Origin of the sequence: Kribbella sp. NPDC050470, from assembly GCF_044458365.1 — a bacterium.
In the GTDB taxonomy this organism is placed as follows: domain Bacteria; phylum Actinomycetota; class Actinomycetes; order Propionibacteriales; family Kribbellaceae; genus Kribbella.
Genome location: NZ_JBITHV010000024.1, coordinates 1 through 55,970, shown reverse-complemented (window position 1 = coordinate 55,970; position 55,970 = coordinate 1). Strand labels below are relative to the sequence as shown.

At 68.9% G+C, this 55,970-nt stretch carries 54 protein-coding genes (1 of these 54 running past the window's edge); 35 read left to right on the top strand and 19 right to left on the bottom strand.

The genetic code is table 11. The features are described from left to right. The 4 genes from ACIBGM_RS44420 to ACIBGM_RS44405 all read left to right on the top strand — a co-directional run. Window positions 1-38, top strand: the 3' end of a protein-coding gene (locus ACIBGM_RS44420) for a hypothetical protein (RefSeq protein WP_396389000.1). Its footprint begins 307 nt before the window's first position; only the last 38 of its 345 coding nucleotides appear in the window; the start codon falls outside the window, past its left edge; the stop codon is at window positions 36-38. Beyond that, the gene (locus tag ACIBGM_RS44415) at window positions 35-715 is read left to right on the top strand and encodes a hypothetical protein (RefSeq protein ID WP_396388999.1); all 681 of its coding nucleotides are present in this window, start codon (window positions 35-37) and stop codon (window positions 713-715) included. The genes ACIBGM_RS44420 and ACIBGM_RS44415 overlap by 4 nt, the downstream gene beginning before the upstream one ends. Window positions 716-831: 116 nt before the next feature. Further along, a complete protein-coding gene (locus ACIBGM_RS44410) occupies window positions 832-1,917 on the top strand; it encodes a methyltransferase domain-containing protein (RefSeq protein WP_396388998.1) in 1,086 nt (361 codons plus the stop codon). Between the two features lie 171 nt (window positions 1,918-2,088). Continuing rightward, a complete protein-coding gene (locus ACIBGM_RS44405) occupies window positions 2,089-2,406 on the top strand; it encodes a hypothetical protein (RefSeq protein ID WP_360527500.1) in 318 nt (105 codons plus the stop codon). Window positions 2,407-2,410: 4 nt separating this feature from the next. Here ACIBGM_RS44405 and ACIBGM_RS44400 read toward each other — a convergent pair whose 3' ends face one another. The 3 genes from ACIBGM_RS44400 to ACIBGM_RS44390 are packed head-to-tail and all read right to left on the bottom strand — an operon-like array spanning window position 2,411 to window position 7,169. Continuing rightward, window positions 2,411-5,173, bottom strand: a complete 2,763-nt coding sequence (locus ACIBGM_RS44400; RefSeq protein WP_396388997.1) for an ATP-binding protein — start codon at window positions 5,171-5,173, stop codon at window positions 2,411-2,413. A 23-nt stretch (window positions 5,174-5,196) separates the two neighbouring features. After that, complete coding sequence (locus ACIBGM_RS44395) at window positions 5,197-6,261, bottom strand: alpha/beta hydrolase family protein (RefSeq protein WP_396388996.1); 1,065 nt, start codon at window positions 6,259-6,261, stop codon at window positions 5,197-5,199. After that, window positions 6,258-7,169: a DMT family transporter gene (locus ACIBGM_RS44390; protein ID WP_396388995.1), complete on the bottom strand. Its 912-nt coding sequence runs from the start codon at window positions 7,167-7,169 to the stop codon at window positions 6,258-6,260. Before ACIBGM_RS44390 ends, ACIBGM_RS44395 begins: the two co-directional genes overlap by 4 nt. A gap of 78 nt (window positions 7,170-7,247) precedes the next feature. Between ACIBGM_RS44390 and ACIBGM_RS44385 the strand changes: the two genes are divergently transcribed. After that, entirely contained in the window at window positions 7,248-8,150 is a 903-nt protein-coding gene (locus tag ACIBGM_RS44385) for a LysR family transcriptional regulator (protein ID WP_396388994.1), read from the top strand. A 69-nt stretch (window positions 8,151-8,219) separates the two neighbouring features. Further along, on the top strand, window positions 8,220-9,584 hold the full coding sequence (locus ACIBGM_RS44380) for an FAD-binding oxidoreductase (protein ID WP_396388993.1): 1,365 nt from the start codon (window positions 8,220-8,222) through the stop codon (window positions 9,582-9,584). 52 nt (window positions 9,585-9,636) lie between these two features. Here ACIBGM_RS44380 and ACIBGM_RS44375 read toward each other — a convergent pair whose 3' ends face one another. The 4 genes from ACIBGM_RS44375 to ACIBGM_RS44360 all read right to left on the bottom strand — a co-directional run bounded on the left by ACIBGM_RS44375 (window position 9,637) and on the right by ACIBGM_RS44360 (window position 11,992). Continuing rightward, a complete protein-coding gene (locus ACIBGM_RS44375; protein ID WP_396388992.1) occupies window positions 9,637-10,140 on the bottom strand; it encodes a hypothetical protein in 504 nt (167 codons plus the stop codon). Continuing rightward, a complete protein-coding gene (locus ACIBGM_RS44370; protein WP_396388991.1) occupies window positions 10,137-10,697 on the bottom strand; it encodes a hypothetical protein in 561 nt (186 codons plus the stop codon). The genes ACIBGM_RS44375 and ACIBGM_RS44370 overlap by 4 nt, the downstream gene beginning before the upstream one ends. Before the next feature lie 181 nt (window positions 10,698-10,878). Further along, entirely contained in the window at window positions 10,879-11,418 is a 540-nt protein-coding gene (locus ACIBGM_RS44365; RefSeq protein WP_360535163.1) for a dihydrofolate reductase family protein, read from the bottom strand. Window positions 11,419-11,428: 10 nt separating this feature from the next. Next, the gene (locus tag ACIBGM_RS44360; protein WP_360535161.1) at window positions 11,429-11,992 is read right to left on the bottom strand and encodes an NAD(P)H-dependent oxidoreductase; all 564 of its coding nucleotides are present in this window, start codon (window positions 11,990-11,992) and stop codon (window positions 11,429-11,431) included. A gap of 108 nt (window positions 11,993-12,100) precedes the next feature. On the opposite strand from ACIBGM_RS44360, the gene ACIBGM_RS44355 reads away from it, so the two are divergent. Together ACIBGM_RS44355 and ACIBGM_RS44350 are read left to right on the top strand one after the other, a co-directional pair. Then, window positions 12,101-15,133, top strand: coding sequence for a BTAD domain-containing putative transcriptional regulator (locus tag ACIBGM_RS44355; protein ID WP_396388990.1), 3,033 nt, complete (start codon window positions 12,101-12,103; stop codon window positions 15,131-15,133). A gap of 80 nt (window positions 15,134-15,213) precedes the next feature. After that, entirely contained in the window at window positions 15,214-16,725 is a 1,512-nt protein-coding gene (locus ACIBGM_RS44350; protein WP_396388989.1) for an LLM class flavin-dependent oxidoreductase, read from the top strand. 3 nt (window positions 16,726-16,728) lie between these two features. Here the strand turns inward: ACIBGM_RS44350 and ACIBGM_RS44345 are convergent, their stop codons facing one another. Then, window positions 16,729-17,355, bottom strand: coding sequence for a DUF6308 family protein (locus ACIBGM_RS44345; RefSeq protein WP_360535155.1), 627 nt, complete (start codon window positions 17,353-17,355; stop codon window positions 16,729-16,731). 216 nt (window positions 17,356-17,571) lie between these two features. On the opposite strand from ACIBGM_RS44345, the gene ACIBGM_RS44340 reads away from it, so the two are divergent. Beyond that, on the top strand, window positions 17,572-21,684 hold the full coding sequence (locus ACIBGM_RS44340; RefSeq protein WP_396388988.1) for a DUF6531 domain-containing protein: 4,113 nt from the start codon (window positions 17,572-17,574) through the stop codon (window positions 21,682-21,684). Between the two features lie 1,585 nt (window positions 21,685-23,269). On the opposite strand, the gene ACIBGM_RS44335 is transcribed toward ACIBGM_RS44340, so the two are convergent. After that, the gene (locus ACIBGM_RS44335) at window positions 23,270-23,881 is read right to left on the bottom strand and encodes a nitroreductase family deazaflavin-dependent oxidoreductase (RefSeq protein ID WP_396389006.1); all 612 of its coding nucleotides are present in this window, start codon (window positions 23,879-23,881) and stop codon (window positions 23,270-23,272) included. Here ACIBGM_RS44335 and ACIBGM_RS44330 point away from each other — a divergent pair. Then, window positions 23,880-24,059: a hypothetical protein gene (locus tag ACIBGM_RS44330; protein WP_396389007.1), complete on the top strand. Its 180-nt coding sequence runs from the start codon at window positions 23,880-23,882 to the stop codon at window positions 24,057-24,059. The two genes, ACIBGM_RS44335 and ACIBGM_RS44330, sit on opposite strands and share 2 nt — an antisense overlap. Before the next feature lie 450 nt (window positions 24,060-24,509). Beyond that, window positions 24,510-25,079, top strand: coding sequence for a LysE family transporter (locus ACIBGM_RS44325; protein WP_396388987.1), 570 nt, complete (start codon window positions 24,510-24,512; stop codon window positions 25,077-25,079). On the opposite strand, the gene ACIBGM_RS44320 is transcribed toward ACIBGM_RS44325, so the two are convergent. Further along, entirely contained in the window at window positions 25,076-28,465 is a 3,390-nt protein-coding gene (locus tag ACIBGM_RS44320; RefSeq protein ID WP_396388986.1) for a UvrD-helicase domain-containing protein, read from the bottom strand. The genes ACIBGM_RS44325 and ACIBGM_RS44320 overlap by 4 nt on opposite strands. Next, a complete protein-coding gene (locus ACIBGM_RS44315) occupies window positions 28,458-31,541 on the bottom strand; it encodes a PD-(D/E)XK nuclease family protein (protein WP_396388985.1) in 3,084 nt (1,027 codons plus the stop codon). The genes ACIBGM_RS44320 and ACIBGM_RS44315 overlap by 8 nt, the downstream gene beginning before the upstream one ends. A gap of 123 nt (window positions 31,542-31,664) precedes the next feature. Here ACIBGM_RS44315 and ACIBGM_RS44310 point away from each other — a divergent pair, with 123 nt between their 5' ends. The 11 genes from ACIBGM_RS44310 (at window position 31,665) to ACIBGM_RS44260 (ending at window position 39,424) form a co-directional block, all read left to right on the top strand. Continuing rightward, window positions 31,665-31,862, top strand: coding sequence for a hypothetical protein (locus tag ACIBGM_RS44310; protein WP_360535143.1), 198 nt, complete (start codon window positions 31,665-31,667; stop codon window positions 31,860-31,862). Between the two features lie 7 nt (window positions 31,863-31,869). Further along, on the top strand, window positions 31,870-32,265 hold the full coding sequence (locus tag ACIBGM_RS44305; protein WP_396388984.1) for a VOC family protein: 396 nt from the start codon (window positions 31,870-31,872) through the stop codon (window positions 32,263-32,265). 103 nt (window positions 32,266-32,368) lie between these two features. Continuing rightward, window positions 32,369-35,122, top strand: coding sequence for an FtsK/SpoIIIE domain-containing protein (locus ACIBGM_RS44300; RefSeq protein ID WP_396388983.1), 2,754 nt, complete (start codon window positions 32,369-32,371; stop codon window positions 35,120-35,122). Continuing rightward, window positions 35,119-35,796, top strand: a complete 678-nt coding sequence (locus ACIBGM_RS44295) for a hypothetical protein (RefSeq protein ID WP_360535137.1) — start codon at window positions 35,119-35,121, stop codon at window positions 35,794-35,796. Before ACIBGM_RS44300 ends, ACIBGM_RS44295 begins: the two co-directional genes overlap by 4 nt. Next, entirely contained in the window at window positions 35,793-36,071 is a 279-nt protein-coding gene (locus tag ACIBGM_RS44290) for a hypothetical protein (protein ID WP_360535135.1), read from the top strand. Before ACIBGM_RS44295 ends, ACIBGM_RS44290 begins: the two co-directional genes overlap by 4 nt. Further along, on the top strand, window positions 36,072-37,325 hold the full coding sequence (locus ACIBGM_RS44285) for a hypothetical protein (protein ID WP_360535133.1): 1,254 nt from the start codon (window positions 36,072-36,074) through the stop codon (window positions 37,323-37,325). Continuing rightward, entirely contained in the window at window positions 37,325-37,801 is a 477-nt protein-coding gene (locus ACIBGM_RS44280) for a hypothetical protein (protein ID WP_360535131.1), read from the top strand. The genes ACIBGM_RS44285 and ACIBGM_RS44280 overlap by 1 nt, the downstream gene beginning before the upstream one ends. Before the next feature lie 68 nt (window positions 37,802-37,869). Then, a complete protein-coding gene (locus ACIBGM_RS44275) occupies window positions 37,870-38,178 on the top strand; it encodes a hypothetical protein (protein ID WP_360535129.1) in 309 nt (102 codons plus the stop codon). Between the two features lie 25 nt (window positions 38,179-38,203). Beyond that, window positions 38,204-38,641: a hypothetical protein gene (locus ACIBGM_RS44270; protein WP_396388982.1), complete on the top strand. Its 438-nt coding sequence runs from the start codon at window positions 38,204-38,206 to the stop codon at window positions 38,639-38,641. Between the two features lie 169 nt (window positions 38,642-38,810). Further along, window positions 38,811-39,032 (top strand): hypothetical protein, encoded by a 222-nt coding sequence (locus ACIBGM_RS44265; RefSeq protein ID WP_360535125.1) that lies wholly within the window; start codon window positions 38,811-38,813, stop codon window positions 39,030-39,032. Then, window positions 39,029-39,424 carry a hypothetical protein gene (locus ACIBGM_RS44260; RefSeq protein ID WP_360535123.1) on the top strand — a complete coding sequence of 132 codons (396 nt, stop codon included), beginning with the start codon at window positions 39,029-39,031 and terminating at the stop codon, window positions 39,422-39,424. The genes ACIBGM_RS44265 and ACIBGM_RS44260 overlap by 4 nt, the downstream gene beginning before the upstream one ends. Window positions 39,425-39,604: 180 nt before the next feature. Here ACIBGM_RS44260 and ACIBGM_RS44255 read toward each other — a convergent pair whose 3' ends face one another. Then, window positions 39,605-39,910, bottom strand: coding sequence for a hypothetical protein (locus ACIBGM_RS44255; RefSeq protein WP_360535121.1), 306 nt, complete (start codon window positions 39,908-39,910; stop codon window positions 39,605-39,607). A 186-nt stretch (window positions 39,911-40,096) separates the two neighbouring features. On the opposite strand from ACIBGM_RS44255, the gene ACIBGM_RS44250 reads away from it, so the two are divergent. Beyond that, window positions 40,097-41,086 carry an oxidoreductase gene (locus tag ACIBGM_RS44250; RefSeq protein WP_360535119.1) on the top strand — a complete coding sequence of 330 codons (990 nt, stop codon included), beginning with the start codon at window positions 40,097-40,099 and terminating at the stop codon, window positions 41,084-41,086. 176 nt (window positions 41,087-41,262) lie between these two features. Further along, complete coding sequence (locus tag ACIBGM_RS44245; RefSeq protein WP_360535117.1) at window positions 41,263-41,754, top strand: metallophosphoesterase; 492 nt, start codon at window positions 41,263-41,265, stop codon at window positions 41,752-41,754. 134 nt (window positions 41,755-41,888) lie between these two features. On the opposite strand, the gene ACIBGM_RS44240 is transcribed toward ACIBGM_RS44245, so the two are convergent. Then, window positions 41,889-42,044: a hypothetical protein gene (locus ACIBGM_RS44240; protein ID WP_165546543.1), complete on the bottom strand. Its 156-nt coding sequence runs from the start codon at window positions 42,042-42,044 to the stop codon at window positions 41,889-41,891. 18 nt (window positions 42,045-42,062) lie between these two features. Between ACIBGM_RS44240 and ACIBGM_RS44235 the strand changes: the two genes are divergently transcribed. The 3 genes from ACIBGM_RS44235 to pyrE all read left to right on the top strand — a co-directional run bounded on the left by ACIBGM_RS44235 (window position 42,063) and on the right by pyrE (window position 44,565). Continuing rightward, window positions 42,063-42,695 (top strand): hypothetical protein, encoded by a 633-nt coding sequence (locus ACIBGM_RS44235; protein ID WP_360535115.1) that lies wholly within the window; start codon window positions 42,063-42,065, stop codon window positions 42,693-42,695. A gap of 65 nt (window positions 42,696-42,760) precedes the next feature. Beyond that, complete coding sequence (locus tag ACIBGM_RS44230; protein ID WP_396388981.1) at window positions 42,761-44,005, top strand: exonuclease domain-containing protein; 1,245 nt, start codon at window positions 42,761-42,763, stop codon at window positions 44,003-44,005. A gap of 32 nt (window positions 44,006-44,037) precedes the next feature. After that, entirely contained in the window at window positions 44,038-44,565 is a 528-nt protein-coding gene (gene pyrE, locus ACIBGM_RS44225) for an orotate phosphoribosyltransferase (RefSeq protein ID WP_396388980.1), read from the top strand. 121 nt (window positions 44,566-44,686) lie between these two features. Here pyrE and ACIBGM_RS44220 read toward each other — a convergent pair whose 3' ends face one another. Together ACIBGM_RS44220 and ACIBGM_RS44215 are read right to left on the bottom strand one after the other, a co-directional pair. Further along, window positions 44,687-44,947 (bottom strand): hypothetical protein, encoded by a 261-nt coding sequence (locus ACIBGM_RS44220; protein ID WP_360535109.1) that lies wholly within the window; start codon window positions 44,945-44,947, stop codon window positions 44,687-44,689. 77 nt (window positions 44,948-45,024) lie between these two features. Then, complete coding sequence (locus ACIBGM_RS44215) at window positions 45,025-45,513, bottom strand: FBP domain-containing protein (protein WP_396388979.1); 489 nt, start codon at window positions 45,511-45,513, stop codon at window positions 45,025-45,027. A gap of 177 nt (window positions 45,514-45,690) precedes the next feature. Between ACIBGM_RS44215 and ACIBGM_RS44210 the strand changes: the two genes are divergently transcribed. Both ACIBGM_RS44210 and ACIBGM_RS44205 read left to right on the top strand, forming a co-directional pair. Continuing rightward, the gene (locus ACIBGM_RS44210; RefSeq protein WP_360535105.1) at window positions 45,691-46,242 is read left to right on the top strand and encodes a YceI family protein; all 552 of its coding nucleotides are present in this window, start codon (window positions 45,691-45,693) and stop codon (window positions 46,240-46,242) included. A 224-nt stretch (window positions 46,243-46,466) separates the two neighbouring features. Then, window positions 46,467-46,970: a hypothetical protein gene (locus ACIBGM_RS44205; protein ID WP_396388978.1), complete on the top strand. Its 504-nt coding sequence runs from the start codon at window positions 46,467-46,469 to the stop codon at window positions 46,968-46,970. Between the two features lies 1 nt (window position 46,971). Here ACIBGM_RS44205 and ACIBGM_RS44200 read toward each other — a convergent pair whose 3' ends face one another. Beyond that, entirely contained in the window at window positions 46,972-47,517 is a 546-nt protein-coding gene (locus tag ACIBGM_RS44200; protein ID WP_360535101.1) for a hypothetical protein, read from the bottom strand. A gap of 260 nt (window positions 47,518-47,777) precedes the next feature. On the opposite strand from ACIBGM_RS44200, the gene ACIBGM_RS44195 reads away from it, so the two are divergent. The 4 genes from ACIBGM_RS44195 to ACIBGM_RS44180 are packed head-to-tail and all read left to right on the top strand — an operon-like array spanning window position 47,778 to window position 50,546. Beyond that, window positions 47,778-48,353, top strand: coding sequence for a hypothetical protein (locus ACIBGM_RS44195; RefSeq protein WP_396388977.1), 576 nt, complete (start codon window positions 47,778-47,780; stop codon window positions 48,351-48,353). A 25-nt stretch (window positions 48,354-48,378) separates the two neighbouring features. Next, window positions 48,379-49,548, top strand: a complete 1,170-nt coding sequence (locus tag ACIBGM_RS44190) for a sensor histidine kinase (protein ID WP_396388976.1) — start codon at window positions 48,379-48,381, stop codon at window positions 49,546-49,548. Further along, window positions 49,523-50,176: a response regulator gene (locus ACIBGM_RS44185; RefSeq protein ID WP_396388975.1), complete on the top strand. Its 654-nt coding sequence runs from the start codon at window positions 49,523-49,525 to the stop codon at window positions 50,174-50,176. Before ACIBGM_RS44190 ends, ACIBGM_RS44185 begins: the two co-directional genes overlap by 26 nt. A 10-nt stretch (window positions 50,177-50,186) precedes the next feature. After that, window positions 50,187-50,546 carry an MmcQ/YjbR family DNA-binding protein gene (locus ACIBGM_RS44180; RefSeq protein ID WP_360535093.1) on the top strand — a complete coding sequence of 120 codons (360 nt, stop codon included), beginning with the start codon at window positions 50,187-50,189 and terminating at the stop codon, window positions 50,544-50,546. A 76-nt stretch (window positions 50,547-50,622) separates the two neighbouring features. On the opposite strand, the gene ACIBGM_RS44175 is transcribed toward ACIBGM_RS44180, so the two are convergent. From ACIBGM_RS44175 to ACIBGM_RS44165, 3 genes are read right to left on the bottom strand one after another with little or no spacing between them, the layout of a single operon-like run. After that, window positions 50,623-51,414, bottom strand: a complete 792-nt coding sequence (locus tag ACIBGM_RS44175) for a MerR family transcriptional regulator (RefSeq protein WP_396388974.1) — start codon at window positions 51,412-51,414, stop codon at window positions 50,623-50,625. Then, window positions 51,411-51,917 carry a VOC family protein gene (locus ACIBGM_RS44170; protein ID WP_396388973.1) on the bottom strand — a complete coding sequence of 169 codons (507 nt, stop codon included), beginning with the start codon at window positions 51,915-51,917 and terminating at the stop codon, window positions 51,411-51,413. The genes ACIBGM_RS44175 and ACIBGM_RS44170 overlap by 4 nt, the downstream gene beginning before the upstream one ends. A gap of 34 nt (window positions 51,918-51,951) precedes the next feature. Further along, window positions 51,952-52,638, bottom strand: coding sequence for a maleylpyruvate isomerase family mycothiol-dependent enzyme (locus ACIBGM_RS44165; protein WP_360535087.1), 687 nt, complete (start codon window positions 52,636-52,638; stop codon window positions 51,952-51,954). A gap of 68 nt (window positions 52,639-52,706) precedes the next feature. On the opposite strand from ACIBGM_RS44165, the gene ACIBGM_RS44160 reads away from it, so the two are divergent. Together ACIBGM_RS44160 and pgm are read left to right on the top strand one after the other, a co-directional pair. Next, entirely contained in the window at window positions 52,707-54,152 is a 1,446-nt protein-coding gene (locus ACIBGM_RS44160) for a fused MFS/spermidine synthase (RefSeq protein ID WP_360535085.1), read from the top strand. 52 nt (window positions 54,153-54,204) lie between these two features. Next, window positions 54,205-55,827, top strand: coding sequence for a phosphoglucomutase (alpha-D-glucose-1,6-bisphosphate-dependent) (gene pgm, locus ACIBGM_RS44155; RefSeq protein WP_396388972.1), 1,623 nt, complete (start codon window positions 54,205-54,207; stop codon window positions 55,825-55,827). The last annotated feature ends 143 nt before the right edge of the window (window positions 55,828-55,970 follow it).

Sequence of the window (55,970 nt, the reverse complement as noted above, 5' to 3'; positions counted from 1 at the left end):
TACTGCTGCCGTCGCGTGAGTTGGCGGGTGTGCGATGAGCCAAACGATGACGAGTACGCCGCGAGTCGACGTACGGACGGTGTCGCGGTGGCTCGCGGCGATCCTGCTGCCGATCGGGCCGGCCGCGATCGCGTTGCTGCGGTACTTCCTGCCGTACGACACCGTCGACGACATGTCGACGATCACCAATAAGATTGTCGACAATCTCGACCGGGGTTCAGTGGTGTTGTGGCTCGGGTTCGTCGGGATCCTGACGCTGGTTCCGGGCGTGTACTTTGTCGGGCGGTTGACCCGGCGGCGTGCGCCCTGGCTGACCGCGATCGCGTTGCTGCTCGTCGTACCGGGGTATCTGGCGTTGCCGTGGACGGCGTCCGGCGACATCTTCATCTGGGCCGCGGGTACGGCGGGGCTCGACCCGGCCGCGATCACCCGGGCAGCCGAGGTCACGCACGGGTCGATGGACCTGGCCGGGTTCGTGTTCGTCGCGGGGCACGTGATCGGCACGATCCTGCTCGGTATCGCGATGTGGCGGTCGCGGCTGGTGCCTCGGTGGGCGGCGGTCGCGACGGCGATCTCGCAGCCGATCCACGCGATCGCGGCGATCGTGCTCGTGAGTCACACGCTCGACCTGTTCGGCTGGGGGCTGCAGGCGGCCGGGTTCGCCGCGGCGGGGTGGGCGATCCTGCGGCTGCGCGACGAGGAGTGGATGGCGTGACGTACGACGGCCGGCCGGCTGTGGTGCACGAGGCGTGGTGGTTGCCCTAACGGGCAAACGGAGTCGGTCCCGGACACCTACGGCGCTACGCTCGATCGCACTGAAGGGGGAGTGGGATGACGGAGACGGACGAGTCCGGGATCGACCTGTCGTCGCGGGGGAGCTTCAAGATCGCGGACGCGGAGACGCAGGACGCCGCGAAGCTGGCGATGGTGCTCGACCTGATGGCGCGGCGGCCCGCCGTACAGACGCTGAGGGCGTGGGCGCTCGAGCAGTTGGCGCCGGTCGCGGGGGAGACCGCCGTCGACGTCGGCTCGGGCACCGGTGAGGACGTCGTAGCCCTCGCCAAGCTGGTCGGCCCGCAAGGCCACGCGATCGGCATCGAGCCAAGCCCCGGCCTACGAGCCGAAGCCCACCACCGGGCAACAAAAGCCACCGCCAAGACGGCCGCCGCCAACGGGAAGGCCGATGGTGAGGCTGAGGCCGCTGCCGGGGCGAAGGTGGATGGTGAGGCTGAGGCGGCTGCTGGGGCGGAGGTGGATGGTGAGGCGGGTGCTGCTGCGAGGACGGGGGCTGCTGCCGGGGCGGGGGCCGAGGGTGAGGCGGGGGTCGCTGCCAGGGTGGAGGCTGTTGCCGAGCCGAGGGCGGATGGTGTTGCGGGGCGGGTTGGGGTGGGGGACGGCGGGGGTGTGGAGTTTGTTGATGGGGATGTTGGAGCGTTGCCGTTTGCGGGGGAGTCGGTTGATGTTGTGCGGTGTGAGCGGGTGCTGCAGCATGTGGCGGATGCGGGCGGGGCGGTGCGGGAGATGGCTCGGGTACTGCGGCCCGGTGGGCGGATCGTGTTGATCGACACGGACTGGGCGACCGCGATCGTGCATCCTGCGGATCCCGTCGTACTGCAGAAGATGGTTGATCACTTCCTCGCCGACTCGGCGAACCCGTACTCCGGCCGGCGGCTCCGCGGCCAGCTCGCCGCCGCCGGCCTGGAGATCACCGGCGAGACAGCCGCCACCTGGATCGAGGCGCAGGAAGGCGCCCGGCAGGGTTTCGCCTCGATGATGCACCTCACCGCCCTTCATGCCGGCGTCATCACCGAGGCCGAGGCCGAGGCCTTCGCCAAGGACCTGGCCGACGCCGCCGACCGCGGCGCGTTCCACCTGTCGCTGACGATGTACGCCGTCAGCGCACGCAAGCCCGCCTAGGCCCTGCCTGCTGATCCCTCGCCTACTGCGCGGGATCAGCAGACCGGATGTAAGGAACCTGAGGGCAGAACTAAGGTCCTGGCGCCCTGATGTATGGGCGCACGCCCGATGTGGTCGTCCGGCCTCGTGATCGACCGTGGAGACACGGAGAGATCATCACGAGGAGGAGCCATGATCCACCGGACGTCAGTCATCGCAGGCACCATGCTCGTCGTCTGCCTCAGCCCCCTGGCTGCGGCGACGGCATCGGCCCAGCCCCCGGAAGAGCGTCGAGCGCCCGAGGTCGTCGTACCCCGCGACCCACCGGCGGGACACCTGCACAACTACCCGAAGGAGCCGGACTTCGTCACCCCGCCAACGGCAAGCACCACCACCACCGACGACGACGGCGTCGCCGCGCTTCTGGCGAGCTGCACCGCAGTAGCCGGCGCAAGCCTGGCGCTGGGCGGCGTCCACCTGTACAAGCGTCGCCGGACCGAAACCACCTGATCCGTCAGGGCTTGTCCAGCCCCAGCCGCGCGGCCACTGCAGCAACCTGTACCCGGCTCTGCACGCCGAACTTCTCCATCAGATGCGTGACGTGCACACTCGCGGTCTTCGGGCTCATGAACAACGCCTCGCCGATCTCGCGATTGGTCAGCCCCTCGGTCAGCAACGCCAGCACCTGCTGCTCGCGTTCGGTCAGCACCGGAGGCCAGACCGCCCCGTCCAGCTCGGCTGTCTGCCGACCAGTGTCGACCCGGACGTCGACTCGAGCCAGCTGCCCGAGACGGTCGATGTCCGCGAGCAGAGGTACGGCGCCCAACTGCTCCGCGAACCGCTTAGCGGCCCGCAGTTGCTCGGCGGCCGTACGTCGTACCTCCGGCCCAGTTCGACGCTCCAGCAACGCCTCAGCAGCATGCACTCGCGCACGAGCCTCGTCATACGGCCGACCCAGCGCGGCCCACTCCTGAGCTGCAGTCAGCCATGACTCAGCACGTGGCTCACCGATTGCCCGCGAGCGTTCGGCCTCGACCATCGCAACCATCGCGCCCGCCGCCCGGCCAGTGATCGCAGCCTTGAGCAACGAGACGAGCCGCTCGAGAGCCTCCGGCGCAGCCACGGTCGCCGCCGCCTCGAGCCCGGCGGCCAAGAGGTCGATGTTCTCCAGTGGGTCGAGGGTCGTGGACACTCGCTCAGCGATCGACAACGCCAGTTGCAGTGCCTCCTCGGCGCGGCCGGTCTGCAGCAGCAGGCGCGTCTGCACCTCGCCGTACAACGCCACGAACTGTGGCTGATCACGCTCGACCAGCGATTCCGCCTGGTCCTGCAGCTCCGCAGCGGCAGTGACGTCACCGCGTGCCAGGCGCACCAGAGCGAGCACCCCTTGGAAGAAGCCCAGCTCGGACGGTCCCGACGGCTCGGACAGCCAGTCCAGTGCCTCGTCCCATCGCCCCGCCTCGTAAAGCGCCGCGACGACGTTCGAGTCCATCACGTCTTCCAGCCAGTGCCGCCCGAGCATCAGCGGGCGCACCGCGCGCCGGATCACCCGCGCGACGCGGGCGGCCTGTTCGGTGTCACCCTGCCGCCAGTGGAAGTCGGTCAGCATCACGCCGGCCATCGCCAGGTCCTCGGGTTCGGCGAGGCGGTGTGCGATCACCAGCGCGATCTCGTACCGCCCGAGTCCTTCGACGATGTCGCCGGCGAGCACCGCCGCGAGACCCAGCAGGATCTGGGCGGTGCCGATCGTTCGGGTGTCGTTGCAGCGCGTTCCGAGCTCGAGCGCAGCTCGTGCCGGACCAATCGCCTCGTCCCATCGCTGTGCCGTGGCGATCACCATGGCGCGCCGTGCGTAGATGCGCGCCCAGGTGAGCTCGTCGTCGGGCGAAGCGAGTGACTCGGCCAGCTCGACGTCTCGGACCGCATCGTCAGTGCCGCCGAGGACCATGGCCAGCCAGCTGCGCGTCAACGCTGCGCTCACCACAAGGTCAGCGGCAGCAGTGTCCGCCGACAGATCCGACAGCAGTGCCATGGCTCGATCAGGCTGCCCAACAGCGCCGAGGTGGCCGGCTGCGGCGTTCAGCAAGGCCAGCTTCGCCGGGACCCCTGCGCGGGTGTGTACGGCGTCATCCCACTGCGCGGCCGCGACGGCGTACCAATGGCCGGCCTCTGCGATCGCGAACCCCTGCTCAGCCAGCTGTGCAGCGCGCACTGCCCACAGCATGGCCTGGTCCGGGTCACCCGAGCGTTCGTACTGCTCCGCTACCTCGGCTACCGCACCAGCGCTGGGGTGCGCAGACAGCAAGCCTGCAAGGTGTTCAGCCATCCGCCTGTGCAGCGCCCGGCGGTCGCCCGCGAGCAGCTGCTCGTAGGCAACCTCGGCAAGCACGGGATGTCGTGCCATCCACCCCTGCGGTAGTTCGCGCACCATCAGACCGGACTCGTAAGCCTCATGAACTGCTGCTGCGTCACCGGATGCCGCCACGAGCAGCTCGTCATCGGTCAGCGCTCGGCCAAGCGTGGTCGCGATCCCGACCACCTGGCGAGTCGCCGGCGCTACAGCGTCCAGCCTGGAACCCAGTACCTGTCGCAACGACGCAGACGGCCGTGCCCCACCGCGAGCGAGCTCAGAGCTCAGGTACGGGTTGCCCGCACTCTGCCTGTACACGGTCTCGCCCAGCTCGGCTGGATAGTCGGCCAGCTGGCGGACCGTCTCCTCCAGTGTCAGTCGACGAAGGGACACATCGACGATGGCCGGGTTGCGCAGTTGCTCACCGAGCCAGCTTGCACGAGCAGGGTCTGTGTCCTCGTCGCGCCAGCTGCACACCACCAGCAGGCCTGACTCCGGCAGGTTGCGGCAGAGGTGCGCCAGGAAGTCCAGCGTCGACGTGTCAGCCCAGTGCAGATCCTCAACTGCCAGTACGGCGCCGTCGCGCGCCAGCTCACGCAGGTAGGCCAGCGTCGCACCCACAGCCCGCGCTCGACCCTCAGCAGACGACGCGGACGGCTCCACCAGCCCGTCCGCAACGCTGCGGGCGGCCATCAACGCAGGATCCAGCCCGCCGTACGCGACCGCCCCCGACATCGGCGCACACGCGCCCCGAAGCACCCGCAGCCCGGCAGAGCCCGCACCGTCCAGGACGACGCGGACCAACGCCGTTTTCCCGATACCCGCCTCGCCCCTGACGATCACCGCGGCCGACGATGCCGGCAGTGCGGTGACAAGTCCCCCAAGCGTCGCGAGCTCGTCGTCACGGCCGACCAGCTCCGTGCTCACTCCACCATCATGCACGCAAACCGCTAGACACCGTGCTGTTTGAGGAAGGTGACTGTCCGGGCCATGGAGGTCGGCCAGGCTGGTCCAAACGCATGTTCTTCACCCGGATAGCTGTACATCGTCGCCGTCTTGCCGGCCCCCTTGAGGGCAGCGAGCGCCTCACGGGACCACGCGATCGGACAGGTCGAGTCGGACTCGCCATGGTGGATCAGCACCGGCTCGGTGACCCGGTCGAAGAAGTTGATCGCCGACACGTTGCGCCAGAACGTGGGATTGCGGGCGGGTTCGCCGTACGCGCGCAGGATGGTGGAGGCGATCGGGCGGTCGTTGCGCTGCCAGCGGTTGAAGTTGTCGGCCGCGTCGGAGCTCACGGGGGCGAAGACCACAGCAGCCTTGATCAGCCCGGGCTGCGCGACCAGTGCGTTGTAGGTGACCCCGCCGCCCATCGACCGGCCGAGCATGCCGATCCGGTTCGGGTCGACCGACGGCGACGTGCGCAGTGCGAGTACGGCGTTGATCGCGTCCTCGGTGTAGCCGAGCCGCAGGTTCAGGTCGGAGCGCGGGTCGTCAGTGGACTGCGCATGTCCGCGATAGTCCGTGTGCAGTACGACGTACCCGCGCCGGGCGAGGTAGTCCTGCTCACGCATCAGGCCGCGGCCGTTGGTGTAGATCGCCGGGTCGATGTAGCCGTGGTTCAGGACCAGTGCTGGGTGCCGGCCAGGGGTGCGCGGGACGTTCATGATGCCGGAGATCGTCAGCGAGCCGCTGGCGTACGTCACGTGGTAGCGGGTGTAGGCGGCGTTGCGGGCCAGCACCCGGCCGAGGCGGAGGTTTCGGCCGTCGTACTTCTTCGTCATCATCGCCTGCAACGAGACGGGGTGCGGCGGCGCGGTGGTGGTCGGCTTGGCCGTCGGCGTGGCAGATGGTGGCGCCGACGGGGAAGGCGGAGGAGCGGACGACGTGGTGGGGGTCGAGGAGGTGGCGCTCGGAGTGGACGCAGGAGGTGCCGCGCCCTCCTCGGAGGTACAGGCGATCGCGGCCGTCATCACAAGCGCAGCGACTCCCGCCCACGTCATCCGCCGGTTCATACCCTCAAGTCTGCCGTTGGTTCTGCCGAACCCGCCGAAAGTCCAGACAACGATTGACGGCGCGGCCACTGCACCACCAGTACTGCGGCCAGCACCAGCGACCCGCCGAGCCACTGGGTCACCGTGAGCGTCTCCCCGAACACAGCTGCCGCGGCGAGTACCGTCACCACCGGCTCCAGGATGGACAGGATCGACGCCACGGACGGACCGACCCGCGCCATACCGGCGAAGAACAGCAGGATCGCGCCGACCGTGCTGACGACCGCCAGTGCGGCCAGCCAGAGCCAGCCCACCGGAGCGAACCCCAGGTCCGTCCCGCCACGCAGGAACCCGGCCACCAGGAACGTGCCGAACGCCCCCGTGCACACCAGTGCGCTCAGAGCGAGCGGAGGCACGTCCGCAGTCACGCGGTCGCCGACCAGGATGTAGCCGGTGTAGGTGAACGCAGCCCCCAGTGCCAGCAGGGCGCCCAGCCAGTCGAACCGCCCGGTCGACGCACCACTCAGCACCAGCACGATCCCAGTCAGCGCGATCCCCAGCGCCCATACCCGCCGCCGCGACGCCCGCTCCCGGCGGAGTGCGATGGCACCGGCCATGACCAGCACCGGGTACACGTACAGGATCAAAGCCACCAGTGAGGCGTCGATCCTCGCCAGTGCGGAGAAGTACAGCCCGGACTGCGCCGCATAGCCGAACACACCCATGCCAAGCCCGGCCAGCACGGCCCGGCGAGGCAGTCGGCGCAATGCGCCGCGTGCGAGCGCTATAGCCATCAGCAGCCCACCAGCCAGCCCGAAGCGGACCAGTAGCAGCGAATCCACCGACACACCCGCGTCGTAGGCGAGCTTGCCGAATACAGCCATCGCCCCGAAGCCGGCGGCGGAAAGTAAGCAGAAGAGGCGTCCCACGGCATCGATGGTCCCGGTTCAGGACTGTTCAGGTCTATCGCGGCTTCATGCACAGGATCGTGTAGCTATGCTGAACAAATGTTGGACCTGCACCGCCTACGACTGCTCCGCGAGGTACACGGGCGCGGCACCGTGCACGGCGCCGCCCGTGCGCTCGGCTACACGCCCAGTGCGATCTCCCAGCAGCTGTCGGTGCTGGAGAGAGAAGCCGGTACGCCGCTACTCGAGAGAATCGGCCGCAACGTCCGGCTGACTCCGGCGGGCCAGGTGCTGGTGCGGCATGCCGCCGTACTGCTCGAAGGGGTCGAGGCGGCGGAGGCGGAGCTGGCCTCGGTCGCGGCAGGACGCGCCGCTGGGGTGGTGCGGGTCGCGGCCTTCCAGTCGGCGTTCCTGCGCATCGTGGCTCCAGCTGTACGGGCGTTGGCCGCGAGCCATGCCGACATCCGCATCGAGGCCGCAGAGATCGAGGTGGAGCAGGCCGCACCGGCGCTGCGGCTGCAGCAACTGGACGTGGTCGTCGGTGACGAGTACGACGGACAGCCGCGGGCGGTGCACGCCGACCTGCATCGCGAGCGGCTGCTGCGCGAACGCATCCAGGTCGCGCTGCCCGCCGACCACCCCGCGGCCGGGGCAGATCGCGTGCAGCTCGGGCGACTGGCCGACGTACCGTGGGCTGCCTGCCACCCAGGCACCGGTCAGCACGAGATGCAGGTGCGCGTGTGCCGGGAGCTCGGCGGGTTCGAGCCCGACGTGCGCTATCACTCCGACGACTTCCTGATCCTGCTCGAGCTCGTCCGCACCACCGGAGCAGCTGCGCTGTTGCCCGACTTGGTGCTGGGGTACGGCGCTCCCGGAGTCGCGCTCTGCCTGCCTGCAGAAGGCGTGGTCGGACGCGAGGTCTTCCTACTCACCCGCCGAAGCCGCACACCGGTCGTCGACGCAGTCGCAGCCGCCCTCCAGGAGGCCGCAGCAGGCCATTGACGCATCCAGGGGCGCGGAGGAGGGTCGGGGAGATACGGGCCTGGGGGAGGTTCGGCTCTGGAGGGGGCAATGGGCACCATCGAGGACTTGAGGGAACGCACGAGGGGGCCGGTGTTCACCGGCGGCGACGAGGGGTACGACGAGGCACGCCGGGTCAACAACGCCATGCACGACCGGCGTCCGCGGGTCGTGGTGCGGTGTGAGAACGCGGGCGACGTGATGGCCGCGGTCGACTTCGCGCGGACGAACGAGCTCGACTTGGCGGTGCGTGGCGGCGGGCACAGCGTGCCCGGGTTCGGCACGGTCGACGACGGTGTGGTGATCGATCTCAGTGGGATGCGCAACGTCCGGGTGAACCCGGTCAGCCGGACCGCGCGGGCCGGTGGTGGCGCGACCTGGGGCGACTTCAACGCGGCCACGCACGCCTTCGGGCTGGCCTCGACCGGCGGCATCATCTCGACCACCGGCGTCGGCGGTCTCACCCTGGGCGGCGGGATCGGGTACCTGGACCGCGGCCTCGGGCTGGCCTGCGACAACCTGATCTCGGCGGACGTGGTGACCGCGGACGGACAGTTCCTGATCGCCAGCGAGAAGGAGAACGACGACCTGTTCTGGGCGCTGCGCGGTGGTGGCGGCAACTTCGGCGTGGTGACCGCGCTGGAGTTCCGGCTGGCGCCGGTGTCGACGGTCTGGGGTGGCCCGATGCTGTTCGAGATGTCCGACGGGGCCGCCGTACTGAGTGGTTTCCAGGACCTGATCGGTGCCGCGCCCGAGCAGCTCGGCGGGTTCCCGGCGTTCCAGATCGCGCCGCCGCTGCCGTTCATCCCCGAGGACCGGCACGGCGACCTGTTCACGTTGATCGTCGGGTGCTGGGCCGGTGACCCGGACCAGGGGCAGGCGGAGATCTCGAAGTTCCGCGAGCTCGCGCCGGTGGTCGCCGAGTTCGTCGGCCCGATGCCGTACCCGGTGCTGAACAGCATGTTCGACGCCCTGGTCCCACCCGGGCTGCAGCACTACTGGAAGGCGAACTTCGTCACCGAGCTCACCGACGAGGCGATCCAGGCCCACCTGCGGCACGCGCGAGGGATGCCCTCGGTGAACGCGACCGTGCACATCTACCCGATCAACGGCGCCTGCCACCGGGTGACTCCGGATGCGACCGCTTTCGCCTACCGGGACGCGAACTTCGCGACCGTGATCGCCGGCATGTGGCCGGACCCGGCCGACAACGAGGCGAACATCCAGTGGGTGCAGTCGTACTACGACGACGTCTCACAGCACTCGGAGCCCGGCGGCTACATCAACTTCATGGCCGGCGACGATCAGGGCCGGATCCGGGACAACTACAAGCAGAACTACGACCGGCTGGTCGAGATCAAGCGCAAGTACGACCCGGGCAACCTGTTCCACCTCAACCAGAACATCGCGCCCTAGACAACGAACAGCGCGCCGGTACGGCGGTTCGCCGTACCGGCGCGCGTCCGTCCTACATGGCCAGCAGGCGCTGGAAGAAGGCGCGGTACTTCTGCAGCGCGGAGCGCAGATCCTCGGTCGAGGGCTCACCGTCGGACCACTGCTTCTCCAGGCCCTGGTGCTGTTCCTCGAAGCTCATCGACAGGCGCTTGAGCACGTCGTCGACGAGTTGGTCGGCTTCACTCACCGACTGCCGTGGGTCGTCGACGAAGCCCTGCTGGATGACCTCCCAGCGCGTCCTGAAGTCGACCACCCGGTCCTCGGCCAGCAACGGCTGAGTGCCGTCGACCGCCGTCCACTCCGTGCCGCGCCCGCTCGTCATGCTCGCGTCTCGCTCGCTTGTCATGCTCGCGTCGCCTTCGCGGGTGTCCGTCGGATCCATGTCGTCGTGACGCGCGTCCGGCGTAAGCATGTCGTCCATGCGTGTGCTCGTCGTACCGATGTCGTCGTCACGCGTGTTCTGCGTCATGACGTCGTCGTCGCGGAGATCCGGCGTGCGGTTGTCCTGTGCACTCATGCTTGCTCCTTCACGTCTGTTGAGGGCGTGCTGTCGGCCAGCAGTGCCTCGACCAGATGGCGGTAGGCGGTGACGGCCTGGCGTAGTTCCTCGGTGTCGGTCTCGCCCTTGGCCTGGGCCACCGCGACCCGGTGTGCGTCGCGGTAGTGCGCAGCGACCTCCGGGTGCTCCACCGAGATGTCGCTGACCCGCTGGTCGAACTCGTCGACCGGGTAGCCGGCCTCGCGCATCATCCGCACGACCAGTTGGTCGGCGTCGGCGACCGCGGCTGCGGGCTGGTCGACGAAGCTCTGCTGCACGTGCGCCCACTCGGCGCGGTAGTGCTCGGCCGACTCATGGCTCAACGGAGTGATGTCCAGCTTCGACACCCGGCGCTCGCGCTCGCGCAGCTCGCGTTCGGTGCTCCGCCGGTCACCCGACTCCTCGAGCGTGTGCTCGTACTCCGGGCCGAACCGCTGCCGCAGCTCACCCGAGCGCCTGCGCTGGTACATGAACAGCAGCGCGGCCGCCGCGAGCACCACCACGGCGACGATGACGACTGTCAGGGCGGTATCCATCAGACCTCCAGTCACTTGAGCAGTCCGAGCGATCCGGAGAACCCGATCGCGAGGACCTTCGGCAGGCGGTCTCCAGCGCCGCCTCACATCCCCGAGGCACAGCCGGTACCCACACCAAACGCAGACAAGCGTCCAGCCGGCGCACCCGGGACTGCGGGTGGCCGGCTGGACGCGGAGGGTCTCAGGCCTTCGGGGCCAGCTTGTGGACGACGATGCCGGACTTGAAGGTGGTGGTGCCGAGCAGTTCCAGGTGGGTGATGGCGACGTCGACGCCGTCGAACAGCTTCGCCCCACTGGCCAGGACCGGAAAGATCCAGAAGTGGTACTCGTCGACGAGCTTGTGCTCCAGCAGCGTCTTCGAGAACTCACCCGTGCCGTACTTGATCAGGTCGCCGCCGTCCTCCGCCTTGAGTCGCTTGACCGCCTCGGCCGCGTCACCCTCGAGCGGGCGGGCGTTCCAGGTGAACTCGGTCAGGGTGCGCGTGGCGACGTACTTCGGCATCGCGTTGAAGTTGTCCGTGAACGGGTCGCCGCTGCGCTGCGACCAGGCCTCGGCGAAGCCTTCGTAGGTGACCCGGCCGAGCACTTGGGCCTCGACGCCTTCCATCAGGCCCTGGGAGTAGGCGGCGTGCTCGTCGTCCCAGTACGGCGGGGAGAAGTCCTGCGGGTTGTCGATGACGCCGTTGGTGGTCATGAAGGTGGTCTCGATCAGCTTCCTCATTGTTCTTTCCTTACTGTTGGTAGGGACGTGCGGTGCGTGCATCCAGGAGTGCTCGGGCCCACCAGACGAGCTGGTCGAGCATGAGCTTGGCCTGGGCCTCGTAGCCGGCCGACGCTCGCGGCCAGTCGCCGTCGGCGGTGAACTGCTCCCAGTAGCAGGGCAGTGCGACCGTGTGACGGATGGTGACGGCCTGGAGCTCGGAGAAGACCTGTCGCAACTGCGCTGTCGCGTTCAGTCCGCCGGTCTCCCGGCCGTAGCTGACGATCGCGACCGGCTTGGCGTGCCACTCCTCGTAGTACCAGTCCAGTGCGGTCTTCAGCGGTGCCGGGAAGCTGCAGTTGTACTCCGGGGTCACCACGGCGAACGCGTCTGCTGTGGCGAGCCGCGGAGCCAGTACGGCGACCTCGGCGGGGGTCTCGTCGTCGGTGTCGGGCAGTGTGGTCGGCAGGTTCGCGGTGGCCAGGTCGATCAGGTCCACCTCGAACTGCTTGCCGGCCTGCTGGGCGAGCCAGTGGGCCACGGTCGGTCCGAAGCGTCCGTTGCGGGTGCTGCCGATGATCACTGCCAGTCGCATCTGCTGCCTCCTTTCTGATGACCCAGACTCTGCCGGAACCCGTTTACGGTTTCTTTCCGGTCGACCGGGGTGGCGCCGTAAGACCGGTCCGGCGGTTAGGGTGCGGCCATGCGTTTCGGGGTGCTCGGGCCGGTCACTGCCTGGACGGACGCGGGTGAGCCCGTCACGATCCAGGGCCTGAAGGTCCGTGCCCTGCTGGCCGACCTCCTCGTCCACGAGGGCCGCCCGGTCCCCGCCGACCGCCTCATCGACGACCTCTGGGGCTCACAGCTCCCCGGCAATCCGGCCGGCACGCTCTCCGCCAAGGTGTCGCAGCTCCGCCGCGCCTTCGAGGACGCCGAGCCCGGCAGTCGCGCATTGGTGAAGTCCGGCCCGGCCGGCTACTCACTGACCGTCGACAGCTCGTCGTACGACGCTCTGACCTTCGCGGACCGAGTTGGCGCGGGACGGCTGGGCGAGGCGCTCGCGTTGTGGCGTGGTCCGGCGTACGCCGACTTCGCGGACGAGGCGTTTGTGGAGACGGCTGTGGCCCGGCTGGACGAGCAGCGGCTCAATGCGGTCGAGACCTGGGCCGATGCGCCGGTGGATGAGCTGGCTGCGCTGGTTGCTGAGCACCCGCTGCGTGAGCGGCTGCGTGCGAGTCACATGCGTGCTCTCTACCGGAGCGGTCGACAGACTGAGGCGCTGGACAGCTACGAGGAGCTGCGACGCTTGCTGGCCGACGAGCTGGGGCTGGATCCCAGTCCGGAGCTGGTCGCGCTCCACCAGTCGATCCTCACGCAGGAGCTTCCCAGCCGGCGCTCCAACCTGCCTGCGCAGTTGACCGAGCTGATCGGCCGGTCCGAGGCGTTGGCCGACGTCAGCGCGTGCCTGGCCGCATCGCGGCTGGTCACGCTGACCGGCCCAGGGGGAGTGGGTAAGACCCGGCTCTCTCTGGGCGCGGCCGCTGAAGTGGCTGACCGGTTCTCTGACGGTGTTGTCTTCGTCGAGCTGGCGGCGGTGACTCCTGCTGCGCTGTCGGTGAGCAACTCGCTGACGGACGCTGTGCAGGCTGCGCTGGACGTGCGGGACATTGCCGGACCGTTTGAGACCGTGGTGGAGCGGCTGGCGGCCGTGATGGGCTCTCGCTTGCTGGTGCTCGACAACTGCGAGCAGGTGGTGTCCGAGGTCGCTGACCTGACGGATCGCTTGCTGGCAGCTGCTCCGGGCTTGCGAGTGTTGGCGACGAGTCGCGAGCCGCTGGGTCTGGCCGGCGAGGTCGTGTGGAGTGTGCCGACGCTTGACGTGCCGTCGCGAGATGACGGGATCGAGGTGCTGAGCGAGCGAAGCGCGGTGCAGTTGTTCGTTGCCCGGGCTTCGGCAGCATCGCGTGATTTCACTCTGACCGATGAGAACGCTGCTGACGTGTCCGTGCTCTGCAGACGGCTGGACGGCATTCCGCTTGCGCTGGAGCTTGCGGCGACGCGCGTACGCGCTCTTGGTGTCCGTGGACTGGTTGCGCGGCTGGACGATCGCTTCCGATTGCTGGCGACCGGGCACCGTGGGGCTGCGCCGCGGCAGCAGACGCTGCTCGCGATGATCGACTGGAGCTGGGAGCTGCTCAGCCCGGACGAGCAGGCTGTGTTGCGGCGGCTCGCCGTACATGCGGATGGGTGCACGGCAGAGGCTGCGTCGGTGGTGTGCGGCTTCGACGTACTCGATGTGCTGATCCGGTTGGTGGACCGGTCGCTCGTCGTACCGGTGCAGGGCGTGGAAGGGCCGCGGTACCGGCTGTTGGAGTCTGTGGCGGCGTACTGCGTGGAGAAGCTGCGTGCCGCGGACGAGCTGGAGTCCGTGCAGCAACGGCATCTGGAGTACTACACGTCCTTCGCCGAGGAGGCTCGGCCGCAGCTGTACGGCGGTGCGCAGGGTAGGTGGTTGCAGCTGCTGGACGAGGACGCGGCCAACCTGCGGTCTGCGTTGGACCGTGCTGTCGCCACCGACCAGGTTGAGTTGGCTGAGCGGTTGGTGGACGCACTGGCCTGGTACTGGTACCTGCGTGGGCGGATCGCTGAGGCGCTGCGGTCGCTGGCGGCAGTGCCGGGCTCAAAGCGGGCTGGTGCTTGGCGAGTCGGGTTCATGTACGTGCAGGGCGACAGTGCTGCTGCCGCGGAGCGGGATCGGTGGCTTGAGGCGGCAGATGCTCGTGCGCAGTGGTGGATCGCCTTTGCTGGCAGCGATGTCGGCGACCTGGTGACCTGCCAGGCGCTGCTGGAGGTCGCGTTGAAGACCTTCGAGGCGGACGGCGACCAGTGGGGTGTCGCAGCCGTGCTGGCGGCGCGCGCCAAGCATGCACATGTGCGGTCTGACGCCGCCGCGCTGCATGCGGATGCATCCGAGAGTGCACGCATCTTCCGGACGCTGGGGGACCGGTGGGGTGTTCTGCAGGCGACCAGTTGGCTCAGTGCGCATGCAGAGTTCGTCGGCGACTTCGACAAGGCAGCGCAGTTGCAGCGCGAAGGTGCGCAGCTGGCTGACGAGCTTGGGCTCTGGCCGGAGCTCGCTGGCTCATTGGGGATGCTGGGCTGGACTGAGATCAGGCAGGGCGACTACGACGCTGCTAGAGCGCATGGCGAGCGTGCGCTGCGCCTGGCGACCGAGCAGGACCAGCGGTCGACGCAGGCCCTTGCGGAGATCGTGTTGGCTTACGCGGCCCGCCGTACCGGTGCACTGGACGAGGCAGAGACGCGCCTGCGCGCGCTGGTGGATGCAGCACGCCAGCAGAAGGACCCGGTCCTCTACTTGTCGATGGTGTTGACGGAGCTCGCGTACGTCGTGGAGCTGCGTGGCGAGCCGTCGACGGCGCTCGAGCTGCACCTCGAGGCCTTCCGCATCTCTGAGGAGTACGAGTCGGTGCGCGGCATGTGCTGGTCGCTGGAGGGCATCGCCGCCTGCCTGCCGGACAAACGTGTTGCTGCACAGCTGCTGGGCTCGGTGGACGCGACCCGCGCTGCCGAGGGCTTCCTGGTCGCCCCTGCCGAGTCCGGCGACTACGACCGTTCTGCGTCGGCAGCCCGCGCGGTGCTGGGGGACGAGGAGTACGAGCTCGCCCACGCCGCCGGGACCACCCTGTCCCCGGAGCAAGCCTTTCGTCTGCTCTGATCTCTTGTAGATATTCTGCGCTTGAGATTATTTGTGCGCCGAAGTAGTTTGGTGGTCACTCAGACGCTGAAAGGTGAACCATGGACTACGGCCACGAGCTGGTCTTCGGCACGTTCCTGACCCCGGCGGTCGACAGCCCGGCCCGGGTGATCGCGCTGGCGCAACTGACCGAGCAGGTCGGCCTCGACCTGGTCACCTTCCAGGACCACCCGTACCAGCCGCGCCTGATGGACGCCTGGACCCTGCTGTCCGTCGTCGCCGCCCAGACCCAGCGCATCAAGGTCGCGACGAACGTCGCCAACCTCCCGCTGCGGCACCCGGTCGTCCTCGCCCGCAGCGTCGCCACCTTGGACCTGATCAGCGGTGGCCGGGTCGAGCTGGGGCTCGGAGCCGGCGGCTTCCTGGAGGCGGTCGCTGCGAACGCGGGTCCTCAACTGACCGCCGGGCAGAGCATCGGCGCGCTGGAAGAAGCCATCGCGATCATGCGTGAGGTGTGGACGCCGGAGGGCGGCGGCATCCGGCTGCCGGGCAAGCACTACACCCTCGCCGGCGCCAAGCGTGGTCCGCAGCCTGCGCACGACGTCGAGATCTGGCTCGGCGCCTACAAGCCGCGCATGCTCGCGGTCACAGGGCGCCTTGCCGACGGCTGGCTGCCAAGCAGTGCGTACGCCGGGCCGGACCAGCTCGCCGCGATGAACAAGATCATCGACGAGGGCGCCGTGGAGGCAGGGCGCGACCCTGCGTCGGTGCGGCGGCTCTACAACCTGTCTGGGCGGTTCGACGGTCGTGGTGGCGGGTTCCTGCAAGGTCCGGAGGAGCTGTGGATCGACCAGCTCGCCGAACTGACGCTGGGCGAGGGCATGAGCACCTACGTCCTGGGCTCCGACAACCCTGACGACATCCGCCGGTTCGCTGAGGTTGCCAGTGGTGTCCGCGAGGCCGTGTCCGCTGCTCGCTCCGGTGCGGTCGTTGAGCGTGCTGCTCCCGATTCCGGTGCGTTTGCCGTGCTGCCGACTCCAGCTCCTGCCGTACGACGAAGCGCCGTACAGGTGCTGGATGAGTCGGAGCGGCCGACCGGGCCGGCATTGGACCCGGAGCGGACGTATACGCCGTACCAGCTGCAGTCTGGTCAGCACCTGATCGACGTACACGACCATCTGCGTGCTGAGCTCGAGCAGATCAGGGACTTGGTCGAGCAGGTGGCCGCCGGCTCGATCGGTGTCGGGCAGGCGCGGTCGCACATCAACACGATGACCATGCGGCAGAACAACTGGACGCTGGGGACGTACTGCGAGTCGTACTGCCGGCTGGTGACCACTCACCACACGCTGGAGGACACGTCGCTGTTCCCGCACTTGCGGCGGGCCGATCCGGCGCTGGCGCCCGTCGTGGACCGGCTGGAGGAGGAGCACCGGATCATCCACGACGTACTGGAAGGCGTGGACAAGGCTCTGGTCGCGCTGGTTGACGGGTCAGGCAGCATCGACGGCCTGCGGTCGGCCGTGGACCTGCTGGACGACACGCTGCTCTCGCACCTGTCCTACGAGGAGCGGGAGCTGGTGGAGCCGCTGGCGCGGCTCGGGGTCATTTAGCCCCTATTTGGCCTCGCCGAGGAGGGAGGCGAGGATGTCGAGGAGGCGGAGGGTCGGCACCTCACCGAGCAGCCGCGCGGCCGACGTCGCCGGCTCGGCGATCAGCCGGACCTGCAGCAGCTTGAAGTCGCGGACGTTGGCCGGGTTGACCAGGTCGTTGTGCACCGCGGTCAGGAACTCGGCGCCGGCCGACGCCGAGCCGTAGGTCATCCGGATGAAGCTGTCGGTCACCGGGTAGAGGAACGGCCGCTTCAGGTGCAGCAGCTTCGACTTCTTCGCGTGCCCGAACCCGCGGTGGCCGGTGAACTTCTCGTCCAGCGCCATCGCCGCCTCGAACAGCTCGCTGCCCGGCGCCGCGTCCTCCAGCCGCGCGTCCACCGGGATCGCGGCGAGCTCCTTCTCCGCCTCCACCTCGAGCAGCCACGGGATGTCCATCGCGCGCAGGTCGGCGCCGATCACCATCGTCCGGGCCAGGTCCTCGAGCGTGATCCGGTTCGGGTCGGACCCTCCGACGCACGTCATCCCCGGCAGACCGTCGTAGTACTGCAGCACGGCGCCGTTCGTCTCGGCGTACAGCCGTAACTGCGCAATCGCCTCGTCGACGACGATCTTCCGAGTACCGATGTTCATGAGCCACACCCTCACACTCTTGGTGGCAGACCCGCCAGCAGACAGACCGTCATCCGAACGTTTCCCTGACACGCTTTCGCAGATCGTAGGCGACACCCCGCTCACCCACACGCCAGGGTCACTTCCCGTTATCCACAGCCGGTAATCATCCGCTCCGGAGAGCCTCCGATCTCCGTAAACTCTCAGTGACAGGAGATCAACCGAGCGGAGGCGACCATGAACCCTGTCCGGCGATTGCTCGCCTTGCTGGTCGGTGTGCTCCTGGCGGTTCAGCCTGCCCCAGTCGCGCACGCCGCACCACCGGGCACGTGTGTCCACGTCGACGTCGCGGTGACCGCGAGCGGCGAGCTCCTGACCAAGGGCCCGCAGATCGCGCACGACGGCGGCTTCGCCCACGCCGGCACCGGGCAGAAGTTCACCTTCACGGCGCGAACCTTCGCGCCGTCAGGCAACATCTGCACCATCCAGCTCGCGGACCTGCGCACCTGGAAGGCGACCGCCTGGCCGTGCGAGAACCGTCCGGCGCCCAAGCCCGCGCGGACCCAGTCACTGACCTGGTCGATCACGGTGCCGGTCGACTGTGCGCTGACGAGCTCGCCGGGGTTGCTGAGTGCATCGCTGACCAACGGCAAGGGCTCGGCGAGCGGCAACGTGATGATCTACGCAGGTGCTCCCGGGTTCGTCCTGCCGGACCTGCAGGCGCGGGGTCTCTTCGGTCCGTTCGCGCTGCAGTCCGACCCGGTCAACTCGCTGACCGGCGCCCTGGTCGCTTCCGAATCAGATGCCTCCGTGAACGGGCTTGGCGTCCCGCTGACGGTGACGCGGACTTACAACTCCAACGACTCGACTGCCGGTCCACTCGGTCGTGGCTGGCGTCCGTCGTACTCGGATCGGCTGACGCTCGACGCGCGTGGCGCGCGGTACGTGGCGTCGGACGGACGGGAGATCGGCTTCGAGCGGCAGGGGACCGGCTTCGTCGTCGAGCGCGGGGTTGCCCGGTTCCGCCTGGCGCGAGTCGGCAACGAGTATTTGCTGACGAGTTTCGACCAGTTGCGGATGCGGTTCTCGCCGGCTGGCGAGCTGGTGTCGATCCTCGACCGGAACGGTCAGGGTGTCGCGATCGAGCGCGTCTCCGGCCGCGTGGCAACGGTGACGAACGGCCGGCGCTCGTTGTCGTACGACTACAACGAAGTCGGCCTGATCACGTCGGTCCGGCTGTCGGGGCCGGGCGTCGAGCCGCGGACCGTGCGCTATGAGTACGACGATGGGCGGCTGACCGGCGTGACGTCGCCTGGTGGCGTGCGGACGCGGTACGCGTACGTCGACGGTCGCCTGCAGTCGGAGACGGTCGGAGACTCGGCAAAGCCGTCCTTCGTGACCGAGTACGACGGTGACGGGCGGGTCGTCGCCCAGACGGACGCGAAGGGTGGCAAGTCGACCTGGTCCTGGGACCCTGCCGGCATCCGCGGTACGTCGACGATGACCGACCCGACCGGCGGGAAGTGGATCAATGAGTACGAGCGCAACTGGCTCGTCCGCCAGGTCGACCCGACCGGCGCCACGGTCACCTTCCACTACGACTCGGCCGGCAACCTCATCCGCGTCTTCGACAGCCTCGGTCACGGCGCACGCCACACCTACGAAGCCCTCGGCCGGGTCGTCTCGTCGGCGGATGCCGGCGGCAACGTCACCCGCCGGTCCTACAACGGCTTCAACGACGTGGTCGCGACGATCGATCCGCTCGGCCGCAGTACGACGTACTCCTACGACGCGCGTGGCAACTCGGTCGGGGCGACGTACGCCGGCCGGACGTCGACGGTCGCGTACGACGGCCGAGGTCTGGTGACGCAATCACGGGATCCGCTCGGGCGGGTCACGCGGTTCGCGTACTCCGAGGATGGCGACCTCGTCAGCGTGACCGATCCGGCCGGGCGAGTCGCTCGCTATGAGGTGGACGGCTGGGGTCGACTGACGAAGGCGACCTCACCGCGGGGCGGCGTCAGCACCTACACCTACACGCCGGATGACCAGCCGCTCGAGCAACGTGGACCGCTGGACGTCACGACGCGGCAGACGTACGACGGCCAAGGCCGGTTGGCGACCATGGTCGACGGCCGCGGCAACACCACCCGGTTTCGGTACGACGACACCGGCACCCTGGTCGGCGTCACCCGACCATCGTTGCCGGAGGCCACCGCCACCTTCGACGCGTCCGGGCGCCTGACCAAACGTGTGGACGCGAGCGGCCGGGAGCAGACCTTCTCGTACGACGCCGCCGGGCGGACGGTCGACACGACGTTCGGTGGTCGCACGTGGCGCTTCAGCTATGACAAGGCCGGTCGGCTGATCCGCACGACCTTGCCGTCGGGGAAGTCCGCGTCGTTCACCTTGGATCCGCGTGGCGCGGTGACCAAGATCGCGTATTCCGACAAGACCCCGACCGTCAGCTTCGCGTGGGATGCAGTCGGCCGCCGTACCTCGATGACCGACGCACTCGGCACGACCCGCTTCGGGTACGACGCCTTCGACCAACTGACGTCAGCCGGTTCGGTTGCCTATCGGTGGGATGCGGTTGGCAACCTCATCGGGCGTACCGCAGCCGGGCGTACCGAGAGCTACACGTGGGATGTAGTCGACCGTCTCTCGTCGGCCTCGGTCGACGGGAAGCCGCTGGCGTCGTACCGCTACGACCCGCGCGGCACGATCACGACTACGCTCCCGGGCGGACTCGTCGAGACCCGCGCACTCGACCTGCGAGACCGAACAACCTCGCTGACGGTGGTTCGTGGTGGCGGCCCGGTCCGGTCGATCACCTCGTCGTACGACGCCGCCGACAACGTGATCCGCTCCGACGATTCGGTTGCGGGCAAGTCGTCGTACACCTATGACGTCCTGAACCGCCTGACCGGCGTCTGCTACGGCGTCGACGAGTGCACCGACGACGCCCAGGACTTCATCCGCTACGACTACGACCCCATCGGCAACCGCACCTGGGAGCAACGCCCCACCGGGAGCACCTGGTCGTTGTACGGCCCCGGCAGCGAACTCCTCGCATCCATCACCGCGCCCGCGACGTACCCGCTCGACCCGCCGAGGTCCCAGGTCTACACCTATGACCCCGACGGCAACCTGACCTCCGACGGAACCACGACTTACACCTGGTCCGCTGCAGGCAAACCCATCACCTCAACCACTGCCACGGGAAAGACCACCTACACCCACACCGGCGACGGCCGCCGGGCCACCTCCACCACCGGCTCCCAAACCACCAGCTACCTCTGGGACCCGCTCTCACCCCAGATCCTCGCCACCAACACCGCCCGCTACCTCTACGGCAAAGGCCTGCTGGCGACAGCGGCAGGCCCATCCCTCACCCCACTGACCACGACCCCCACCGGCACCGTCCTCACGACCGCCACCCCAACCCCCACCCACCACACCTACGACCCGTACGGCCTCCCGCGCACCCCCACCAACGGCTCCACGTCAGCCGGCCCGGGCTATATCGGCGGCCTCAAACTCCCCAACGGCAACTACCTACTCGGCCAACGCGAGTACAACCCTTCCACCGGAACCTTCCTCACCCCCGACCAAGGCGGATCCCCCAATCCCTACGCCTACACCTCCGGCAACCCCCTCAAATCCACCGACCTCCAAGGCCTCTCCGACATAGAAGGCACCCTCACCGACGTCTCCCACCTCACCGGCTGGGCCTCCACCGCCGCCCTCACCGGCGCCGTCATCTGCACCCTCGCCCGCCCCTGCGCCCCCGCCGTCCCCATCCTCATGCAAGTCTCCGCCGCCACCGGCCTAACCTCCGCCGCCACCGCCGGAGTCCTGGACGCCCAGGCGTGTGTTGTGAAGGGCAACTGCGCCGCGCTGACGGCTCAGCTTGCCGTTGGCGTCGTCGCGAGCCGGCTCCCTGCCGCAGGACTGGCCGAACGTGCCGGTCCGGGGATGGTGACGGTCTATCGTGTCGAAGGATCTGGCAATCAGCGGCTGAGGATCGGGCAGTCCGGGGATGTCAGCGTCAGAGGTAACGGGATGCTGTTCCTCAACTTCGGCGACAAAGATCGTGCGCTCAGCTACTACCAAAGACGACACGCACAGGGATACGGCGACACTCAGATGAAGGCATTCGAGGTCCCGCAGTCATACGTTGACTCTCTGCGTCGATCGGCTGTCCCCGAGAGCGAAGCACGGCTTGCTCCGGATGCGCCGCTGCTTGTCGACGCGACCAAAGCCAGGGATCAATTCGGACTCAGACAGTGTCACGTCCCGGAGTTGATCCAACAGATACAACCTGGGAGCGGAAGGATCATCTGTTGAATCGCGATGTAGAACGCCGTTATCTGGAGGGCGTAGGCCATTCCCCGGCGTCGTTGGGGGTCGGGCTTGAGCTCTCGGTCAGATCCTCGGACAGCGAGTCGGTCCTCGCGCGCTGCCGGTCGGTTCTGCTGAGGGTCCTCGAGCTCGGAGGGGAAGACTGGCCGACTCTGGACGTGTGGCGGAGCCAACTACCTGGCTGGTTCGTGGATGCCTGTGGACCGGAGCGGACGGTGGAGGAAGCTCGGGAGTGGTTGAGTTGGTGGAGAGCATTACCGCCGGATGAGCAAGCGGCTGCTACGGAGGCAAAGCGCTGGGCGCTCTCGGACTGGTTATGGTGGCTGGAGCCTGCTCAACGCACCTGGTACTGGCTTGGCGCCGAAGTGATTGACTCTCGTGATCTCCGGATCTTTCTGGAGACAGACGGGTCGCCCGCGCCGTACGGCGCGCTGCGTTGGCTACTGAAGGCCGCCGGAGCCACCGCAGTCGAAGAGCTCTGAGTCGGTGAGCAGGAATCGAGGACGGTTGAGCGAGGCCTGCTGAGCATCAGACACTCGGCGGCCTCGCGCAGACATTCCGGGCCACCGTGCGTTCGCTGGCGTCTTGATGTCCTGGCAGATTCCGGCGCGTCGCCGACTTGGGGCCGACGTCTGTGTGGCTTGACTGCTGAATGACCAACCATTCCAGGGCTGGGAGGCGCTGTCGTTCGACGAGCATCGCGGGGAGTGCGGAGGCTGATGGGCGCTGTGGTTGAGCTGGTGATCGGGGTGAATGAGACGAAGATGATCGCGGGTATGGGAGTGCGCCTGCGTCTTCGTTCGTGCCATCGCCGAATCAGCTCGAGATGTTGGGGGATTCGCTGAGTGCGTCTCGTGCTCGGGACGTGTTGAGAATCGTGGCCGATGGTGAGGAAGTCCCGGGCCTGACGACGTACGGGCTGACCACGCGTTGTGGCTGGCACTCGAGCATGTTTCCTTCTGACGCGTGGGTGGGGGCGCCCGAGGTCAGCGAGTTCATGCTGTACGGCGTGACGTGGGAGGTCATGAGGTGGGACGTGCCTGTCAGTATCTGGCCCACCGGTCATGAGTTCGTGTCCGCAGTGCGTCGGACGTTGCGTGCGATGATCGACTGGGTTGCTGTGTGGCTTGGGTCGGAGCGGAGGGAATTCCGTTCTGTGATCCGCCCGGTCTGTTCGATCCTGTCTGTATGGCTGGGGGAGTCCTCGCGTGGATGACCGATGCCGGCGACTTCGACTGCCGTTGGATCCGGACCGTCCTGTTGCTCGAGCCATCGACGAGATCCTCGTAGCGCTCAGAAACCACGCGAGCGGCCTCGCGGACGCCACCGACATGTGGCCGGACTGACCGGGCCGCCCTCTCGGTCCGTGGCGGAGCGCCCGACGGCGGGTGGGCGGCGGTCGTTGCCTGGGTGTCTGACTGGCGTCGAGTGTGACGCCGTACGGCGTTTGCGTCGCGTCGCGTCGCACGAGATGACGACGCCGACCGGGGATTGGTCGAGGGAGACTGCTGTGGTGTCGGCGTACGGCTGGGTGGGAGTGCGTTGTAGGCCCAGGGGACCAGGCCGACGCTCAGGCTCGCGATCGCGGAGAACGCGTGCTGAGCGGGGGCGGGAGTTGGCTGTCACGTGGCGTGGCTTGGTTGGTGCTGGGTGGGGGCGGTGGGCGGGGATAGTGGGTTGGCTGCGGCGGGGTTCTCTGCGGCGATGGCGGTGCTGGGCTGGGGGTGCGGGAGATCGTCGGCAGGAGCTGCCGGGGCAGTTTGGTCGGTGGCGCGGTGGGGTGGGCCGGCGTGGCCTGGGGTGCACATGGGGGTTCTTTCTGGTGGTGGTGGTCGGTGGGTGAGGTCAGCGGGGGGCTAGGCGGATGATGGGGTATTGGCGGGGGGTCTTGGCTTGGTACTTGGCCCAGCGGGGCTGGGCTGTGGTGATGCGGTGCCAGGCTTCGGTGCGGGTGGGGCCTTCGAGGGGGGGTGGGGGTGACGGGGAGGGGGGTGCCGCCGGCGAAGGTGATGGTGGCTTGGGTGGGGTGGGCCATCAGGTTGGCGTGCCAGTCGGGGTGCTGACTGCCGCCGCCGGAGGCGACTACCAGCCAGGCGTTGTCGCCGTCGGGGAACCAGGCCAGCGGGACTTCGCGGGGTTCGCCGCTGCGGCGGCCGATGGTCTGGAGGACGAGTACGTCCATGCCCATCATCTTGTCGCGGCCGGCGTGGATCTTGCGGGAGGTACGGGCGTTCATCGTCCGCTGGATCCAGCGGGAGAACGGGCCGGGGGTGCCGGGCTTGCGCTTCGCGGTCTGCTGGTTGGTCGTCATTGGTGCCTCTCCAGAGTTCGTGGTGGTGTCTCTGGTGGCAACGCTATGAGCGGGCCCGCCGCGGGGGCTTCTCGATTCCTGACCGATCGCCACCGGAGCCTTCTCCGGTGTACGCGGGGGCTAGGTGGTGGCGGCTATTTGGGAGGGGAGGGGGTAGGGACGTGCGGCGGGGGCCCACTGGATGCGGACGGGAGACGTGGCGAGGGAGGCACGCCAGGAGGCTTCGGATCCGTGGTGGGTCGGGTCGTTGTCGAACAGGGCGCGGATCTGGTGGTACGTCGTCAGGCCAAATGCGGTATGCAGGAGCTAATTGGGTTGCTGGGTTCGGGACCGGCGCTGATGATGCGGGTATGGAGACGACCCGTGAAGTGTTGCTGATGAACCGTGCTGCCGGAGGGGCGGCTCGGGGTCAGCAGGCCGGTCGTGGTTGGAGGGCGAACCCGGTCGTGTTGTGATCGGGGTGCTGGTCGCCGGGTTGCTGGCGGGGTATGGGATTGCCATGCCGGTCGGGCCCGTGGGGACCTATCTGGTGGCGTTGACGGCGCGGAGTTCGTGGCGGGTCGGCGCTTGTGCGGCGTTGGGGATCGCGTCGGCGGACGGGATCTATGCGTTGGTGGCTGCGGTCGCGGGCACGGCGTTGGCGCCCGTGATCGAGTCCGTCGTCGTGCCGTTGCGATGGGCGTCGGTCGCGGTGCTTCTCGCGCTCGCGGTGAGCGGCGCAACGAGAGCGGTACGGCGATATCGCGCGCACCGGCTGACCGGGATCGAGCAGGACATGCCGGTCAGTGTGTTGAAGGCGTACGTCGGCCTGCTCGGCATGACCCTGTTGAGTCCGATGACGGTGATCTACTTCGCCGCCCTCGTACTGGGCGGGTCCAACGCGATGACCGCGGTCGAGCGGGCCGTGTTCGTCGCAGCGGCGTTCGCGGCGTCGGCTAGCTGGCAACTGTTGCTCGCGGGCGGTGGCGCGTTGCTCGGACGCGTGCTGACCGGACACCGAGGCAGGCTGCTGAGCGCGCTCGGTTCGAGCCTGGTGATTGCCGCGTTGGCCGTCAATCTCGTTGCCTAGAGCAAACGCTCCACCGCGCCGGCTGGGTTCAGGAACAGCAGCACCGGCGTCCCGGAGTTCGGGATCGTGGCTGCGTAGGCCTGGAGCTGAGGCGCGTAGTACGCGACCCGGCTGTCCAGCGCGGCCGCGGGTACGGCGTCCGTCTTGTAGTCGACGATGACGAGACGGCCGTCGTCCTCGCGGTAGATGAGGTCGACGAAGCCCTCGAGGATCGTCCCGTCCGGTTGCAGACTGCCGACGTACGACTCACGCCAGTGCTCGCGTACGGCGGCCCGCTTCACCACGTCGGCCGCCAATGCGGATCGCGCCAGCGCGGCCACGACGTCGGCGTACTCGAGGACGCCCTCGGCGAGGCACTGCGCAGCGACGGCGGCGTCGAGGCCGGCGCCGGTGCTCAGATCGACGACCTGCATGACGCCGTGCACGGCACGACCGATCGCCGTACCGTAGCGGCCCTTCGACCACGGTGGGAGCTCGAGGTCGCGGGCTGCCTTGGCCGTGCCGGGGTCGACGTCAGCTAACGCGACGTCCGGCCCCGTCCCTTCCAGACCGGACGCACTCTGGGCCGAGCGCTGGCGGCTGGCGGATCGGGCGGCGGCGACGCGGTTCTCCCAATCGGTACGGGCGATTGGCGGGGTGACGTCGGCCGACGACCGGGGCTCGCGCTCGACCGGAGCTGGGCTGTCGAAGAGCGTGACGTGCGGTGCCTCGACGCCGCCGGCCGACGCGAGGAGCTCGGCATTGCTGGAGTGGCGTCGGTTGCCGGACCGGTGCAGCGACACGACCAGGTGGTCGCGCGCCCGGGTGGCGGCGACGTACAGCAGGCGGCGGCGTTCGAAGTCGTCCATCTGCTCGTCGACCGGCTGGACGAGGTCGAAGTCCTCGGTCTGCACGGACGACTTCAGCTTGACCGCGTACCCGCCGTCCGGCGGCCACAGCACCTGGACACCGCGCTGCCGGTTCGGCGCGGCCGTCATACCGGACAGGATGACGATCGGGAACTCCAGGCCCTTCGCGGCATGGATCGTCATCACGCGTACGGCGTCCGCGTCGGTCTCGGGGAGGACGGCCTCCGCGACTCGCGACGCCTCCTCGCCTTGGTGCGCGGCCCACGCGAGGTACGAACGCAGGCCGCCGTGTTCCACCTCGGACCACGCCCGCGCCTGATCGACCACGAACCGGACCCGGCGCCACGCGTCCCGCGCCCGCGGCCCGATCGCGGCGACCTCGAGCATCCGGCGATCGGCGACGATCTTCGCCAGCACCTCACTCGGGGTCATCCAGCGGGCGGCGTAGTACGTCCGGCGCAGCCACTCCATCGCCTCGCCGACCGGATGAGTGAGCAGCGAGTCAGGCACCGGCGCGGTCAGGGTGAACGAGCCGCCCGATCGCTTCCAGACGTAGAGGTCGTCGTCGCCACATCCGAAGAGCGGCGAGCGCAGGGTGGTGACGAGCGCGAGTTGGTCGCTCGGGTCGCCGAGGGCGCGGGCGCATGCGAGGAGGTCGCGGACCTCTGCGGTCTGGTAGACGAGGGAGCTGGCCTCGGCGCGGTAAGGGATGTCAGCGCGGTCGAGGGCGTCTTCCAGGAAGGGGAGTGAGGTGCGGGCAGGGACGAGTACGGCGATGTCGCCGGCTTCCGCTGGACGCCAGCCGCGGGTGCGCTCGTCGTACACCAGCCAGCCGTTGCTCAACGCCTGTTCGATGGTCGCCGCAACGTCGACCGCCTCGCGCTCGCGGAGGACGGACGCCTGCGCGCGGGGGAGGTCGGCGTGCGGCTCGGCACCGAGGATGGTGACGGCGGGGCCGGACAGTTGCTCGTCGTAGGAGTCAGAGCTGGCGACAGGGGTGTCGTCGTCGGAGGTAACGCGCCGGAAGGGAAGCACCGTCGCGAGATCGGCAGAGTCGAACAGGTCGCCGAGCAGCGAGAGCTGGTCCCCGCTGACGTCAGTTGGTTGCGGAGGAGGGACCCGGGGAGAGTCCGCGGACGGGCCGGCGCGATGAGGAGCGAGCGCCTGGTACGACGGCTGGGCCGCCTCCTGGGGTTGGATCAACGACCCGAACACCGCGTTGATCCAGTCGAGGACCGGCGACACCGTGCGGAAGTTGGTGGTCAACGCGACCGTCTCGCCGAGCAGGTCCTGGGCCGTCAGGTACGTCGCGATGTTCGCCCGCCGGAACCGGTAGATGGACTGCTTCGGGTCCCCGACCACGAACAGCCGTCCTTCCGGCACCTCCACGTCACGCCAGTCCTCAGCCGACGCCTCGGCACCACCGGCGATCCGCACCGCCAGCTCGATCTGGATCGGATCCGTGTCCTGGAACTCGTCCAGCAATAGCCGCTCGAACCGCTCCTGCAACGCCGACCGCACCGACGCGTCCCGCCGAAGCAGGTCACGCGCCAGCACCAGCAAGTCGTGGAACTCCAGCCGCCCCTCCGCCCGCCGCAGCTCCGCCGACTCCAGCACCCGCTCCGCAATCCAGTGCGAAAGATGCCGGAGGCAAGCGTCCAGCAGCAGCTCGACGAGCGATCCGGCGACCTCGACCACCTCGGTGCAGTCGCCGCGCACCCGGTTGATGTCCGGCCAGTTCTCCTTGCGCCCGATCCGGCCGACCTTCAGCCCGCGCAGCGTCTGCAGGATCGCCAGCTGCGTCTCCTGGTCGGTCGCGGCGTCCAGCATCACCCCGAGCTCACGGATCTGCTGCACCCTCGGCAGCAGGCGATCCTCGGCATCGAGGCACGACTCCGCAACGGCACCGATCTGCGCGGCCGCCGCGACCAGCCCGGTGAGATCCGGCATCGCGACCAGCTCGGGCGGATCGACCAGCACCCGCTCGGCGATCAGGTCCCAGTCGTTCCCGAACAGCCGCGCCAGCGACCGCAGGTGCTTCAGCTCGACCCCGACCGCCATCGCCAGCAGCAGCGGTTCCGCGATCGAGTCGTCGTCGAGCAACAGCTGCTGCAACTCCGCCCAGCGCTCCTCGAACGCGACGGACGAACCCACCTCGTCCAGTACGTCGATGAGCGGCGGCAGCCCGGCCTCGATCGGATGCGCGAGCAGGAGCTGCTGCGCGAACGCGTGCAACGTCCCGATCGACGCCGAGTCCAGGTCGTCCAGCGCCGCATCCGCCAGCTTCCCGGCCGGCCCCTTCCGCGCCTTCTCGAACTCGACCCGCAATCGGTCGCGGAGCTCCGCCCCGGCCTTCTCGGTGAACGTCACGGCCGCGATCGTCCGCAGGGGTACGCCGTCGCGCAGCACCAACGTCGTCACCCGGTCGACCAGCGCGTGCGTCTTCCCCGACCCGGCGCCCGCCTCGACGAACAACGTCGCCGACGTGTCGGACTGGATCCGCTCCCGCGCCGCGCTGTCCAGCAAGAACTCACTCATTGCCGGCCTCCGCGAGCGCAGTCGGGTCGATCAACCGGACCAGGCGGGACAGTGTCGGATCAAGCCGTTTCCGGTCCCATCGCGCTCGCACCTCGCTGTGCCCGATCCCGTCCGGGTTGCAGTAAGGGCACTGCACCCAGAGGAAGTCCGGCACCTCGGGCGCCTTCGGTGGGAAGTACCCGGCCGCGATCGACGACACGATCACGTCGAGCGTCTCGACGTACCGGGCCTCGACGTCGGGAGTCAGCGGCACCGGGATCCGCTTGCCGCCGCGCCGGACGAACCAGTACGACGCCTCGACCGGTGTCGACGGTTCACCGAGCCGGGCGCGCGCGGCGTACGCGTAGACAGGCAGTTGGAGCTTCGTCCCACCCGCCACCGGGTCGGACTCGATCGCCTCATACCGCGAGAAGCCGCCGGTCTTCACGTCGGTCACGTAGATCGTCCCGTCCCGCCCGAGGTCGACCTTGTCCGCGCTGCCGCGCAGCAGCACCCGCCCCGACGGCACCGGGATCTCCACCGGCGGCTCGCCGTCGAACCCGAACCGCAGCTCCGAAGCGACCACCGACGCATCCCGGTCGGCCCGCCAGTGGTCATCGTCGTTCAGCAGCACCATCAGGTCGCCGAGGATCCGCAGCCGCTCCCGCTGCCACAATCGCGGATGCCCGGTCAGCCCTTCCGCCTCGAACTGATCGGCCAGGTCCGCACCGATTGCCAGCAGCAACGACCGCTGCTCGGCCGACCAAGATTCGCCGTACGACGGCAGCGAGCCCGCCAGTCGTGACACGAAAGCGTCCAGGCTGTTGTGGATCAGGTTCCCCACCTGAATCGGCGAGATCACGAGCAGATCCTCCGGCGCCTCCAGCGGCTCCACCTGAAGCAACCGCTCGACGAAGTACGCATGCGGGCAGGTCGCATACGCCTCCAGCAACGTCGGCGACGCGACCCGGTCCTCCACTGCGTACTCCGGCAGCCCCGACACCCCGGACAGATCTCCATCGAAGCGCGTGAACGCGTTGCTCGCCCGCCCACGCAACAGCTCCCGCGCCCGAACGACGACCTCGTCGTCGAGCCACAACCGGGCCGACACCGCCCGGACCTGCCACTCCTGCTCGGTCGCCGGCATGGTTGCCGTCGTCAATGATCCCGCGTGCGACGCCGACGTCTGCAGCCGATCGCCGTACGAAGCCTGGTCCCACTCGGTCGCGGCGAGCGCGTGATCCCCGGTCAACGACCGCATCGTGCCCAGCAACCACCGAGTCGGAAGTCGCCGCGACGAACGCCGCAGATCGCCGCGCGGGAACGACGCCACCACCTTCCGCGAACCCGCTGAGAACGCCACCAGCAAATGCCGTTGCTTCTCGTCCAACCGGTCCCGGAACGACGCCAACTCGGGCGCCGCCGCCTCGCGGACCCGATGGGGGAGCAGCGCGTCTTCGTGTACCCGCCCCGGATAAAGATCCTCCGACAGCCCGACGACGTACACGATGTCGGCCGACAACCCGACGCTCGCCGACAACGGCGCCACCAGAACACCGGTCCCGAACGTCCCGACCCGAGGAAGCGACTGCTGCAGCTCGAGATCCAGCACATCGCGCAGCACCGTCAGGCTCGCCGGCGTGCCCAGCGCGTCCAGCGTCGACAGCCCCTTCAACGACCCCTCGACCGCGACCGCGGCGTACTGCTCCTCGACCGGCAGGGACGAGTAGTCACCAAGCAGGTCGTTGAAGAGCTGCAGCACACCACCGGCAAGCTCCGACCACGTCTCCAGCGCGGCGATACCACCAAGCCGGCGGCGGAGCTCGGAAGCAAACGCATGCAAGCGTTCTGCGTTGGCTGCGTTGTACTGCGCACGCCGCACAGCTGCCGGTCGTGGGTCCTCGGCTGCCTCCTCCTGGTTCGCCGTACGGCGCTCGGACTCGGCGTACCGCGCGAGCCGGGCGTCCCAGTCGTCGCCACGGACCACTCCGGCGACTCGGGACATCCGCTCCCACTGCGGCACCGGGATGCGCTCGCCGGTGAAGTCACGCGTCGGCGCGTTCGCGAGCGCACGGAAGACGTCGGCGCGGGGCAGGTCCTGGTCGACGAGGGCGAGCACCTCGAGCAGCGTCCGGGCGATCGCGCGCTCGTGCACCGGCCGGGTGCCGGGTCCGTTGACCTCGATCCGGGCAGCGGCCAGGTGCTCGTGCAGAAGCCGTGCGTACGGCGTTGCGGCCGTGTAGAGGACTGCGATCCGATGGGCCGGGGTCTTCTGCAGCGAGGCGACCACGTCCCGGACGACGCAGCGCACCTCGTCGTCGGCGTCGGACGCGTTGAGCACCTCGGTCGCGACCGGGTAGTTCTTCGAGATCGACGACGGCAGATCGATCCCGATCCGTTCCAGCGAACGGCGGACCGCTCGGTCGGCCCGCCGTACGTCGGTGAGCCCGACGATGACCGTGAGATCGGCCGCCGCGGACCCCAACGCCTCGACGAACGCTGCCTGGGTCTGGGTGAGCTCCTGCGGAAGGTAGAGGACGAGAGCGCCTAGCTCAGCGACCAGTCCAGGGTCGGTGGTGATCCGGGCCGCGGCTGCGCGGAGCAGGTCGGTCTCGTCGTACCACTCTGGGGCGAGCTCCGTCGTCACGTGGCGGTGCAGGCGGACCAGGTCGGGGCCGAGCACCGATGCGCCGGCGACGCTCTCGAGGGCTGGATCGGTGAGGTCGCGGAGCTCCTTGTGGGCTGAGGCAAGCGCTTGGATGGTTGACGGGTGCTCGGCGACTTCCTGGAAGATGCCGGGCGCCTTGGACAGCGCCGTCCGCCAGGTCGCCGCGACGATCGGCCGGGTCGCGGGGCGGCGCGGTGACAGCACACCCGCGGCCAGCTGCTCGGCCAGGCGCTCCAGCGTTGCCAGGTAGAGCCCTGCGATCCCTGACAGGGCGAGGTGGCGGCGGGCGACGACTCCGGCGAGGTTGTTGGGCAGGAGCAAGGTGACAGGCTTCATCGGATCGTCGGCCTTCAGCCGCGCGACGACGGCCTGCAGACGTTCCAGAGCGGCCGCTCCGTAGGCGGTCGTCTCGATCCGGGTCCCGCTCACCTCAAACCCCCGATCTGTCCAAGTTCCACCGCAGACGCTAAACCCTGCCACGGACAGAAAGATGACGGGGCGCGAAACGCCAAGGTTTCTGCAGGCTGGACGATCCGCTCCCACAATGAAGAAATGACCAGGGAGACGTCGATCGCGCGGGTGCTGCTCGTGCTCGTCTTCGCGCCCGCCGGCGGTCTGTTCGGCAAGGCGGTGGCTGAGGCCGCGCAGGGCCGGCAGTGGTGGCCGTGGCTGGTCGCGGCGCTGGTCTGGCTGGTGCTGACCGGGCTGGTCTCGGTGGTGGTGACGAGCCATTTCGACGAGCACCGATAATGCTCCGATGGTCGCCGCGGTGCATCACATCGAGCTCTGGGTCCCAGACCTGTCCAAGGCGCTGAACAGCTGGGGCTGGGTCCTCAACCGGTTGGGCTGGAAGGACGGTGACGGCTGGCCCGGCGGGATGACCTGGATCGCCCCGGACAGCTGCTACCTGGTCGTCGAGCAGAGCCCGGCGATGTCGGCGGCGGAGCACGACCGGCTCCGCCCTGGGATGAACCACCTCGCCCTGACCGCGGCCGGCCGGGCGGAGGTCGACGCGATCGTGGCGGAGGCGGCCGGGCACGGCTGGACACTGATGTTCGCCGACCGGCACCCGTACGCCGGCGGCCCGCAGCATTACGCCGCCTTCCTGCACAACGAGGACGGCTACGAGCTCGAGATAGTCGCACCGGACTAGTTGGTGAGACTAGGTATGCCTGGAGTGACCACTGGGTCTGGTGGTGTGACATGGTTACTCCAGGCAAGTGGTGTCGCGGGGCAGAAGTGGAAGGACGGTGCTCGTGACGGAGAAGCCTGACGGGGGAAGTACGCCCGGACCGGTTTCACCGGAGCTCCTGGAGGCCCGGATCCGCGGTCTCCAACACGCGCTGGGGCAGCTGCTGGAGGACGCCCGACAACTGACGTACGGCGAGCACCAGCGAGCCGTGCAGCTGCATCGTCAGCTACAGGAACAGACTGCGGTCGCCCGACGCGAGTCACGGGCCCTGGTGGACGCCAAGACCGCCGAGGCACTGGCCAGTGCCGAGCCGACCGCGCGTCTGCTGGCGGACAAGCTGGCGCCCGGGCTGGCGTCCATACCGCCCAACGACGCACGCTGGCGCTCGCGGCAACTCGTCGGCGCGGGCATCCCGTCGTACGTGCGAGTGGGCGAGCTAGACCCTGGTACGCCGGTCGCTGCGCCACTGCTGCGGACGAACGGGTGGCGTGTGACCGCCGACCGCCACGAGTCCGCCCGCAGGCTGCTGCAGAGCGTCGCACTGCGCCTGGTAGCGGCCGCCGAACCCTTCCGGCTCCGGATAGACGCGTTCGACCCGCGGCTGACCGGGACGATGGGCCTGCTCGGTCACCTGACCACGAAGTACCCGCAATTGGTGCCCAGGGCAACGCACACCGCCGAGCAGCTGCACACAGTGCTGTCCGGACTGGTCGATGTCTCGTCGCTGCGCGCCAGCAGGCAGGCACAACTGGGGCACGAGCGGTTCGAGGACCTCATCCGGGAGACGGGCCGAGTCACTGACCCCTATCGGCTGGTCATCTTGTTCGACTACCCGGCAGGCATCGACACGCTCGCCCAGCGCGACCTGCTCCGGCTGGCCGCGACCGGTGGCGAGCGGGGCATCTGCTTCCTGGTCCACCACGACCCGTCGATGACACCAGAGAACGACGTCGACACCAAGCAGCTGCTCGACATGCTGACCCCGGTCGCCATCGCCGGCGAGAAGGTGGAGGTCGCTCAGCTTCCCGGCGTACCGGCGAAACTCGACCCGCAGTTCGACGCGAACGTTGCCGCGGGCATCTGTGACGTGGTGGCCGAGCTGGCCGACATCGCCGTACTGCCGACGATCGACTTCGACCGGACGCTGCCGGACCGCTCGACCTGGTGGCAACCGGTCAAGGACGAGCTGAGCACAGTGATCGGGTACGACGACCGGACGCCGGCGCTGGTGCGGTTGCGCAGCGGCAACCCCGCGCTGCCGCATGTGCTCGTCGGTGGCGCCGTCGGCCAGGGCAAGTCGAACCTGCTGCTGGTGATGATCCACGGTCTGGCCGCCCGGTATGCCCCGGCCGACCTGGAGATGTACCTGCTCGACTTCAAGCACGGGGTCGAGTTCTCCGCACTGGGTCCGGCGGCGGAGCGGGAGCACTGGCTGCCGCAAGTGCGCGTGCTCGGGATCCACAGCGACCGCGCGTTCGGTCTCGCCGTACTGCGGCACCTGTCGGACGAGCTGGCGCGGCGCAGCGAGATCTTCAAGGCGCATGGCAACGTTGCCGACATCGCGGAGCTTGCAGCCGGCCCTGATCGGCCGCCGCGCCTGCTCGTCGTACTCGACGAGTTCCAGGTGCTGCTGGAGGACGACGACGAGCTTGCTGACGAGGCGGCCAAGTTGCTGGAGCGGCTCGTCCGGCTGGGACGCGCGTACGGCGTTCACGTCGTACTGGCGACGCAGACGATCGAGGGCGTCAAGCGGCTGTCGACCAAGCGGGACTCGATCTTCGGACAGGTGCCGTACCGGATCGCGCTGAAGACGACGCCGGCCGACGCGCAGGCGATCCTGCGGAGCGGGAACACGGCGGCGGCGGAGCTGCAGTTCCGCGGTGAGGCGGTGCTGAACGCGAACTTCGGCTCGCCGGACGACAACCAGCACGTACTGGTGAGCTTCGCCGACAAGCCGGTGCTGGACGAGCTGCGGCGCGAGCTGTGGACGCGGGCGGGGGAGGCGGCGCATCCGCCGCGCATCTTCCACCTGGCCGAGCCGGCGCGGCTGGCGGACACTGCTGCTGCGGTCAAGCCTGAGCTGGGGCGGCCATGGACGGGGCTGCCGATCGCAGTGACTGAGGCGCCGGTGCAGGTGGAGGTGCGTCCCGAGCCAGGGGCCGGCGTACTGGTGCTGGGTGACGGTCCGGCTGACGCCATCGGCGTACTGAGTGGGCTTGCGTTGTCTGCGGCTGCCGCTGCGGTGGACCCGCCGCGGTTCGTGTTCGTCGACGGCACCAACTCGTCGCCTGCTGTTGCTGATGGCAAGGGGGCGTTGATCCAGGCGCTGCGGCAGCTGGGGTGCGAGGTCGAGACAGTCGACAAGCATGACGACATCGCGCCACGGTTGTTCGCGCTGCGGGACCAGGTGCGGAACGGGCAGATCGGTGGGGAGACCTATCTACTCGGGTTTGGGTTCCACGGGGTACCGAAGATGCAGGTGCATGCGGAGGGGTTCTTCGAGAGCCCTGCGAACGCGCTGCAGGACATCGTCCGGGACGGGCCGTCGCAGGGGCTCATCACCTTCGGCTGGTGGAACCGGCTGCACGTCTGCACCGAGCAGCTCGGGTACGGGCGGGCCAACGTCGCGACCCACCTCTTCCTCAAGCACCCGCAGGACGGCGTGCGCGCAGTCTGCGGTCCGCTGGTGCGCTGGGCGTCTGAACCGCACCGGGCACTGCTGTGGGACGGCCTGCACCCGGAGGCACAGGTCGTCGTACCGTTTGCCGCACTGCGGTCCGACGAGGTGGACCGCGCGGTGGAGTTGGTACGGCGATGAAGACGGAAGAGCAGCAGTGGGCTGAGTACGCACGGGCGCTCCGACAGGTCGCAGGAGCCCGGGCGGACGCCCAGCAGGCGCAGGACCGGGTGACTGCCCACAAGTCGAAGGCAGAGGCCACTGCACTCGCCGAGGCCGACGCTATGGCCGAGCGCGGCCGCAAGGTGGAGGCCCGGCTGAACGCGCTGGCCGAGCAGGCTGCGGCCAGCCTGCAGCGGGCCGGACTGCCCGCGGAGGGCAAGCGGGTCAACATCGCGTTCCCGGACATCCGTGCGCTGACTGATCTGGAGTCGGCGGCGACCCGGATCACCAAGCAGCTCGGTGAGGCGGTCGACCAGCTCGAGCAGGTCCGCGCTGACGCCCGGGCGGAGCAGGAGCGGCGCAAGCGCCGTACCATCAGCGCAGCACTGACACTGGTCGGGTTCGTGGTGGTGTGGGTGGTCACGCGGTCGTTCCTGGCCGGCGTCGAGGCAGCAGCCATCGCTGCGGTCACGATGCTGGCTGCGTCGCGGGTGCTGGGGCTGCCGCGGCTGCCCGGCGCGCGCTGGTGGGGCTGGGGAGGTGCAGTCGTGGTCGTCGCGGTGATGGCGGCCGGACTGCCCTGGTGGCTGGCGATCCTGGTACCCGTGATCGTGTCCGGTACGGCGATCGTGCTGCCGAAGAAGCGTGGTTGAGGGAGAGGGTTGATGTGTCCGACGTACAGCGGCTCAAGGAACAGCTGCACCAGGTGTCGATGGAGGCCAAGCAGGCCGCCGGCGGCCTGGCCGGGTTCAAGCTCCGCTTCACCCAGCACAGCCAGCAGGTGGAGAGCCTGATCGCCGGTACGGCGACCGGCGTCGACCGGGACATCTCGGAGATCCTGGACGCCGCCGGTAAGGCTGTCGAACAGGCCGCCGAGGCGCTGGAGATCGCCTCGGCCGGATGCAAGAGCTACGCCGACCAGATCTAAATGGTTTCGGACCTGCAGCGAGTCGCCCGAGGTCTGGTCGACTGCCTCGACGAGGTGCCGCAGGTGGTTCAGCACCTGCAGCGCACCGCGGACCGCTGCCGTGAGAACGCCGCGACCGCGATAGCCGCCTCCCACGGCCGCGCCACGGTCGCTGCCCAGCAACTCGACGCGGCCGCCCGCGCATGCGAAGCCGCGGCCCACTACCTGTCGATGGCGCCCCCGAAGGCGCGCGCCTGGGCTGAGCGCCTCGTCGGCGACTCCCGCAGTACGAACCGGCCCTCCAGCGACTCCGCCGACCGCAACAAGGCCACCCGCGGCCGGGACGACGTTTCCGAACGGGATTCCCAGGGCCGCCCGAAACGCCTCACCGCCCGCTACGACGACATCGAACTCCCCGAGCAGGACGACGACGAGTCCCCACTCGTCACCGTCGCCCGCAAAGCCTTCGAGAAGTTCCGCAAACAACGCGAGAAGGACGAAGAGCAGCGCGAGGACCCCGAAGAGCTCGAGGTCGAGATCACCGTCACCGAAACCGGCGAGCTCACCATCGAGGAACGCAACGAAAAGGAAGACCAGAAACGCGAGGACCACCTCCGCCAGGACTTCCAGATCGAGGTAGACCTCACCGAACCCATCAAGAACCTCCTGGCCACCATGGCCGACTCCGCAGCCGAAACCTGGGACCACGCCGAGCTCACGATCACCCCGACCCAGATCGAAGCCACCTTCGACTACCCCGAAGACAATCCCGACCCGATCGCCGTAGACATCAACCCCACCCTCGACTTCGACCCAGCCTTCGACCTCCGCCCCCTCGGCGACGACTTCGCCCCTGGGATCCACGATCCGGACGGCATCTTCGACGGCAAGGAGCAGGAGATCGCGAAGGTGCTCGAGCGACAGGGGTGGCGCGTCGACGCACGACGTCCCGACCACACCACTCGCAACAGGAAGAATCCGGACTCGGCGGTTCGCAGGAGTGGCACCGAGGAGGGAGTGATCATCGAGTTCAAGACGCTTCGCGAGGGCACTCACTCAGCGGTGAAGCGCAACATGCTCGAAGGCACCGGCCAGGCGACGCAGGACCGCCCGCGCGGTGAGGTCGTCATCGACGGACGGAACGTCGGGCTGTCGGAGGCGATCGCGGACCGCGGATACCGGCGGGCTCTTGGTCAGCCTGGCAAGACCGTCGCAGACGTTGTTCATGTCATCCTCGGTGACGGGCGGATGGTCACCTACACGAAGGAGCAGTGATGTCCACCAGCGACAACGTGTTTCTGGCTGCGGCTGAACCTGTCGATCAGTTCGCGCAGTGGCTGGCCGGGGCGATCGGTCTGGAACCGCTGCATCCTGAGGACCTGCAGACCGGGGAGTACATGTTCCGGGGCCAGGCGCGGACGGCCGAGGGTGATCTCATTCTGCTGGTCGCGCCGAACGGGTACAGCGAGGTCGATCCGGAGCCGGAGGACGTCCAGGCGCTCGATCCGTACCCGATCGATGTGCAGGTTCGACTGGCGGGGCGCAAGGACGAGAAACTGCAGTTGCGCGAGACCCAGGCGGTCTTCGGTGAACTGGTCGAGTCAAGGCCCGATGTCGCCATGCTCCTCGTACACAACCTGGACACCTTGGTGGCAGCGCACCTGCCGGGAGTGGGCACCCACACCTTCGATCAGCCCATCAGCCCGGACGCCCCCGACATCGACACCTGGCGCCCCTGGGTCATCGGCTGAGCCGGGTGCGCTGGTGTCGACGGACGACGACATCTTCTTCGCCTCGGACGTGCCGCTGGCCACGACGGTTGACCGAGCCGAACACGTACGGCGAGGCCGATCCTGAGCCCGAGGATGTCTCGGCGATCGACCGCTACACGGGAGTGGTCGAGGTCCGCCTCGCGGGCAAGAGGGACGAGGAGTTGCAGTCACGGGAGGCACGCGCGGTGTTCGACGAACTGGCGGAAGGCCGCCCCGGCGTCGCGCTGGTCCTCAGCCACGACCTGTCCATGATCGTCGCGACGTACCTGCCCGGCGCCGGCGTGCACTCCTTCCCGCCCGGTACGACACTCGACATCCCGGATGACACCGTCTGGCGCCCATGGGTCGTCGCCTGACGTGTCTGTCGTCGACTGTGTCTTCGTGGCCACCGCGGAGTCGCCGGGGCAGGTGGCTCGGTGGCTGCGTGAGGTCGCCGGGTGTGAGGGCGGGAGCGTGGACGGTGCCGCCGTTCGCATGCGGGTTTGGGCGACGACTGTGGACGAGTGGCTCGGGGTGGTGGCTCAGCCGAACGGGTACGTCGAGGTGGATCCGGAGCCCGAGGACGTCCAGGCGCTCGATCCCTATGCGATCGAGATCCAGGTCCGGGGCGGGCGCAGGGAAGCCATCCTGCACGCTGAAGCGCGGTTGATTTTCGACAAGCTCGTCACCTCGCGCCCGGACCTTCCGATGCTCCTGGTCCACAACCTCGACACGCTCGTCGCAGCGCACCTGCCCGGCGTGGGCACCCACACCTTCGACGAACGAATCACGCCGGACGCCGCCGACGTCGACTCCTGGCGCCCTTGGGTCGTTGCCTGAATCACCTCTGTGTGGTTTGGGGAAGTTCCGCCGAAGTGCGTCATGAAGTGTTGTGGGGGGCGTCACTTCCTTGAACCCATCCCCACAGGGAAGTGGAAGTGATTGGTATGGACGGTTGTTCTTCGATGTCGCTGATGGGAACGCGCCGGCCGGGTAGGCGGGTGCACTGATGTCCGATCCTGTTCCTCAACGTCGCCGCGTACTGGTGTGGTTCGGGGACCACGTCGTCGCGGACTACCGGGCGGAGGCCGACCTGGCCGAACGCTACGCAGCAGCCATGGCGCGCCGGTTCGCCGGCCTGCGCGTGACCAGTGACCCGATCCCCGACGCCGACCCCGGCCCGGACCGCACGCTGCCGGGCGAACGGCTCTGGGAGGTAGCCCCGAAATGACGGCCCGTCGCTTCCGGCTGATCCGCCATCATGACGTCTCCGGTGTCAGCGGCACCGGCCCCGTCGCCGAGGGCGTCCAGTTCACCGACGGAGCGGTCGCGCTCCGCTGGTACGGCGACTATCCGACCACCACAGTCTGGGACGGTATCGAGTCCGTGGTCGCCATCCACGGCCACGGCGGCGCCACCGAGGTCGAGTGGCTCGACCCGGAGCAGGGGCCGGACCCCGACCTGAGACTGCCGCCGCGGGAGTCTCTTCCACCGAGACCTTGGCCGGATCTGCACTCCGCCCCCGAGCCACAGGACCCCGATCCCCTGCACAGCGACGGCAGCAGCGGTTCGTACGGCGGTGCGCCGCCGGCCGGCTGGTCGTCGTACCGGGTGTTCCGATGAGCCGGACCGGGTCCGGCGCCGCGGACCCGGTCTGAATCGGGTGGCCGGTGCCGACTCCTCCCTTCCGGCACCGGCCGACCGAAACCACCCCGTTGCCCAAGGCACCAGTACGGCGACCACCCGGGCGTGGCTCGGGCCCAGCCGGACTCGCGATGCGACTGGGCCCGAGGGATCAGCGGGTCACTCCATCGCCTGTGTCACGTCCAGGTTGTAGTACTTGGCCGGCCCGTCGCACAGTTCCATCATCTTGGCGGCGAACTCGGAGGTGTCGGCGCGGTTCGAGTTCGCCATCGCCTCGTCGTACGACCCGAACTGGACGATCGCGAAGTACCGGCCCGGCTCGTCCCGGTCGGCGCACGTCATCGCGATGGTCGGCGCCGAGCCCTCACCGGAGCCCTCGCGGGTCTTGCGGAACTCGTCGTTGAGCGCGGCGATCTCGTCCGGCTTCTGCGTCCGGTACTCGATGATCTGAACGAAAGCAGCCATTTCTCCCCCTTGCCCATGGCCCCCACTTTCGGCGGTCCCTGCCTCGACACTGCGCCCCGATCGGCGTGACCGCAAGGGTTCGGGTACGGCGGTGACCGCATGCCCTCGCGGCATCACGAAGCGTTCGGTTCTGCCGTCAGCAGAGCAGCCTGGGTTTTGTCGGTGGCGCCTGATTGGCTTGCGGGCGTGGAGATTCTGATACTCGGCGGGACCGCTTGGCTGGGTCGTGAGATCGCGACCCAGGCGTTGGCGCGTGGGCATTCGGTCACCTGCGTGGCGCGGGGCGAGAGCGGCGGGGTGGCCGACGGAGCGACTCTGGTCGCGGCCGATCGCAGCCGGCCGGATGCGTACGACGCTGTGCCCGACCGCGACTGGGATGCGGTGTTCGAGGTGTCGTGGCAGCCCGGCTTCGTGCGGGGAGCGCTGGCGGCCTTCGGCGCTCGGGCGAAGCACTGGACGTATGTGTCGTCGGTCAACGTCTACGAGAAGTACGACACGCCGGGCGCCGACGAGTCCGCCGTACTGCGGGATCCGACCGAGCTGGACGTGGTCGACCGGGAGTTGTACGGCGAGGCGAAGGCGGCGTGCGAGGCGGCGTCGATCGAGGCGGTCGGGGACCGGCTGGTGATCGCGCGGGCCGGGTTGATCGGTGGGCCGGGGGACAAGAGCGATCGCTCCGGTGCGTGGGTGGCTCGGGCGGCGCGGGCGCCGGAGCAGCCGATGCTGGTGCCGGACACGCCGGAGCTCTCCACGGCGGTCGTCGACGTGCGGGACCTGGCGTCCTGGTTGCTGGACTGCGCGACGGAGGGCACAACGGGGACCTTCGACACACATGGTCCGGTGGTGCCGTTCGGGGAGTGGATCGAGTTGGTGCGCCAGGTGGGCGGGCACACCGGGCCGGTGGTGCTCGCGTCGCGGGAGTGGCTGGAGGACCAGAAGGTCGAGCAGTACATGGGGCCGGACTCGCTGGCGATGTGGCTGACCGCACCGGGGTACGAAGGCTGGTCGAGTCGCAGCGGGGCGGCGGCTCGGGCAGCCGGTCTGACCCACCGGTCCCGGCAGTCGTTCCTGGAGGACGTGCTCGCCTGGGAGCGCGAGCTCGGCCTGGACCGCGAACGCAAAGCCGGCCTCAGCCCAACCAAGGAGCAGGAGTTGATCCAGTCACTGGAGGCGTAGGCCGTCTCTGGTGCTCCCGCGCCTACTGCGCGGCACTCGGCACGGCACCTCGCCGCACTGGAGCAAAGGCCACGATGGATCCGCATCGAGGCCTTCACTCCAGCACGGCGATGCACCGCACCGAGCACCTGCTCGCGACGGCGCGGGAGCACCAGACACGACCTTAGAGTGGTGGCATGTGGCTGGTACTGATCTCGGACACTCATCTGCCGGTGCGGGCGAAGAAGCTGCCGGAGCCGGTGTGGGAGGCGATCGAGCAGGCCGATGTGGTGATTCACGCCGGGGACTGGGTCAGCGTGGCGCTGCTGGACGAGCTGGAGGCTCGGGCTGCGCGGCTGATCGGGTGCTGGGGTAACAACGACGGTCCGGAGCTGCGATCGCGGCTGCCTGAGGTTGCCCGGGTGACGCTCGACGGCCTGTCGCTCGCGGTGGTGCACGAGACCGGGTCGGCCAAGGGGCGCGAGGAGCGGTGCGAGAAGGCGTACGCGGGCGTGGATGTGCTGGTGTTCGGGCACAGCCACATCCCGTGGGACACGACGAGCCCCGGCGGGCTGCGGTTGCTGAACCCGGGATCGCCGACGGACCGGCGCCGGCAGCCGTACTGCACATATCAGACGGCGACGATCACGTCCGGCCGCCTGAAAGAGGTTGCTCTCCACAACCTTTGACAGGCGTTGCCTGCTGCAACGGTCCTGAGCTGGTCCTGACATGGACGCGGCCGGGCGCGCAGTGGCGACCGCCGTACCACCGAGTTACGGCGTCCCACGCCCGACCGCCCGGCCGACCGACGTCGTTGCGGGAACTAAGCGTTTGCTGCTTCCTTGACCCGGGTCTTGAGGCGGTCGCGCACCTCTTCGGGCGTGTAGGCGCGGCGCTTGCGCTCGCCCCGCGCGATCACCACGCCCGTTGCGGCCACGCCGACGAGCCCCGCAAGTCCTACGACCTTCCATACCTTCATGGCGACTAACCTAGCGATGTGGAGACCCGGATTTCACTGGATGACGCTACGGAACTGACACGAACAGGTGACATTTGGCTGTTCCGCGGCGCCAGCCCGGCCGACCGGGCGATCCAGCTGACCACGAACAGCCCGGTCAACCACGTCGGGATGGCGATCGTCGTCGAGGACCTGCCGCCGCTGATGTGGCACGCCGAGCTGGGCCGGTCGCTGCCGGACGTGTGGACCGGCACGCACCACCGCGGCGTCCAGTTGCACGATCTGCGTGACGCGGTGCTGGTGTGGGCGCGGAAGTACGGTCAGCGCGCGTGGCTGCGCCAGTTGGACCATCCCGTGACGCGGGAGATGGAGGACGCCGTACTGCAGACCGTCGCGCGGTTGGACGGTACGCCGTTCCCGTCGACGGCCCGGTTGGCGTCGAGATGGGTGCGAGGGCGGGTGCCGGCGTTCCGGCGCGGGACGCGGGAGCTCGAGCTGGAGTCGGCGTACTGCGCCGAGGTCGTGGCGGTGACCTATGAGGCGATGGGGCTGCTGCACGGGCGCCGGCCGAACTGGTACGACCCGGGGCGGTTCTGGAGCGGTGACGATCTCAAGCTGTCGCACGGCGCCCGGCTGGGCGAGGAGATCGCGGTCGAGATTCCGGCGGGCTGAAAACTGTCGGCGCTGTGTGATTGGGTTGTTCCGGGTCGGTAACCGAGCCGGAGGAGGCGCCACGGATGTATGCCGTCATCGACACCGAGACGACCGGCCTGCTGCCCACTTATCGGCACCGGGTGATCGAGATCGCCGTAGTTCTGCTCGATGCGCGTGGGCAGGTGGAGCACGAGTGGGTGACGTTGCTGAACCCGCAGCGCGACCTCGGTCCGCAACACATTCACGGGATTCTCACTGCCGACGTGCTGGCCGCGCCGGAGTTCGGTGACGTCGCGCGGGAGCTCGGCGGATTGCTGGCCGGGCGGATGGTTGTCGGGCACAACGTCGAGTTCGACCTGGGGTTCCTGCGGGCGGAGTTCGGGCGGCTCGGGGTCGCCGTACCGCTGATCACCGAGCGGTCGATGTGCACGATGGCGCTGGCCGGTTACCTGTATCCGGGAGCGAAGCGGACGCTCGGCGCGTGCTGCGCGGCGGCCGGGATCTCGATCGAGGGCTGGCACTCGGCGCTGGCGGACACGCGTGCGACGGCCGAGCTGTTCGGGCGGTACTTGCAGGCCTTTCCGTCGCCGCCGCCGTGGCAGTGGGCCTATGAGGAGATCCGGCGGCTGCCGTGGCCGGCGTTGCCGGGAGTGGAGTTCACGCCGACGGTGCGGCCGGTGCATGCGGGCGGGCGGCATGGGTGGATGAGCCGGATCGTGGATCAGCTGCCGCGGGTCCCGGAGCCACCGCAGGCCGACTCGTACCTTGCGCTGCTCGACGGGATCCTTGCGGACCGCGAGATCACCGCGGCCGACGCCGACCAGCTCGTCCAGGTCGCGACCGAGCTCGGGTTGGCACGGTCCGAGGTGCAGGAGCTGCATCGGTACTACGTCTCCGCGCTGGCGGCGGTGTCGTGGGGCGACGGCGAGATCACCGCGGACCAGCGCAGCGATCTCGACCGGGTCGCGGTGATGCTCGGGCATCGGGTGTCCGACGTGGACGACGCGCTGCTGCGGGCGAGCTCGGGGCGGTACGTCGTGCCCGCTCGTCCTGGCGCGCGGGGGTTCCCGCCGGGGAGCACGATGGTGTTCACCGGCGACATGATCGAGCCGCGCGAGGTGTGGTGGGACCGCGCCGTCGCCGCCGGCTTTGCTCCCCAGGAAGCGGTCCGTCCCGACACCACGTTCGTCGTCGCCGCCGACGTGGACAGCCTCTCCGTCAAGGCCCGGGCCGCCCGCGACTACAACATCCCGATCATCTCCATCGAAGACTTCCGCCGCCTCCTCCCCACCACCCCGACCGAGGCCCCCGAGCGCCGCCCCGCCTGAACCGGCCCAAGGGCCTGGGTAGGGTCCGCAGTGTGGAGATTGGGGAGTTGGCGCGGCGGGTTCATGCGAGTGCTCATCTGACCGGGGAGTTCGTGCTGCGGTCGGGGCAGGTCGCTACGGAGTACTTCGACAAGTACCGGTTCGAGGCGGATCCAGTGTTGCTGGACGCGATCGCGGAGGCGATGGTGCCGCTGGTGCCGGCGGACACCGAGGTGCTGGCCGGGTTGGAGATGGGTGGGATCCCGGTGGTGACGGCGCTGGGGCGTCGTACCGGGTTGCCTTGTGCGTTTGTGCGGAAGGAAGCGAAGGCGTACGGGACGCGTCGGCTTGCCGAGGGGGCTGAGACGGCGGGGCGACGGGTGACCATCGTCGAGGACGTCGTCACCACCGGCGGTCAGATCGTGCTGTCCACCGAGGAGCTGCGGGCACGGGGCGCCGACATCGCACACGCCGTCTGCGTCATCAACCGCAACGACACCACGCCGGCACCCCTCACCGACGCCGGCCTCACCCTGCACGCACTCCTCACCGCCGCAGACCTCGCGCCGCACGCCGACTAGGCCTGCGGTCGCGCAGGGCGAGACGGTGCGCAGGGCAAGACGCCGCGCAGGGCGAGACGTCGCGCGGGGCGAGACGTCGCGCGGGGCGAGACGTCGCGCGGGGCGAGACGCGGGGAGCGGATCAGTCCGCTTCGTCGACTGTCTCGCGTTCGATCTCGAAGCGGAGTTGCTTGCCGGAGCGGATGCGTTCGATGGCGGCCAGGCAGGCGGCTTCGCTCATGTGGACGCCGATCTCGCCGAGCTTGTGGCGCAGCACCAAGGCGGCGTCTTCGGGGGAGCGGGCGCTGGACTCGTTGATGGCCTCGATCGTCGTGGCGGTGAGCCGCTCGCGGATGTCCGGGTGAACCTCGTGGATCTCGTGCGTGATTCTGAACTCGGTCATCGCGACTCGCTCTCCTTCTTCGCCCGTGTGGACTTGCCGCTGACTCCAGCGTAGTTCCAGGTACCCATTCCGGGCTCTCAAGCGATGACGCGATTTACGAATCCTTCAACTCGCGCGCTGAGCCGCTCGGCGCGGATCTGCGGGGAGGCGGTTTCCCCCTGCGGCACCTCGAGCTCGCGAAGCCCGCGCAGGTACAGCGAGCAGGCCAGGTCGGCGCAGATGTACAGCCCGACGGTGTTGCCGTCCCGGCCGGCCGAACCGGCGCGCCGGGCCGCGAACAGCGCCACGTCGGTGACCTGGTGCGCGGTGTTGCAGAGGTCGCACAGCCCGGTCCCGCGGCGCGGCTTGCCGGTCGCCTGGGTGTTCAGCGCGACCCCGATCACTCCGCTGTCCCGCCGTACGACGAGGTAGGCGCGGTTGGGCGCCTTCGGGTCGCGCCAGCCGAGGTAGTCGAGTGAGTCCCAGGGCAGCTCGGTGAACCCGCGGGGCAGGGTCATCGCCTTGACCAGGCTCTTGGACGAGTTGACGAACGAGCGCCTGATCTCCTCGGCGCTGAGCGGTTGCACGACGGTCCTCCGATCCTTCGGCCACCCATCACACCTGCCGCGCCGCCGCACCTGCAACCGAATATCCAGCTGGTTGCTACTGGCAACGGCCCTCCACCGGGGGTGGACAACCCGCCGCATTAGGTGAACACTGGACTATGCAATCTTCAACTAATTAGTCCTCTGGAGGAACTGTAGATGGCCAGTGAGTACGCCGCTCTGTCCGGTGACTACACGATCGACACCGCGCACAGCCGGGTCGGGTTCGTCGCGCGGCACGCGATGGTGACCAAGGTACGGGGGTCGTTCGACGAGTTCGAGGGTGCACTGCACCTGGACGGCGAGAACCCGGCCAACTCGTCCGGGCAGGTGACGATCCAGGCCAAGAGCATCGACACCCGCAACAGCCAGCGCGACGACCACCTGCGCAGCAACGACTTCCTCGACATGGACAACCACGCCGAGATCTCGTTCGTGTCGACCGCGGTCAAGCAGGACGGCGACGCCAACTTCACGGTCACCGGGGACCTGACCGTGCGCGGCGTGACCAAGTCGCTGGACATCCCGTTCGAGTACACCGGCTCGGCGACGGACCCGTTCGGCAACCAGCGGGTCGGGCTCGAGGGCTCGGTGGTGATCAACCGCAAGGACTTCGGCGTCAACTGGAACGCGGCGCTGGAGACCGGCGGCGTGCTGGTCAGCGAGAAGGTCACGCTGGAGATCGAGGTCTCGGCGATCAAGAACAGCTGAGCCGCCGAGGCCGGGCGGCCGCGTCGACCGGCGGGGCAGCCGTAGTGACGCCGGGTGTCCAGCGGGTGGAGTTCGAGGGCCCCGTGGGTGACCAAGAGTCATCCGCGGGGCTCTTCTTTTGTGGGTTTGTGGCGGTGGGATCACGATCGGGGTGGGAGTGGTTGGGCGCTGTGCCGGGGTGGGGACACTGGGGTTGAGTGCCGGCTAGGTCGAGGGGTCCGCCGATGATCGACACGAGGTTCGCGCGCTGGTTGGCGCTGCTGTTCGGGCGGCGCCGGGCCGGTCGCCGTACGCCGGAGGCGTTCCGGCCGCGCGGGACGAGTTCGCGGGTGAGCCGGCTGGCGGCGCGGTACGACGCCGAGGTCGACCTCGCGTTGCAGCGGCTCTGGCCGAAGGCGCGGATCTACCACGACCGCGAGTTCACCCGGGACCGGGCCGACTTCCTGCTGGTGGTGCGCGGGCGCGGCGTGATGGTCGAGACGAAGGTGAAGAGCGACCCCGGGGTGTTCCGCGGGTCGACGCTGCCGCCGCTGCTGGATCGGCTGCAGCGTGACGGCCGGCGGCTGGTCGTCGTACTCAATCAGGGCGACCCGACGCCGGCTCGCGAGTTGGTCGCGAGCAGGTTGGGTGACAAGGGCTGTGTCGTCGTCTGGTCCGGGCCGGAGCACGACGCCGACCTTCGTGACGCGGTCGAGGCGCTACTCCACCAGATGGTCCGGCACGCGTGAGTTAGCAGCCGTTCGGGGTGGTGCGGCCGCCGTCGACCAGCCAGCGGGACTGGTGTTGCTCGACGCGCATCTCGTCGAGCCAGCGGGTCGGCGTGGTGGCGGGGAGGACGGCTCGGCCCTTGGAGTCGACGGTGCGCGCCAGGGTGGTGTCGTAGCAGGCGCTGACGATGACGCCGCTGGAGGCGAGGGTGCGCTTGGCCCACAGGACCCTGGTGGCGCCGGTGTTGTGGAGCTTCTTGGTCCGGTAGTGCTTCGCTTGGGCGCTGATCGCCTGGAACAGGTTCGGCGTCATCACGGGCGCGAGTTGCTTGGTCTTGCTGCCGCCGCTGCGCATCATCACGTCGAGGGCGACGCGGTACTCGTAGTAGGCGTTCACGACCGGGTCGGCCTGGCCGGCGCTGCCGACCTGTTCGGTGAGCCCGTTCTTCGACGCCTTCTTGGCGCCCGGGCTGGAGGCGGCGACGTCGGACGACCCGTCGTTGCCGCAGCCGGCCAGCATCACAGCCGGGAGCAGTGTGGCGATCGCCACCAGGTTCCGAATGCGCATGTGGGTCCGAACCTCCTGTCGGGCGCGGCGTGGCCGCTTGCGCCGTCGGGCACCCAGGAGTGCACTGAGCCAGTGCACGCCGTCCGGCACTGACCGTGTAACGCTGTGACACGGACGGTGGTCACTGTGACGTGGATCACAGTTCGATCACGGAGCACCCCCTACCGGGGTACGGGGTGCCGGTTGGCTCCGTGGCCGGATGTCCCGCGAGCCGCTGATTTCTAGCCTCGATCTCAGGACCTGAGAGCTGAGGAGAAGGCATGACGGACACAATCACCCCGCGGCGAACCGCAGCGGGCAGACCGGTATCCGGGCGCAGCACGTTCCACATTCGCTGGGTGCAGTCGATCTGGTACGACGTTCGCCTGGTGATCGTCGGCGCACAGACGATGGCCGACGCCGTGCTGGGGGAGCACCGCACGGAGCCCGAACGGCAGAAGCAGTTGAAGGCAGAGGACGAGGTTGTCCCCATGAGGCCGGGGGTCGTGTTCAGGCATGGGGTGGTGACGGCGGTGCTGGGCGTGGTGAGTTGCTTCCTGGTGCTGTTGCTCGGGATGGCGGTGGTCAGGGGCGCGTTCTACGGGGTGGTGACCGACGGGCCGTACGGGGCGGGGACCTGGGGTGGGCCTACCAAAGTGGGGGCCTGGGCGGTGCATGCGGCGGTTTCGGTGCCGATCATCGTTGGCCTGTTGTTGGCGTTTCGGGGGATTCACCGGCTGCACGTGGCCTCGGTGCGGCGGCTGTACGGGCAGCCCGGGAGATGGGTGCTGCCGGCAACGATTGCGGTGGGTGGTGCGGGGATGTGGCTGATCTGGGTTTGGCTTCAGCAGCTGTGACACCGTGCGGACTAGGGTCCGGAGGGTGAACCGACGATGGAGGTGGGTCGCCGGGCTGGGGGTCGCCGCCTTGGTGTTCCTGACCGCCCTGGACCTGTACCAGCACTACCGCGTCCCGACGAGTGCCGTAGCCGGACTGGCTCTGGCGCGCGGCCTCGGACTGGCGCTCGTCTGGTCGCGTCCCCGAGCAGCCATCGTCGTCTCCCTGCTCGTCACTGCGATCACCGCGGGGCTCACAGTGCCCGACCCACCGAGCGAGCCGTGGCCGTGGGGGACGACAGCAGCGTTTGGTACGTCGTTCGTCCTCGCAATCGCCGGCGCCCGCGGACTGGGTCGACGCGAGCTGGTGGCGTGGTGGGTCGCCACGCAGGCCGTCGGCGCCGGTGCTCTCGCGCTTGCACCGGACAGAGGCAACTGGGCCTCTCTGCTCGTCATGGCCGGCCTGTCAGCGGTCGCGGTCGTCGTTGCCGACCTGCTGCGGTCCAGGAACGAGACACGCCGCCGGCTGGCGGAGCAGGAGGTCATCAGCAAGGAGGAGCGGGCCGAGCGCGCCCGGCTGCAGGAGCGGGCACGCATCGCGCGCGAGCTCCACGACGTGGTCGCACACCACTTGTCTGTCGTGGTCGTCCGGGCGGACAGTGCGCCGCACCGACTCCCGGACCTGCAGGACGACGTACGAGCGGAGTTCGTGGAGATCGCCGACGCGGCGCGGGCTTCGCTGACAGAGATGCGGCGAGTGCTGCAACTGCTGCGCGATCATGAGCTGCCAACGCACGAGCTGGGGCCGCAGCCGGGCCTGGAGCAGCTCCCCGAGCTCGTCGCGACCACGAGGCGAGCGGGAGCGGATGTGCGCCTCGACGAGGGCGTGCCGAGCGGACTGGATCCGGCTGTGGAGTTGGCGGCGTACCGGATCGTGCAGGAGGCACTCAGCAACGCAGTACGTCATGCGCCCAAGTCAGTGGTGCAAGTGACGGTGCGGCGGGACGACCACGCGCTGAAGCTGACAGTTCGAAACGGTCCAGGGCAGTCCGCAGGGCAGCCCGGCAGCGGGCAGGGCCTGGTCGGGATGCGGGAGCGGGTGGCACTGCTGGATGGGAGTGTGAGCAACGGGCCGACCCCCGAGGGCGGTTATCTGGTGGAGGCGGTCATACCGGTGGAGGAGGTGGCGAGTGGCGATCCGGGTGCTCGTGGTTGATGACCAGGAAATGGTGCGGGCCGGGTTCACGGCGTTGCTGAACGCGCAGCCCGATCTCGAGGTCGTCGGTCAGGCCGGTGACGGCGCCGAGGCGGTGGCGCTGGCGGCCGAGCTGGATCCCGACGTGATCCTGATGGACGTCCGCATGCCCGTCATGGACGGCCTCGCCGCAACCCGTCGCATCCTGGAGAATGGGGCCGCACGGGTCGTCATGCTCACGACGTTTGATCTCGACGACTACGTGTATGCGGCCTTGCGTGCCGGCGCTAGTGGGTTTCTGCTGAAGCACTCGACTCCGGACGAGCTGGCCAACGCGGTCCGGGTCGTCGCTGCTGGAGATGCCTTGCTGGCGCCGTCCGTGACGCGTCGGCTGGTGGAGGACTTCGCTCGCGTCCAGCCCGTCGTGCCGATCACTCCGGTCCACCTGACGCCGCGTGAGACCGACGTACTGCGGCTGGTCGCGCGCGGGCTGTCGAATCGGCAGATCGCTGCGGAGCTCGTGCTGGCCGAGCAGACCGTGAAGACGCATGTAAGCAACATCCTGACCAAGCTGGACCTGCGGGACCGCGCGCAGGCCGTGGTCTACGCGTACGAAGCCGGTGTGGTCTCACCGGGCCCACGCCACTGAGGGAGGACGCATGGAGGCGCTCGAACGGCTGCGGGGACTGTGTCTCGCGCTGCCGGAGACGACGGAGCGGCCGAGCCACGGGGAGCCGACGTGGTTCGTGCGGGACAAGAAGGTGTTCGTTATGTTCGCGAACCAGCACCACGACGACCGCGTCGGGTTCTGGTGCGCGGCGCCGCCCGGGGTGCAGGAGTCGCTGGTCGAGGGGGACCCGGAGCACTTCTTCAGGCCGCCGTACGTCGGTCATCGTGGCTGGCTCGGGGTCTACCTCGACGTCGACGGCGTGGACTGGGACCACCTCGAGGACCTGGTCGAGAGCGCCTACCGGCAGATCGCCCCGAAGACCCTGATCGCCAAGCTGGACGCCCTGTAGGCCCTGTCTGGCGGTCCAGCGCCTACTGCGCGGCACTCGGCACGGCTCGCTACGGCGCTGGACCACCAGACACGGCCTAGCTCCAGGTCGCCGACGCCGGGTCGATGCCGTGGGCTGCGGTGTTCGCGAAGATCGTGGCGTGCAGCCAGTCGGTCAGGCCGGGAGCGAGGGAGTCGAAGTAGGTGCGGTAACCGGGCTCGGTGACGAACGTCCGGGCCAGGCAGGCATGCATCGAGTGCGTGCAGTCGAAGTAGCGCGCGAAGGACTCGCGGTGGCGCTCGGCCAGGGCGTTGGCCTCAGCAGAACCAGGTGCGACGCCTGCCATCACAGCCGCCGCCAGTTCAGCGTTCAGCGCCTCCGTGGACGCAGCCACCTCGCGCCACTCGTCCGGAGCGAGTGCGCTCGTCCGCTCGACGTACTGCGCCCACTGCTTGGTGTCGCCCCAGCGGTCCTTGGCCTCCTGCACCCACTCCGGCCGCCAGTCGGTGCCGAAGATCTCGACCTGCTCCTCGGGCGACAGCTTGATACCGGACGACGTCGCCGCCAGCATCCGGTCCACCGCGTGCACCATCGACTCCAGATGGATGATCTGGGAGGTGAGCTGAGCACGCTGCCGACGCAGATGCTCGCGAGCATCTGCAGCCGGGTCGTCGAGCAACCGGCCGATCTCGGCGAGCGGCAGGCCGAGCTCCCGGTACACGAGCACCTGATGGATCCGGGCGATGTCGTCGCCCGAGTAGACCCGGTAGTCGGCCGGCGTGCGTCCGCTCGGCCGGACCAGGCCGACCGCGTCCCAGTGGTGCAGCGTCCGCACGCTGACACCGACCAGGGCGGCCGCCTGGCCGACCGTCAACTCGTCCGAAGTCACGCCCTCAGTTTGTCAGCGGGATGCGGGATCCCGATCTTGCGGAGGTTCTCGGCCTGCGGGCTCGCCGGGTCGAGCGGTCGGGCCGCCGTCATGGTGACTCGGGCGTTCTCCGGCGTGGTCACGGTCAGCTCGACCGAGTTCCACGGCTTCACCTCGGGGCCTTCAACGCAGCCAGGGACCAACTCCGAGCACCGGGCGGCGATCTCGTCGAGTTGGCCGAGGACGGCCGCGAAGTTGATGGCCTGCGCCGAAGCAGCCGGAGCCGGCACCCCAGGCACCAGGAGGACGTCCTGGAACGCCCATCGGCGCAGGTGGGTCACCTGCCCACCGGGCGCCGAGAACAGGTCGATGAACCCGAGCCCCCGGATCCAGAAGTCCTTGGACACCGCGAGCTCCGCGGCCGGGATGGTGACGAACATCGGCATGCCGTAGATCTCCCCGTAGACCTCGGGAGCGGTCGCGTCGAGGGCCGGGATCGGAACAGGACTGGTGTACGTGTTCATGCCTGCGATCGTCGAGCCTGACGCTACGTCAGGGTCAATCCGACAACGGCCGCGCGGCCTGCGGCAGCCGAGGGAGTTGCCGGCTCCACGCCTCGGCGTACTCAGGCGTCGACCACGTCCACGACCGGATCTGCTCGACGCTGCGGCGCCCGAAAACACCCCGGAAGAGCTCGTACGTCGACGTGCGCACCGCCGCGACGGGAGTACCGCGGCCGAGCTCGTACGTGGCGTCGGGTGTCTCCATCGACAGGGTCCCGAAGGCAAAGTCCGACGGATCCGACTCGGACAGCGCCCAATCGAGCGTCGCCAGCCAGAGGTCACGCGGCGGCCGCCCGAACCCCAGGACGCCGTGCAGGTCCGCCTCGTGCGTCCCCGCGTCAGCCCACGGGTTGCAGACCAGCGGGTGCTCGCTCGTCCCCGCCAGGATCACCTCCTCGAGCGCCGGCCCGCTGGCCGCCCACTCCTCGAGTACGGCGTCGATCGGCAGCCGCCGGCGCGCTTCGACCTGCACGGCTGTCCAGGGCGGTTCCGGCGCCCCGTCGAGGTTGCCGGTGGCGAAGTCCGTCGCCACACCGGTCAGATGGGAGACCAGGTCACGCACAGTCCACTCCGGGCAGGCTGGGACAGTGCGGTCCAGGTCGGCCGGGCTCAGGGAACGCACCGCGTGAGTCACCCGTTCCCGGGTCCCGGCGTACAGGGCGGCGCTGGTCGCAGGATCCATGACTACCTCCTTCACAGGACTGACGAACGGGCCCGCTTCAGATCGACAGATAGGGTGACGCGGTGAGCATGGGTGACGTTGGGTCGCGGCTGGCGATCGCGTTGGCGTTCGGCAGTTCGGCGGCCGTGATGGTGCTGGAACTCGTCTCGTTGCGGCTGGTGGCGCCGTACATCGGACTGACGCTGGAGACGAACACGGCGGTCATCGGGGTCGCGCTGGCCGCGATCGCGACCGGTGCCGCGCTGGGTGGGCGATATGCGGACACAGTGTCTCCGCGCAAGACGCTGGGGCCGCTGGTGCTGATCGGCGGCGCTCTGGTGATGCTGATCCTGCCGGTAGTGCGCTGGACCGGTGAGTCGCTGAGCGGCGGGACCGATCTGGTGTTCCTGGTGCTCGCAGTGGCCCTGTTCGCACCGGCCGCGCTGCTGTCCGCCGTGACACCGATGGTGACCAAGCTGCGGCTGGCGACGCTGGCCCAGACGGGAACGGTCGTCGGCCGTCTGTCGGCGTACGCGACCGTCGGTGGCATCGCGGGGACGGTGCTGACCGGGTTCGTGTTCGTGTCGAAGATCCCGATCAGCACGATTGTGCTCACGCTGGGCGGTCTGCTCGTGCTCGCCGGTGCGGTGTTGACCGTCGTACTGCGAGGTGCTCGGACGGCCGTGAAGCCGGTGGCCCTCGCGCTGATCGGCGCCACGCTCACCCTGGTCGCGCCACGGCCGTGTGAGGTGGAGACGGCGTACCACTGCGCCCGGGTGGTGGCCGACCCGAACCGCGAGGGCGGGCGCACGCTGTACCTGGACCAGCTCCGGCACTCGTACGTCGACCTGAACGATCCGACGTACCTGGAGTTCGACTACATCAAGAACTTCGCCGCCGCGATCAACGCCACCTGGCCGGACGACCGGCGGCTGGACGCGCTGCACATCGGCGGCGGTGGCCTCACCATGCCGCGGTACCTGACCGCCACCCGGCCGGGCACCCACAACAAGGTGTACGAGATCGACGGCGCCGTGGTCGAGCTGGACAAGCAGGAGCTCGGCGTCCGGACCGGGCCGGAGCTGGACGTCACCGTCCGCGACGGCCGGCTCGGCATCCGCGCCGAGGCGACGGACAGCGACGACCTGATCATCATGGACGCGTTCAGCGGGGTGTCCGTGCCGTGGCACCTGACCACGCGCGAGGTGGTCGCCGACATCCGCCGGGTGCTGCGCCCGGACGGCCTGTACGTGGTGAACGCCATCGACTTCGGCGAGGCCGCGTTCGCCAAGGCCGAGATCCGGACCCTGCAGGAGGAGTTCGCGCACGTCAGCGTGATCGCCCGGAAGAACGACGAGGGCGGCAACTTCGTGCTGGTCGCCTCGGACCGGCCGATCGACGAGCAGGCGATCGCGTCCCGGCTCGGGCCGACGATGGAGCTGAAACCCGACCTGGACGGTTTCGTCGGCGACGCGCCGGTCCTGACCGACGACTACGCGCCGGTCGACCAGCTGCTGACGCCGTTCACCAGCTGAGCAGGCGACCGCTGGAGTTGTGCTCGCGGGCCCGGGCTTGTTGCATGGCACCATGCACCCACGCGCAGGCCAACCCGCTCAGCCCGAGGACCTCGTCGACGTCGACGCGCTGCTGAAGGCGTACGACGACCTCACCCCGGACGTGGACAACCCCGCCCAGAAGGTCGTCTTCGGTACGTCGGGACACCGCGGCTCGAGCCTGGACGCTGCGTTCAACGAGGCGCACATCCTGGCCATCACCCAGGCGATCTGCGAGTACCGCGCCGGTGAGGGCACGTCCGGGCCGCTGCTGGTCGGCCGGGACAGCCACGGCCTGTCCGAGCCGGCCTGGCGGACTGTGCTCGAGGTGCTGGCCGGCAACGACGTACAGACCCTGGTCGACAGCGCCGACCGGCTCACGCCGACGCCTGGCGTCTCGCACGCGATCCTGCGGCTCAACCGCGGCGCCGGAGCCGGTGCGGACGGCATCGTGATCACGCCGTCGCACAACCCGCCGCGGGACGGCGGCATCAAGTACAACCCGCCGCACGGCGGTCCGGCCGACTCCGACGCGACCGGCTGGATCGCGGCCCGGGCGAACGAGTTGATCGCCGGTGGCAACCGGGAGGTACGGCGCAAGCCGTTCGAGCAGGCCCGGTCGGCGGCGGGGGAGTACGACTTCGTCGGCCACTACGTCGACGACCTGCCGTCGGTGCTGAACCTCGACGCGATCCGCAGTGCCGGAGTGACGATCGGCGCCGACCCGCTCGGCGGCGCCAGCGTCGACTACTGGGCCGCGATCGCCGACCGGCACGGCCTCGACCTGACCGTGGTGAACCCGGCGATCGACCCGGCCTGGTCGTTCATGACGCTGGACCACGACGGCAAGATCCGGATGGACTGCTCCTCGCCGTACGCGATGGCCTCGCTGGTCGCGCAGCGGGACCGGTACGACATGGCCACCGGCAACGACGCGGACGCGGACCGACACGGCATCGTCACCCCGGACGCCGGGCTGATGAACCCGAACCACTACCTCGCGGTCGCGATCTCGTACCTGTTCACGAACCGGCAATGGGGTCCAGAGGTCGCGGTCGGCAAGACCCTGGTGTCGTCGTCGCTGATCGACCGCGTCGTCGCGGACCTGGACCGGCGGCTGTGGGAGGTGCCGGTCGGCTTCAAGTGGTTCGTCCCCGGACTCATCGACGGGTCGGTCGGCTTCGGCGGCGAGGAGTCGGCCGGGGCCAGCTTCCTGCGCTTCGACGGGACGGTCTGGACCACCGACAAGGACGGCATCCTGCTCGCGCTGCTGGCGAGTGAGATCACTGCGGTCACCGGTGAGACGCCCTCACAGGCCCACGCGAAGCTGGTCGAGCGCTTCGGTGCATCGGCGTACTCGCGGGTGGACGCACCGGCCACGCGGGACCAGAAGGCCAAGCTGGCCAAGCTCTCGGCGGATGCGGTCACGGCGACCGAGCTGGCTGGGGAACCGATCGTGGACCGGCTGACCACCGCGCCGGGCAACGGCGCCGCGATCGGTGGACTGAAGGTCACCACCGAGTCGGCCTGGTTCGCCGCGCGCCCGTCCGGCACCGAGGACCTCTACAAGATCTACGGCGAGTCCTTCAAGGGCGCCGAGCACCTGGAGCAGGTCTTCGTCCAGGCGCGCGAGGTCGTCTCGAAGGCGCTCGGCTGATAGACCCTGAAGGGGACCTTTCCTCGGTAGGAGGTGTTGGCAGGGTGTGTGTGGGAGGGGTCAACGTGGAGCACGCGCAGCGTAGCGAGCATGAACGACGTTGATGCCGACGAGCGCAGGCTGATGATGGGCCGTCGAGGGAT

Coding starts and splice junctions, on each gene's coding strand:
- ACIBGM_RS44210 (WP_360535105.1), top strand. CDS start 45,691: ATGGCCAGTGAGTACGCCGCTCTGTCCGGTGACTACACGATCGACACC.
- ACIBGM_RS44405 (WP_360527500.1), top strand. CDS start 2,089: ATGATCCACCGGACGTCAGTCATCGCAGGCACCATGCTCGTCGTCTGC.
- ACIBGM_RS44230 (WP_396388981.1), top strand. CDS start 42,761: ATGTATGCCGTCATCGACACCGAGACGACCGGCCTGCTGCCCACTTAT.
- ACIBGM_RS44340 (WP_396388988.1), top strand. CDS start 17,572: ATGAACCCTGTCCGGCGATTGCTCGCCTTGCTGGTCGGTGTGCTCCTG.
- ACIBGM_RS44410 (WP_396388998.1), top strand. CDS start 832: ATGACGGAGACGGACGAGTCCGGGATCGACCTGTCGTCGCGGGGGAGC.
- ACIBGM_RS44220 (WP_360535109.1), bottom strand. CDS start 44,947: ATGACCGAGTTCAGAATCACGCACGAGATCCACGAGGTTCACCCGGAC.
- ACIBGM_RS44385 (WP_396388994.1), top strand. CDS start 7,248: ATGTTGGACCTGCACCGCCTACGACTGCTCCGCGAGGTACACGGGCGC.
- ACIBGM_RS44370 (WP_396388991.1), bottom strand. CDS start 10,697: ATGGATACCGCCCTGACAGTCGTCATCGTCGCCGTGGTGGTGCTCGCG.
- ACIBGM_RS44165 (WP_360535087.1), bottom strand. CDS start 52,638: ATGGATCCTGCGACCAGCGCCGCCCTGTACGCCGGGACCCGGGAACGG.
- ACIBGM_RS44375 (WP_396388992.1), bottom strand. CDS start 10,140: ATGAGTGCACAGGACAACCGCACGCCGGATCTCCGCGACGACGACGTC.
- ACIBGM_RS44415 (WP_396388999.1), top strand. CDS start 35: ATGAGCCAAACGATGACGAGTACGCCGCGAGTCGACGTACGGACGGTG.
- ACIBGM_RS44170 (WP_396388973.1), bottom strand. CDS start 51,917: ATGAACACGTACACCAGTCCTGTTCCGATCCCGGCCCTCGACGCGACC.
- ACIBGM_RS44345 (WP_360535155.1), bottom strand. CDS start 17,355: ATGAACATCGGTACTCGGAAGATCGTCGTCGACGAGGCGATTGCGCAG.
- ACIBGM_RS44160 (WP_360535085.1), top strand. CDS start 52,707: ATGGGTGACGTTGGGTCGCGGCTGGCGATCGCGTTGGCGTTCGGCAGT.
- ACIBGM_RS44180 (WP_360535093.1), top strand. CDS start 50,187: ATGGAGGCGCTCGAACGGCTGCGGGGACTGTGTCTCGCGCTGCCGGAG.
- ACIBGM_RS44295 (WP_360535137.1), top strand. CDS start 35,119: ATGAAGACGGAAGAGCAGCAGTGGGCTGAGTACGCACGGGCGCTCCGA.
- ACIBGM_RS44380 (WP_396388993.1), top strand. CDS start 8,220: ATGGGCACCATCGAGGACTTGAGGGAACGCACGAGGGGGCCGGTGTTC.
- ACIBGM_RS44355 (WP_396388990.1), top strand. CDS start 12,101: ATGCGTTTCGGGGTGCTCGGGCCGGTCACTGCCTGGACGGACGCGGGT.
- ACIBGM_RS44310 (WP_360535143.1), top strand. CDS start 31,665: ATGACCAGGGAGACGTCGATCGCGCGGGTGCTGCTCGTGCTCGTCTTC.
- ACIBGM_RS44335 (WP_396389006.1), bottom strand. CDS start 23,881: ATGGACGTACTCGTCCTCCAGACCATCGGCCGCCGCAGCGGCGAACCC.
- ACIBGM_RS44365 (WP_360535163.1), bottom strand. CDS start 11,418: ATGAGGAAGCTGATCGAGACCACCTTCATGACCACCAACGGCGTCATC.
- ACIBGM_RS44260 (WP_360535123.1), top strand. CDS start 39,029: ATGACGGCCCGTCGCTTCCGGCTGATCCGCCATCATGACGTCTCCGGT.
- ACIBGM_RS44205 (WP_396388978.1), top strand. CDS start 46,467: ATGATCGACACGAGGTTCGCGCGCTGGTTGGCGCTGCTGTTCGGGCGG.
- ACIBGM_RS44285 (WP_360535133.1), top strand. CDS start 36,072: ATGGTTTCGGACCTGCAGCGAGTCGCCCGAGGTCTGGTCGACTGCCTC.
- ACIBGM_RS44195 (WP_396388977.1), top strand. CDS start 47,778: ATGACGGACACAATCACCCCGCGGCGAACCGCAGCGGGCAGACCGGTA.
- ACIBGM_RS44245 (WP_360535117.1), top strand. CDS start 41,263: ATGTGGCTGGTACTGATCTCGGACACTCATCTGCCGGTGCGGGCGAAG.
- ACIBGM_RS44395 (WP_396388996.1), bottom strand. CDS start 6,261: ATGAACCGGCGGATGACGTGGGCGGGAGTCGCTGCGCTTGTGATGACG.
- ACIBGM_RS44280 (WP_360535131.1), top strand. CDS start 37,325: ATGTCCACCAGCGACAACGTGTTTCTGGCTGCGGCTGAACCTGTCGAT.
- ACIBGM_RS44200 (WP_360535101.1), bottom strand. CDS start 47,517: ATGCGCATTCGGAACCTGGTGGCGATCGCCACACTGCTCCCGGCTGTG.
- ACIBGM_RS44320 (WP_396388986.1), bottom strand. CDS start 28,465: ATGAGTGAGTTCTTGCTGGACAGCGCGGCGCGGGAGCGGATCCAGTCC.
- ACIBGM_RS44325 (WP_396388987.1), top strand. CDS start 24,510: ATGCCGGTCGGGCCCGTGGGGACCTATCTGGTGGCGTTGACGGCGCGG.
- ACIBGM_RS44330 (WP_396389007.1), top strand. CDS start 23,880: ATGCCCATCATCTTGTCGCGGCCGGCGTGGATCTTGCGGGAGGTACGG.
- pgm (WP_396388972.1), top strand. CDS start 54,205: ATGCACCCACGCGCAGGCCAACCCGCTCAGCCCGAGGACCTCGTCGAC.
- ACIBGM_RS44350 (WP_396388989.1), top strand. CDS start 15,214: ATGGACTACGGCCACGAGCTGGTCTTCGGCACGTTCCTGACCCCGGCG.
- ACIBGM_RS44265 (WP_360535125.1), top strand. CDS start 38,811: ATGTCCGATCCTGTTCCTCAACGTCGCCGCGTACTGGTGTGGTTCGGG.
- ACIBGM_RS44240 (WP_165546543.1), bottom strand. CDS start 42,044: ATGAAGGTATGGAAGGTCGTAGGACTTGCGGGGCTCGTCGGCGTGGCC.
- ACIBGM_RS44305 (WP_396388984.1), top strand. CDS start 31,870: ATGGTCGCCGCGGTGCATCACATCGAGCTCTGGGTCCCAGACCTGTCC.
- ACIBGM_RS44360 (WP_360535161.1), bottom strand. CDS start 11,992: ATGCGACTGGCAGTGATCATCGGCAGCACCCGCAACGGACGCTTCGGA.
- ACIBGM_RS44255 (WP_360535121.1), bottom strand. CDS start 39,910: ATGGCTGCTTTCGTTCAGATCATCGAGTACCGGACGCAGAAGCCGGAC.